Below are 57,671 nucleotides of genomic sequence, written 5' to 3' on the forward strand. Positions count from 1 at the left end.
ATGCACGCCAAGTGCTCTCCCACGGGCTTGATGTCCCAGAGGGGCGTCGGGCTGTGCGTCGCCTTCCGAACTCGTTTCCACCACACCTCCGTGGCACTCTACGACCTAAACCTTGGGGCTCTGCCCCAAACCCCGCACTCGCCGTGAGGCAGCGGCCGGGGATGATCAACCCCTCCCCAGCCCCTGCCTCAAGTGTACTTGGCTTACAGGATGTCAAGAGGCTTTCGCGGCATAAACGCAAGAGAAAAATACCTCTCTCGCATTTATTCCACGGTCCTCTTGACACCCTTCCAGCCATGACTTCATCTCCTCTCTTGAACGAACGAAAAACCACAAAACGAAGCATACAAGGGGAAACGGTCATGACTTTCATCATCGGGGGTGTCCTGCAAAGTCATGACCGTTTGAGAATGCTTTCAGAGCTGCTAGACTGGTTTGGGTCTGCCAACGAGGGTAGCCATCAATCGTGGTTTCCGGCGCCAGCATGCGCCGCTTTTTCAGGAGAGAAGGACATGGGTTTTTTTTGATTTCGTCAAGGAAGCAGGCGAGAAGCTTTTTCATGCCAAAGATACCGAAGCGGCGTCGGCCGAACTGGCCAGTGCTCCCGATGACGAGGCGGCCAAGGCGCGCCTCGACGAGCTGAACCGTACCGCCGCGGACGCGATCGAGGCCTACATCAACACCCAGAACCTGCCGGTGACCGGCCTGACGGTGACTTTTGACGGTGCAAGCGGAACGGCGACGGTCTTCGGAGTCGCCGGCGACCAGGCCAGCAAGGAGAAAATCCTCCTCTGCTGCGGCAACGTCACCGGTGTATCGCAGGTCAACGACATGCTGTCGGTCGATCAGAGCGAACCTGAAGCGACCTTCTACACCGTCGTCGCCGGCGACAATCTGTCGAAGATCGCCAAACAGCACTACGACAACGCCAACAAGTACCCGCTGATCTTCGAAGCCAACAAGCCGATGTTGACTCACCCGGACAAAATCTATCCCGGCCAGGTGCTGCGCATTCCGCCGGAGTAATCGAGCCATCAACGAGGCACTCAATACCCTGTCTGCCGCACCGATCGATCTGCAAGTGCGCACCCTGTTGTTCCAGCATGCTGAGCAACCCTGACAGCGCGTCATCGAAGGCCGGGAGACCGTCATGAGCTATCTCGTCATCGGACTGATCATTTTCCTCGGCGCTCATTCGCTACGCATCGTCGCCGGCGACTGGCGCGATGCTCAACTCGCCCGGCTCGGCGAAATGCGCTGGAAAGGCGTTTTCTCGCTCGTCTCGGCGCTCGGGTTGGCGCTGATCATCTGGGGTTATGGCCTGGCACACGTGGATTCCCCGGTCCTCTGGCTGGCGCCGCGCGGGATTCGCCACCTGGCCGCCCTGCTGACCCTGCCGGCGTTCATTCTGCTGGTCGCCGCCTTCGTGCCCGGCAGCCACATCCAGGCAAAGGTCGGCCATCCGATGGTCGCCGGTGTCAAGCTCTGGGCATTGGCACATCTGCTGGCCAACGGCAGTCTGGCCGACGCGACCCTGTTCGGCGCCTTCCTCGTCTGGGCCGTGGCGAGTTTCGTCTCGTTGCGGCGCCGCGACCGGATTGCCGGACGGACCTACCCGGTGCGCGGCTGGGCCAGCGATGCGCTGGTGCTCGGCATTGGCCTCGTCAGCTGGCTGGGCTTTGCCTTCTACGGCCATGCCTGGCTGATCGGCGTAAAGCCTTTCGGCTAACGGTCATGACTTTTCCAGGCACCCCCGATCATGAAAGTCATGACCATTCCCCTCTCCCCCGACCCCTCCCCCACGAGTGGGGAGGGGAGATTCGTGAGTCGCTGACGCGACTTTCACATTAACGGAGGCTCACCCTGGTGGGTTTGATCCGCGCGCTCGCCGGTGTTGGCCTATGCCTGCTATTCTGCGTCGCTGGCCTGGCGGTGGAACTGCCTCGCGGCGCGGATTCCGCAGGTCCGCTGACCGACCCGAGCCATTGGCGGAAGTGGCTGCCCGAGATCTCCGACGCCGCTGACGTCAGCCTGCCGGTAATCGCCCCCTTGCCGCCGCTGACGATGGCGACCTCTGATCCGATCCGCCAGCGTTTCATGGATCAGGCGCTCGTGCAGCAGTGGGCAAGCGGGCCCGCGTCGCTGCCCTGGAACCGTCTTGCCCTCGAACTGATCGTCAAATATCAGCAGAACCCGCTGCGCGCGGCGCGCGTGCTCGCACACCTGCACGCGGCGGCCCATGACGCCATCGTCGGTCTGGCGGCGACGAGCAGCGAGGAAGCCGCCCAGGCGGTGGCCGTGCATGCAGCGGCGGCGGGCGTACTGGCGCATTTCTACCCGCGAGAATCGCCGGGGCGCCTGGAAGCGATCGGCATCGGCGCGATCCTGGCCGTCGCCGCCAGCGCACGGATGTCGCCGCAGACGCTCGATTTGGCGCGCGCAGCCGGCCGCCGCGCCGCCACCGCGGCGATCCGGCGGGCCCTCGACGATGGCGGCGATGCGACCTGGAACCCGGCGGACCGTCCGCCTCCCGCTCCACGTATCTGGCGCGCCGCACCACCGCTCAATCTCGCCAATCCGGGCGAGCCGCTGGCCGGTAAATGGCGAACCTGGGCGCTGGTTGACGGCAGGGAGATGCAGCCGCCACCGCCGCCGCCCTTCGGCAGCGAGCGCTACTGGGAAGAAGCGCGCGAGGTGCTGCGGGTAGCGCGCCGCTTGAGCGTCGAGCAGAAGCGCATCGCCGACGAGTGGAACCTCGACCGGGGTTCGGTGACGCCGCCGGGAGTCTGGAATCGCAAAGCGATGCAGTGGGTGTCCCAGCGCGCCCTGGGCACGGCCGAGACCGCGCGCGTGTTCGCCGCGCTCAATGTGGCGATGGCGGATGCGCTCATCGCCTGCTGGCAGGCGAAGTTCGAACACTGGAGCGTGCGGCCGGTCAACGTCATCCGCGAGAAGCTCGATCCGGACTTTCTGCCCTGGTTATTCACGCCACCGTTTCCGAGCTACGTCTCGGGTCATGCGGCAGTTTCCAGCGCGGCTGCCGAGGTGCTCGCCGCTTACTTTCCGGAGCAGGCCGACGAGTGGCGAGCCGCCGCCGACGAGGCGGCGATGTCGCGCCTGTACGGCGGCATCCACTTTCGTAGCGACAACGAGGAGGGGCTGCGACTCGGCCGCCGGGTCGGTCGACGCGTGCTCGAGCGCGGCCTCGGCCGTGACCGCCTCCCGGCAGGCGGCGAGCCGGTGCATCCCGCCGTTCAGTAGGCGAGGTAGCCGAGTTGTCCGAACACTTCGCCGCAGCGCGCGCGAACGGCGACGAGCACGGGACTGGCGATGACCGCTGGCGTCACGACGGTGGGTTCGCTCGTCTCCAGCCGGAAAAGCAGCCTGCCGTCGATCGCCTCGTAGCTGAATATCTCGTAGCCGCCGGCAGCGGGGGTCGGTGCCCAGCGGATGCGCTTTTCACCCGCATCAAGCGAATCAAGGGTCAGACCACTGACCGCGCAGGCAGAGCGCGCGTCGATCAGGAAGCGGTGCTCGCGGGCAGGCGATGGCGCCGGTGGCGCACCCTCCGGGCACAGGCTCGTGACGCGCACGCTGACCCGCGCCAAGCCATCGGCCAGCGCCTGTGGCGGCAGGAAACGGGTGTCGTTGACGAGGCTGTCGATGCTGGCCAGGGTCCGGCCTTCCGGTTCGCGGCTGACGAGCTGGAGGCGATAGCTTGACACACCGGCGGCCGCGCGCCACGCGATCATCGGTCTCGTCGAGGATTCGCGCGACCCCTGCGCCGGCGTGACGATCGCTGGATTGAGGCACGGCAGCCCGGCGAGCGCGGGCGACGCCAGCCCGACGCCGGCGAGGCATACCGCCGCCCGTGCCACAGGCCGTCGGGATAGGAAAACGTGCAGGCTTGCCATGACCTTCCCGAGATCGGGGCCGTGCCCCCCCTGATGCGGCCAATGCCCTGAAAAGGGTGTGAATGAAAGTGTTGGGAGGTACCGATGGCTCCCCTCCCCCTCGCGGGGGAGGGGTTGGGGGGAGAGGGGGCGTCCATGCCCTCGCAGATGCCAGCAGAGCAGACTTACGGCTCTGGCTATGTGCTTTCGCAAGGATTTGACGAATTCGTGTGCAACGATGGCCCCCTCTCCCCCAACCCCTCCCCCACAAGGGGGGAGGGGTGATCACCGATGTCAACGCATCTCCATTGAACATGGCACTTCGACCAACACTTTCATTCACACCCTTCCGATCCAGAACCATTGAACACCCTCGGGAACGGGTACGCCGAGTGCCCGATAGCCCTACGCGGACACTCCTGAAACGCCTTGAACAGACCGGTTACTGTGAAAGTCGCGTCAGCGACTCACAAATCTCCCCTCCCCCCTCGCGGGGGAGGGGTCGGGGGGAGAGGGAAACGGTCATGACTTTCATGATCGGGGGTGCCTGGAAAAGTCATGACCGTTTGAATTGAAGCGATGAATGCGCTGGATTTTGCTTGAGCAAAGCAAAGCTACGACGTGCAAGCTCTTGAATGTCCTCGGGTAACGCATCAAAACATGGCCAGAAGCGGCGCGACGTAAAATGCTTCAAATCTCGCGTGCCTGACCATTACGGTATTCAGCAAGAGCTTCCTCGGCAAGAGCGTCCAGCTTTCCAGCGGCGGCATCTGCTTCAATCTGCGCGTCCCAAGCATCCGCGTCGAACCGAGAAAACCAGCGACGAAAACGGGCAAGTTCTGCTGGCGATAGTTGTTCAATCGCTTGTTCCAGGGATTCCACAGTAGTCATGGTTCATCTCCGAAATTTTAACGATACCATACGCCGAGTTCGCACGGATCGGCAATGCGTGGCGGCCACGCCAGGCTGAAATCATTGGCGTCGAGGGTGAGATTGGGCGAATAGGCCGGGTCGGCGGCCAGTTCGTCTGCCCACCGGTCCTGCATGAACGCCACTTCCGGGGCAAAGCGTGCTTCGGGCCTCGTTTCCTGCTCCTGGCTGGCCGACTCGTAATGGAGCATTTCTGCATAAGGCGTCCAGACGTTGCGATAACCCGCCTGCCGAATCCTCAGGCAGAAGTCGATGTCATGGAATGTCAGCGCGAGCCGCTCGTCGAATCCGCCCACTTCCTCGAAAACAGATTTCCGTACGACCATGCAGGCCGAGCTGACCGCACTCAGCGACTGGTGCAAGGCCGCCCTGCCGAAATAGCCGACATTTCCCCGCTCGAAATTCAGGAAGGAATTCCCGGCCACGCCGCCGATACCCAGGATGACTCCGCCATGTTGCAGGCGCTGCCCGGGGTTCCACAAGCGGGCGCCGACGGCACCGACGCCGTCCTGCACGGCGAAGGAAACCATTTCCTCCAGCCAGCCCGGCGTGATGATTTCGATGTCGTCGTGCATCAGGCAGAGCAAGCTGCCCTGCGCCTGCGCCGCCGCCTGGTTGTTGAAGCGTGAAAAGTTGCACTCCCCATCGGCCTGCAGCACCCCGATGCCGCTCTGGCGCAAGCGATCGAGCCATTGGCGGGTGTCTGCGTCTTCGCTGCCGTGGTCGATGACGATGATTTCGTAAGGTACGTAAGTGCTGCGCATGCGGATGGATTCGATGCACAGACGCAGCAGATTTGCCCGGTCCCGCGTGGGAATGATGATGCTCAGCAGCGGCGCCGGCGTTGGCACCGGGAAGCGAACCCTGGTGTGGAGGTGAATCTCCGGTGCGGGCATGACTTCCGCGGCAATCCCTCGACGCTGCAAATGCTCGCTCAGCGCCCGCTGGGCGGCGGTCAGTGCGTACGGCTTTTCGCCGATGTCACTTGCCGTGCTCCCGGTAACGATTCGCCAGTGGTAGAGCACGCGCGGAATATGGACCATCTGATCCGGCCGCAGGCGCTCCATGCTGCGCAAGGCAAGATCGTAGTCCTGGGAGCCTTCGAAGCCTTCGCGAAAGCCTCCGATCTCGTTCAGCAGGGAGCGCCGGTAGCACCCCAGGTGAGAGAGCATGTTCTGCGCCAGAAACAGTTCGTAATTGAAATCACATTTGAAATAGGGACCACAGCGCTGGCCGTCGGGGGCAAGCTTGTCTTCATCGGTGTAGATCAAGCCCGCCTCGGGATGCTCGATAGCGCACTGAGCAACGAACCACAGGGCCAGCGGATGCAACAGATCGTCGTGGTCGAGAAGAGCGACGAAGTCGCCGCTCGCCAGCGCCAGCGCCGAGTTGCTGGCGGCAGAGATATGGCCGTTGACCGGGCGGAAGATCACCTGGATGCGCGGATCCGCCGCGGCGTGACGTTCGAGCAAGGCCTTGATCGCCGGTGAGTCGGATGCGTCGTCGGCGACGCACAGTTGCCAATGCGGATAGACCTGGCCCAGCACGCTGTCGATGGCCGCTTCGAGCAGGGCCACATCAGAGTTGTAGGTGGGCATCAGCACGGAAATGAGCGGAGGCTGCTGCCATGAGTCGGCAATCTGCCGAAGCCGCGGATAGGATTCGGGAGCGGGTTCGAAGCGGCTGATCCAGGTGTGGTAGTCGGTGCCGGCGCGGACTTTTCCGTCGAGGCTTTGCTGCAATTCCTGCCAGTCGCGCGTCTGCAATGCTGCGCGCTGGAGAAATCGCCAGGCACGCGTCGGGTTGCGCACAGCCTGGTTCAATAGTGGCAGGTAGGTGATCGCCTTGCGCACCCCGCGCAGCGGCCTGGTGATTCGCCAACTGCTGCTCCGCCAGATCGCCTCGATATGTTTTTGCCTTTCATCGAGCACTTGGCCTTGTGTCCGGACTTGCCATTGCAGCGCCGAGATTTGCTCTTCCAGTTGAATGATGAGGCGTTGCTGCTCGGTAATGCGTTCTTGCTGCCCGATGATGCGCTCTTCCTGCCTGGTGATGCGCTCTTCCTGCCCAGTGATGCGCTCTTCTTGCCCGGTGATGCGTTTTTGCAGCTCGGGGTAGTTCCACACCTGCGCCATGATTCCCGCAATCTGCCCTTCGCTCCACAGGTGCCGCCACTTTTCATAGACGCGGGTATAGGCCGGGCCGATAGATGGCGCAATTGCATGCACCCCTGAACTTGCGTGCATGCGATAACAGGCGGAAACGCCGGGGACATGGACGAAGCGGGAGTGACGGGCAATCTGGAGCCAGAAATCCCAGTCCTCGAACAGATCCAGGTTTTCGTCGAAACGGCAACCCAGATCGATGACCTGGCGCCTGAAAAGTACCGCGTGCAGTGGCATCAAGTTGCCCGCAAGCAGGCGCAGTTCGTCGAAAGGCAGATCGAAAGGGGCGCCCTTGGCTTGGCCATCCTCATCGGTAGGCTGTACACCGGTATAGGCGGCCAGCAATTCGGGCGAATCCGTCAGCGCTGCCGCCAGCTTCTCCAGATGATCGGGAAGGAGCCAGTCGTCATCGTCCAGGAAGAGCAGGTAGGCGCCGTTTGCCGCTTCGAGCGCCGCGTTGGCGGCGCGACAGCGATGCAGGGGTCGGTCGGTGGGCAGCAGGCGCAGCGGATGCGGGCCGCAGGCTGCTGGCATGTCCGGATGCCCGGGCAGCGCCGCCACGACCAGAATTTCGATCCGGGAGTAACTTTGCCCGGCAAGCGACGCCAGTGCTTGCTGCAGCAGAGGCATCCGCTTGATGCTGCGTATCAGGATGGAAACCAGAGGGGAAAAGCGTTCTTGTTCGGGCAACGGGCTCATGTGCGACATGCTGAGGTGGCAGGCGCGATGGCCAGCATGGGCGCATTTTAACCAGTAGTGCGCATTCTGCGCGGTTTTCTCGCGGCGCAGCGCACACCGCAGAGTACTTTCGCCATCGCTCGGACGGAGGCAGTACAATCGACCATTTGAAGAGATGCGGGAAGATGGCTGAAATTCAGAAGATGCCCATGGTTCCCCGGCCGCTGGCCTTCGTGGTGTGCGCATCCGATCCGGAGGTGTTACAGCAGCGTTTGCTGGCATCCGAGTGCTTGAAGTCGCGGCGCTACCGGCTGGCGATCCATTTCGACAGTCCTTCCGCTGCCAGGGCTTTCAACGAGGAAATGGACCACAGCAGCGGCGAAGGCTGGCTGGTCTGGGTGCATCAGGATGTCTTCCTGCCGGAAGGCTGGGATCGTCGATTTCTGGCGGCACTTGCACAGGCAGAGAGGGTGATACCCAAGCTGGCCGTCGTCGGAGTCTACGGGATCGACCTGCTGGGCCGACGGGCCGGACATGTCCTGGACCGGGGCAGGATTCTCAGGGAGCCGCAAGAGCTGCCGTGCGAAGCAGCCAGCCTGGACGAAGTGCTCGTGGCGGTGCGAACGGATAGCCGGCTGATCCTCGATCCCGCACTACGATACCATTTCTATGCCACGGACCTGGTACTTGCTGCCAGGCAAGGGGGCTGGGCAGCGGCTGTCGTGGACTGCTGTTGCGAACACTGGTCGGATACGCCGACGAGCGGCCCGGTGACGAGGGAATTCGCTGATCGTCTCATCGCCGATGCCCGTATCTTTGAAACGAAGTGGCGTCACCATCTCCCGCTGGCCACCCCCTGCTTCCACATCAGCGAACCTGGCGATGTGGAGCGTTTTGTGCAGGCCCATTTTCCCGTGGCACCGGACACCAGGCTGCCTGATGTCCACTTGTCCGGACCAAACAAGGGTATTTCCTGCACCGGTGGACCAGCAGCGCTTCATCAGGAGTAGGCACGTGTTCGAGGTATTGCTGTTCGATGGCGGCACCCTGCGCCTGTCCGAGGAGTTCGCTTTGGGTCACAGGGAACTGCGGCGGCGGATTCATGCCGATCGCTGGTGGCATGCAGGCGCCGGCAACCGGCCGATCCCGCCGGCCCATTTTCTGAAATTCTGCCACGCCGATCGGATCCTGGTCATTCTCGACCCGGCCGTGCTCGTTGCGGACAACCTGGTCGATGAACTGCTCGGCCTGACCCCTGGCGGCCAGGTCGCCTGTGCTCTGCCTGCCGATCCGAGAAGCGCCGGAGCGGTGGCCGTCGACTATGCCAGCCGCCCCGGTTTCGACCGCCATGTCGCCCGTCGCTCGAGGCTTCCGGCCGCGGGAGCGTATACCGGTCAGGCCCCGTGGCTGTACATGATCACCATTGAAGCCTTGCGTCAGGTCGTCGCCCAGGACGAGGCCGTCACCTGGGAGCGTATCCCGGAGATCCTGGGTCCCCGTGCCCTGCTGGCGCAGCGAACATTCATTCATTCCTGGTCCGATTACCAGCAGAACACGCGAGCGGAAATGCTCGACCTGCTGCCTGCCGGAACAAACTCGCTGCTGGATGTGGGGGGTGGGGAAGGGGGATTCGCGGCGGCATTCGTCGAGCGCTTCGGCGGCCAGGCCACCGTCGCCGAGTTGAACCCGGCAGCAGGAGAACGGGCAATGGCGCGGGGATTGACCGTCCATTGCGGGCCCTTCGAGCAACTGCAGAAGATCACCACCTTCGACTGCATCGCATTCCTGGACGTGCTGGAACACCTCGCCGACCCCCTGGCTGCCCTCCGCAAGGCACACAGTCTACTCAAGCCAGGGGGGCACGTGCTGCTTGCCGTGCCCAACGTCGGTCACTGGTCGGTTGTCCAGGACCTGCTGCAGGGAGAATTCGACTATCAACCAGTGGGCATTCTCTGCGTCGGGCACCTGCGTTTCTTCACGCGCAGGGGCCTCGAGAAACTGATCGAAGATGCGGGCTTTCAGGTGGCCCGGTGGCGGGATTGTCCTTCCCCCCTGCCCGAAAACCTCCAGGCCTTTTTGGACCAGGCCGCCGGTTTCGGGCAGACCGTTGCTTTCCAGAGCCTCAGCACCGATAGCTTCCATGTCCTCATCCAGGCGCGTTGATGTCATCATCGTCAACTACCGGTCTTCTGCAGACACTCTGCAAGCCGTGCAATCCCTCATGCCGTGGCGCTTCGGCACACTCTGGCTGGTGGACAACAGCGATGATCCTGTGGAAACCGGGACGCTGGCGCATGGCATCCGCCAGATGCCTTGGGCAAGGCTGTTGCTGCCGGGAAAGAATCTGGGATTTGGCCGGGGGTGCAACCTGGCGTTTACCGAATCGAGCGCGCCCTATTGCCTGCTGCTGAATCCGGACGCACTGCTCTCGCCCAGGGATCTGGAGACCCTTGTCGATGCCCTCGAAGCCGATCCCCGGCTGGCGGCGGTTGCTCCCAGGACCTTCTGGGATCGCGACCATCGTTTTCTGTTGCCCCCGGCCTTTCCTCAATCGCCTCTGGCGGAAATCTCCCTGGCGCTGGCCAGCAGGTATCCCCGGCTTTGCCGAACGGCTTTCCGGCTCTACCTCTCGCGCATGCAGCGGCAGATGGCCAGCCCTCGGCCGGTGGAAACGCCGTTCCTGGCCGGCGCATTGCTGTTGCTCCGGCGGGAAGCCGTGCTGGCGACGGGAAGCCTGTTCGATCCGGACTATTTCATGTTCTACGAAGACACGGACCTTGCCTGGCGTCTGCGACAGACCGGCTACCGGCTGGCAGTGGTCCCCGCTGCCACGGCAGTGCATGAATATCGCCACAAGCTATTGAAAGCGCCGCTGATGGCACAAACCCGGATGATTTATTTCCGCAAGCGCCACCCGCTATTCCACCGCTGGACGCGTCAGCTGGCTCTGCTGGAGCGACTCCGCCAGCCGCTACATTGGGAGGAATGGGGGGATTGCCTCGATGCCTCGATCAGCGACGCGGCCGAACTCGATGCGCATCTCGATGGCGCGCACATCGTCGCCTGGAGCCCATCGCCAATGATGATCCCCGCCGCTTTCCGGCCGCTATCGGCCAGTGCCGTATCATTCACCCCGGAGGATTGGCAGTTACTTGAGCCCGGCCGCTATATGCTGGCACTTGCGCATCCGGCCTTGCCGGGAAAACTGCGCTATCTCAGCTTCGAGCGGGCTGCAGGGAGCGGCTGATCTGCCGACCATAATTCCGCAAGGGCCGTTCCAGCCCGTAGTGAGCCAGCGTCGCCAGTCCCAGGGTGAAGGCAAGGGCGGCAAGCGCCAGCCAGGCGCCATCCAGGCTTGGCCAGATCCGGCGCAGCAGGACCGGCATCAGGTTGTGGAAGAGATAGATGCCGTAACTCAGTGAGCCGGCCACGAGCAGGAGAGGCGTGGCCGGCCCCCTGGCTTGCGCCAGCAGCTTCGACAGGGCCGCCAGCACCAGGGCATAGCCCAATGCGGCCAGCAGACCGATATTGCCGCCGATCCACGGCGGCACCACGCTTCCCGCCTCGGCATCGACGACGAAGGCCTTGAAGACGCAGGCGACCAGCCAGAGGCAACTGGTTCCGGCGAAGAGCAGCAAGCACTGCAGGCGTACCGACAGGTGGCGCTGGCTGACCGCATAAGCCACCCCACCCAACAGGAATTCCGGCAGCAGGCCGGGCAGATGAACGCCGGCGATCTGACGCCAGGAGGTAAAATCGGTGCTGCCCGGAATCAGGGCCAGCGTCATGTAGACCACGAGCGATATCCCCAGCACTGCAGCAAATCTCCCTTTTCTTCCCAAGGTGGCGAGCAGTGGCAGGAGCAGGTAGAACTCCACCTCCGGTGGCAGGCTCCAGAACGCCGGGTTGTAGTAGAAGGCGGTCTCCTTCGAGAGAGTGTGGAGCATCAACAGGTGGACAGGGAAGTGCTCCCAGGCCTGGGCGGGTGGATCATGCAGCAGTACGTAAGCGATCAGTGCGGCAAGGTAGAGCGGATACAGCCGGAAGAACCGTCGCACCAGGTGGGGCAGGAGCGGCAAGGGTTTGCCCAGCAGGTAAGGAGCAAAAACAAAGCCACTGAGGACGAAAAACAGATCGACGCCCGTGGTGGCTAAGCGAAGCAGCCAGCTCTGCGCCGCAAACAGGTGTGCATAGTGAGCCGCCAGGACCATCAGGGCCGCCAGTCCGCGTGCGCCTTCGATAGTCGCATCTTCTCGCGGATCAGGATCGACCTGACCGACCAAACGGTCATGACTGTTAGTCAATGCTGTCCCGGCCTATTTCCTGCACCATTCCCGCCAAGCGGCGGACAGGCAGCGCAGCAGACGGGTGATCCTCCAGCTATGGCTGGCGAGCATTTCTGCTCGCTGTCGTTCGTGCTCCTGGACTTGCAGGCGCAGTTCCGCAATCCGCAAGTCCCTCTCGTCGAGTTCGATGCGCAGACTCTCGACGGTGCTCCGGCACTCTAGCAACTCGCGATCCCTCACGACGAGGAACCGACTTTTCTCTTCCATGGTTAGCTGCAGTTCGGCCATCTGGCGGCGCAGTACCGCCAACTGCGGAGGGTCGCAGGCTCGCCGCATCAGCGACGCGAGTTGCGCCGACGAGCAGCGCGTCCTCCAGCGTTCGCACATCGCCAGCAGGGAAGGAGGTTCAGGGGGTTCAGGGGGTTCCCGCGCATTGACCGGATCGTCCGGGAATGGGTCAGCGCAAGCCACCTGGAGAAATGCGCTGGCAAGGCTCAACTGCAACAGAAAATCCCAATCCTGCTGGCCTTCAAGGGACTCGTCGAAGCGACAGCCCTTGTTCACCAGACAAAGATCGAACAGTACGGCCCGCAAAGGGATATCGGGTCGGCACAGGAGGCGTACCGCGTCGCAGTCGATACCCTCCCCGCTCGCCTGGCAGGCATTTCCCTCTCGTTGCGGTGCGCTGGCATAAGCGACATGGCAGGACGATTGCTTGCGCAGCGCGAACACCAGGCTGCTGGCGTGCTCCGGCGGAATCGACTTGCCCGCATCGAGAACCAGGCAGTACGTACCAGTGGCCTCGTCGAATCCGACATTGCTAGCCGCGGCTGCAGACAGGCAACGGTTCGTCCTGATCTGGCGCAGGAGATGACGACCGCAATTGCCGGGCAGCGCCGGCAGCCCAGGGTCACCATCCACGAGGAGCACCTCGATGTTCGGGTAGGTCTGCAAAGCCAGGCTGTCCAGGCTCAGGCGCAGGTCCGACCCGGCGGGGCGGCGGACGACCACCGAAACGAGTGGCACGTCCTGGCTGGAGCATGGAAATCCCAGTCGCGCCTGGAAGACGTATTCCGGCTCAACCAGATCGAGCAGCGCATTCTCGCACAGTGCTTGTGCCGAAACGAGGGCATAGGCCTCAGCCAAGCGGACCTCCGCCGTCAGCGTATAGGTACGGTAGCGATTCAGCGCCAGGATGTGCTCATCGTAGCGCTGATGCCGCAGTTGGGAAACGAAACACGCCATGGCCTGTTGCTTGAGATCCGCGAACGGGGTGATGTCGAGCAACAGATTGGGACGCAGTGGTACGCCCACCTCATACTGGGCGAGGCGAAGCGCTCCGCCGACTCGGCGCACGGCCTCGGCAGCGGCCATGGCCAGTTGCCGGTGATCCGGATGGATTTCCCGTAGTGACGGCGCATAGACCAGATCGGCAGCGCTGGCGGTGATGGCCGCCAGCAAACGCGCCACCAGGGGCTCGCCATACTCGAGGCCGCGATCCGGGAAATTCCAGCTTTCCGGCTTGCCATAGCCCAGCAAACGGCCCGCTGTACAGCTTTCGTTCAACCGCGTGTGCGGGTCGCCGAACAGCGCGCCGTTGGTGAGGATGACGACGCGCACGGGAACGCCCGCGGCGACATGCGCCGCAAGCGCACCCCCACAGCCGAATACCTCGTCGTCAGGATGGGGGGCGAGCACCAGCACCCCGGCCGCGGGAATCAACTGCTGCGCCCGGTAAGGCAGCATGTCGCTTTCCGTTGCCCTCACGTCGTCACAGGAAATCCGTGTCTCCCCCCACCCACCACCATTTCCGCCGGATGCCGTCCTCCTCAAGAAGCGTGGAAGCGCAGGGGATTCCCACCCAGGCGACAGTCGACTCCTCCGGTGAGCAGATTCCCAGGGATTCGCAGACCGCTGCGGAGGCCCATAGGGTCATCGTACGGGCGCCGGCTGCTGCCGCCCGGGTTTGCGCAATACGTGCAGCCAGGCCGATTTCCTCCGGAGGTCCGATCCAGTCCAGCCAATGAGCGAGTTCGCCCTGGATGCGCAGAACGAGAATACCGAATGTTCGCCGCGACCAGATGCGCTGAATCCGGTACAGGTGATAGACATATTCGGGCCGATCCAGGAAACGGTGTCGCAGGTAATCCGCATCCCGGCAGCCGGCGCTCAGACCAGGCAGGCCCTCCTGCATGAGCTGCCAAGCCTCGGTCGCAGCCTGTTCCAGATGCTCTGGTTCGAGGGGCGTGCAGCGCCAGCCCCAAGGTAGCTTGCCCGCCAGATCAGACCACTGCAGTGACTGTAGAGTCCCCTCATTCCAGCCCAGCCGCAGGGCGACAGCCAGCCGTACATGACGCTTGCTGCCAAAACCGAAGCCGATTCGGTAGGGTCGACCGCTGCCGATGCGCGACTCGTAGAAATGACTGGAGACCTGAAAGAACGGTCCGCGACGGGTCAACAGGCCTCGGACTTCGGGCGCGACCATGACATCGCCAAGCTGTATCGCGGCCACGGCTTTTCCTTCGTGCAGTAGGGTACGTGGTGTTCCTCCGCAGAGCGCCACCAGACGGCCATGCTCGTCCCAGAGGCCCGTCGCCTCCGCACCGCCATCGCCATACTTCCAGCGGAACCAGGCGGGAGTGGCGCCCGCGCTGAACACCCGGTTGTGCAGCGCCAATACGTCGGCCTGGTCTTCGAGAACGATATCCCGACGGCTGAAGGACAATTCGCCAATGCGCATGCTTTGGTCAAAATTCATCATGCCGTGAGCCATGCGTGCTTCAAGGTGACCACCCCCTGCTCAACGCCGTGCTGTGTCACATCGAGGCTGATGCTCTGGTCCGCCAGGTCATAGATGTGCAATCCCTTTTCACAGAACAGGTAGGAAGTGATCGAATAGCGCCCCTTGAGCAACGGCAAGGCCGGGAAGATCACCACACAGCGGCCATGCCCCTGTGCATCCATTGACAGCGTCACCCCGTCGTTATGCGAACTGGCGCTGGCCACGACCCTGTGCGCGGCATCACCGAAGACGACCGCCACACTGGGAGGAGGCAGGCTCGGGTCGATGGCGAACTCAATGGTGACCGAAAGCTCGCTCACCCCGGATACGGTGCTGACCCTGGTACCGCATACACCTTCCGCACAAGCGGTGGCCCGAATGATGCACCCCCCACCAGCGTGAGCCACGGGTCTGGCGCGCCCGGTCTCCTCGCCTCCGGCGGGACTTTCGAGGCTGGCAGCGTAGGCCGAGGTCACTTCTGCCGCAGGGCCTTGCATGCGCAAGCAGCCGTGCTCGATCCACAAGGCCCGGTGGCACAGCACCTCCACCGAGTAGATCGAGTGCGAGCAGAACAGGATGGTTTTGCCGGCATCCTTCATGCCCATGATGCGATCGAAGGACTTGCGTGCGAAGGCGCCATCCCCCACGGAGAGCGCCTCGTCTATCACCAGAATGTCCGGATCCACACTGGTCGCCACAGCGAAAGCCAGGCGAACGAACATCCCGCTGGAATAGGTTCTGACCGGTTGGTCGACGAAATCGCCGATGTCCGCAAAGGACAGAATGTCGTCCATGCGCTTATGCACTTCGTCGCTGTTCAGCCCGAGGATGGCGGCGTTGAAATAGACGTTTTCCCTGCCAGTGAAATTGGGATTGAAACCGGCGCCCAGTTCCAGCAGCGCTGCGACCCGCCCGCGCACCGCCAAGCTTCCCTCCGTCGGCTCCAGCGTACCGCAGATCATCTGTAGCAGGGTGGATTTTCCGGCACCGTTACGGCCCACCAGACCCACCACTTCCCCCGCCCGGATGGCAAGATCGACACCCCGCAACGCCCAGAACTCCTGGTGGTAGGAACGAAAACGGCCGAAAAGCAGTTGTTTCAGACGATCCGCCGGACGCTCGAACAAAGCGTAGCGCTTGCCGATTCCCTGCGCCTGAATGATGAGTTCAGAGGACATCAGCGAACTCATGTCGCGCCGCGCGGAAAAACATGGCCCCCAGCAGCGCCACGGCCAGGCTTTCGCCCATGACCAGGGTCAGGGAAGACCAGTCCGGCCAGCGACCATTCAGCACCACGTCCCGGGTGGCTTCCATGACCAATGCCAGGGGATTCAGATGCATCCAGGGGCGCCACAACGCAGGCAAGGATTCGAGTGGGTAGAATACCGGGCTGAGAAACATCAACAGGCTCACGACCACTCCCAGCAACTGATTGATGTCTTTCAGGAAAACCCCCAGCGCCGAGAACAGCCAGCCAACACCAAGAACCAGCGGCAGCAGCGGCAACCATACCAAGGGTAGACAAAGCAGGCTTACTGGCCAGCCATGGTGCATCCAGCCGCTCACGGCGATCAGAATGACCAGGGCGATGCCGAGGTGAAACAGCGCCGAAAATGCCAGAACCCAAGGCAGGATTTCCAACGGAAACACCACCTTCCGGACAAGATTGGGCTGCTCCGCCACCAGGCGAGGCGCACGCAGCAGGCATTCCGAAAAAAAAATTGAATACTGACAGACCCGCGTAGATATTGAGCGCAAAATCCAGGCCCGACTCTCCAGCGTTTCCCCATTGTGCCTTGAACACATGCCGAAAAACCAGCGTGTAAACCAGGAGAGACAGCAACGGCGTTACTACAGCCCAAATGGAGCCCAGTACCGACTCCTGATAACGAACAAGAACTTCGCGCTTCGCGAATTGATGGATCAGATCCACATGGCGCACGGGCCAGAAATACTCGGTCAATTTCTGTGTCATCAGGGAATTTTGGCCGACTCAGGCGCGGGCCATCGGCGGTCTCTTCAGCATCGAAGGGCCGGATTATATCGCACCAGTCGCAAGTGGACATTGATCGCGTGAGGCGCGTCGAAAAACGCTGACGCCATCAACCCCGGCTCCGGTCGGCCCGATGAGCGGATCAAAAAACGCGGGCATGCTTGCGTGTACCGTTTGCTGCCATTGCTGAATTCATATATCAGACAGGAAGATACAGGGCCTTTATCGTCATGAACTTCCCAGATGCTTATACCACCACCAGTCGAGAAAAGAATCTCGCCGGCGACATACGAACGATCATCCAGATCAAACCATCTGTACTGATTATCCGCAAGATCGGACAAATCAAAAGAGACTGTCAGGCCATCGCCCTCCTTGGTGGTCATCCGCAACTCGGCCGAACCCGAATTCTTTCGCATATGGGTGCCAAACATGACGGCGATTCTTTTCAATGGAGATGGCTTTTCCTTTTGTATTTGATGCATGCTCAGTGTAATTGATACACCTCTTGCCAGGGGAGGAGTGGCACGCATTTCAAGCTTTGCCATCTGCGGCTGTTCGGCAAAGAGATAATATCTGTCCAGCAACAAATTGCCTGTATTGAATAGGGAAAACAGGGAAAATGCGGCCAGCAGAGCGGGACCAACAGGTGACTCGCCCCCTGAACCGCAGTCCAGGGAATATGCAATCAGAAGAGCGGGAACGATGAAATAACGACCCTGAACACCATTAATGACGCTTGCCGGGTGTGCATTCCAGGTGACGAGAAGTGCAAGAAAAATCAGCAAGATTGAACAGAAAGCACAAATAACCAGGAGCAAGCTCACCAGCCATTCAGCCTCGATTCTTCTGAATGAGGTGGAAAAAATCGCCACCAGAAAAAAACAGGGCGTACAGCCATGTGTAAATGTCATCCGGGAATCGTGCATCGAGCCAACCCAAAATACCGAAGAAGGATTGCACGTAAAATCTTGCGAGATCCGCACTGGTGAGTGTTGCAATTAAAACCCTGACAAAAGAGGAGGGATTCGCAAGATAATAAAACAGTATTCTTGAAACAGGCAGGCCGGCGGCGAATCTGTGATCGACCGTGCTTTTGAATGCAACGGCCAGCCACAGAACGACAAGGATCGCGGCAACACCACCTGCAATCAGGCTTTTGTGGCTCTTGGTAAAAAAAAAAGGTTCCAAATATCAGAAGTATCAATGGCAACAAATGTACCCGGCAGCCAACGACAAGGATCACACTGCCGGTCAATACGGGCAGGAGCCAGGGTCTTGCCTGCTTCTTTTCCACGGCTATCCGCATGAATACGGAAATGGCCAATATCGAGACGGCAGTGGACAGGCCATCCAGACTGGCTGACGAGAACTGGAACAAACTCATCGGGATGACCAGAAGCGCAGCCACCAATGGAGACGGGGGATGAATCAGGAAGGCAATGGCAATGATTAGGGAGGCAAACACCAATACGAAAAATCGCGCAAGCCTATAGGATTGCTCAACCGAAACACCAAGCATTTCTCCAATGATCAAACCGGTTGCCTGTGGTGCATAAATCAGTGGAAAATAATAACCAGTACCCGGAGCTGGACTGAATTCCTTGGCTCCCGCCCATTGAATAGATTTTGCCTCATCGATCTCGTCAGCAGAGAGTTTTCTATCCGGATGAAACGGAACATTGCCATAGGAGCGCATGTAGGCCAACAAGCCGGTGTCGATCATGCCGCCCGATGAATTGCCCTCTGGCGAATCAAGAACGATCCGGCCCTGCGTCAATAAATAAGCGCGCTTGACATGATCAAACTCGTCCGGCGACTGAAATGGCGGGATGATTACGGATGACAGGAAACAGGCCAGAAATAATGCGACGGGGAACAGCAGCCACCCTCCATGCGCAGGAACATTCGCAGAAACAGGAGAAGAGCATTTCATGCTCTCACCGCAATGATGATCCCCAGCATGATCAGTGCAACACCGATGAAATATTGTGCCTGGAATCGTTCACCGAAAACAAGGTGGCTACCGATCGGGACCAGAACGAATGCCAGTGCCATCAGCGGATATACACGCCCGAGTTCGACTTTCTGCAGAATCCATACCCAGGCGACGGATGTGATTCCATAAAGACACATCGCGGCAACAAGCGCGGTGGCTGCTTTGGGTGAAAACAGGGAACTGCTTGCGCTCAATGCGGCAGCGCTAACCTTGAACAAGATCTGCCCGACCGCCAGAGCTACGACGCACAGGACGGCAATCGCATATACGGTCATTGAGCGACCTCCTGATTATTGATGACTGCATGAAATGCAAAAAACAGATTCAAATCAATGGATGGGACAGGGAATGGCCACCATGCTTCCTTGGCATCTGGGAAATAGTGGCGCAAGAGCGCGACGAGATTATTGCATGGATTTACATGCTCCCTGGCCATGATATAGTCGTATGGAATTCCCTGTGCAAGCGCATTCCTGCGAGGTCCCAGATGCCTTCCCAGCCGCCAGGCCAGCCCCGGATCCGTGGGAATCAGAATCGACAGAACACCTCCGGGTTTGAGAACCCTGCGCCACTCTTTCAGTACGAGGTGGGGATGGTAGATATGCTCCAGGACATGCGTGGCCACCAGCCGGTCAAAAGTGTGCTCCGGATAATCCAGCTTGCTGCCTGTTTGAGCCACGAATCCCAATTTCCCCGCGTGCATTCCGGCAAGTTTATTCCTGGCAACTTCCAGTGTTTTCTGGTCCGGATCGGAAAGTATGTATTCATCAAATCCGTGACGTACGTAGGGAAGATGTTCGCCGGTACCTGCGCCAATTTCAATAATGCGACTAAAATTCGTGCACTCATTATATTCGTTTTCTACAAGCTTGTGACTTGCCCGCATCACCGCAGACTGGAGCGGGCTCGAATAGTTTGCGTCATCATAAACTTCCGAAAATCTTTCCCTGTATTCGATCCATTCCTTATCCTCACTTTGCATCCTGTACTCCACTTGCCTTCGCATCCAGGTATCGATTTCTTTTTAGCAGGTGAAAGGGCTTGCTCGGAACCGACCGGATGTCGTAGCCCAGAAAAGCCAATACCAGTTGCAGCCCGACAATTACCGGCAGAGCCGAGAGCATTACTGTTCCTGCTGACGAAGGCTGACCCGAGCTTATGGAATTCATCCATTGACAGGAACCGAATATGCTTCCAAACAAGAACATGGCGACCCCGAGAGGAAGCTCGATCGATGCAATCGACATCCCTCTGAGATAATAGCTGTAAAAAATTCTCTTGGCAAAATTACGGCAGTGCTTGACAAAAAAATTCTCCAATCACTCTGGATATCTGAAGATTGCTCACCTCCTCACCATATCTGGCCTTCATCGGAATGTCCACAACCACGGCACGCAGGATATTGAGCCGAAAAAGCATGTCGGTTTCGAAAAAAATAGCGACGGCTTATCTTGTTTAATGGCAGATGTCGAAGCACATCTCGATGGATCGCGGTGTAGCCATTGGTTGGATCAAACACATCCCAGTATCCGGAAGAAATCTTGGTCATGAAAGACAAGGTCGCGTTACCGAGCAAGCGGATTTTCGGCATTGCACCGATCTCTTCCAGGTCAAAAAAACGATTCCCCTTGGTGTAGTCCGCCTCACCCTCCAGAATGGGCGAAACAAAATCAGGAATCAGCGCCGGATCCATCTGGCCATCACCATCCAGCTTGACGATGACATCCATTTCATCAGCAATCGCCGCCCGGTAGCCCGTCATTACCGCGCCACCCACCCCTTGATTTTCACGGTGACGGATGACCATAATACGCGCATCATTACAATTCTTTTCTACAAGATCACCAGAACCATCGGGACAGCAATCATCAACCACATAGATTCGGCTTACTTCTGGACCAATTGCCGCAATTACACCGAGTATGCCATGGATTACCTTGTAACTGGGTATCACCACTGCAACCTTGGGGTTTGTCTTCATCGGTGATTTCCCCCCTATTCGTTCCGAGAAAGCTCCGTCGAAAGACTACAACAGACCAATGTAGGCCCGAGTCAGAGGTTTTCCGTAAAACAGCGCCAGCATCCCCGCTACCGCCAGGTACGGGCCGAAGGGAATCGGTACGCTTCGGCCACGTTTGTTCACCACCATCAGGGTAATGCCGACCACGGCACCGAGCAGTGACGAAAGCAGAATGGTCAAGGGCAGCATCTGCCATCCGAGCCAGGCACCCAGCGCCGCAAGCAGCTTGAAATCACCGTAGCCCATACCCTCCTTGCCCGTCGTCAGTTTGAATGTCCAGTAAACCAGCCAGAGCGAGAGATAACCGGCGGCCGCGCCGATCACTGCCGATGGCAGGTCGACGAAGGTAGCAGACAGATTGAACAGCAAGCCAGCCCAGAGCAAGGGCAAGGTAATCGAGTCCGGCAGCAACTGGGTATCCACATCGATACCGGTCAGCGCGAGCAGGCACCAGATCAGCAGCATCGCACCTGCTGCAGCCCAGGCGTAGCCAAAATGAAACGCGGCAAATGCACACAACAGGCTGCTGGCTATCTCGACCAGCGGGTAACGCGGAGAGATCGGCGCATGGCAGGCTGAACAGCGACCGCGCAAGAACAACCAGCTCAGGACTGGAATATTCTCGATAACGGTAATTGCATGCCCACAGGCCGGGCAACGCGAGCGAGGCTTGAGCAGCGAGAGCGTTTCATTGTCGGCAGGCTTTTCGCCTCTGAGTTCTGCACAGTGGGTACGCCACTCGACCTCCATCATCTTGGGCAAACGATGAATGACGACGTTGAGAAAGCTGCCGACCAGCAGTCCGAGAACACCACAGAGGAAGATGAACAGGGTCGGCTCCAAATCGGAAGTCAATGCGGACAGCATTATCCGACCACAGCGCCCAGTTTGAAGATCGGCAGATACATGGCGATCACCATACCGCCGATCAACACCCCCAGAACGACCATGATGATGGGTTCCATGAGGCTGGACAGCGCCTCGACCGCGTCATCCACCTCTGCCTCGAAGAAATCGGCAACCTTGCCGAGCATGGAATCGAGGGCGCCGGATTCCTCGCCAATGGCCACCATCTGATTCACCATGTTCGGAAAGAGTTCGCTGCTCTGCATCGCTGCGGTGAGACTGGTGCCGATACTCACCTCGCTCTGGATCTTCCTGGTCGCCACCTTGTAAACATAGTTTCCAGCAGCACCGCCGACCGAGTCGAGCGATTCGACCAAGGGGACGCCGGCCGCGAACATGGTGGCCAGCGTGCGTGTCCAGCGGGCGATGACCGACTTGCGAATGATGTCGCCAAAAACAGGTATGCGCAGAAACATGCGGTCGAAAGCGATCTGCATGACTTCCGATCGCTTCCAGGTATAAAAAAAAAGCATAGATCGAGCCGCCGATACCCCCAAAGATCGCCCACCACCAGGCAATGACAAAATCCGACATGGCGATCACCACCAGAGTTGGCGCCGGGAGGTCGGCACCGAAACTCTTGAAGACCTCCTTGAATGCGGGAATCACGAAGATCATGATCACCGCGGTAATAATGAAGGCGACGAGGATGATGGCCACCGGATAGAACAGAGCGGCCTTGATTTTCGCCTTGATGGCGATCATTTTTTCCTTGTAGGTGGCCAGACGATCCAGAAGGGTTTCGAGAATACCCGCCTGTTCGCCGGCAGCCACCAGGTTGCAATACAAGTTGTCGAATTGTAGGGGATACTTCCGGAATGCTTGCGAAAGCGAACTGCCGGTTTCGACATCCGACTTGATATCCAGCAGCAGCTTGCCAACCGCCGGATTATCGTGCCCCCGACCGACGATCTCGAAAGTCTGGAGCAGCGGCACGCCGGCTTTCATCATCGTCGCCAATTGGCGGGTAAACAGCGTGATATCCTTTTCGGAAATCTGCCGTCCACCCTTGAAACGCTGCTTCGAAATCTTGCTGACCAGAATCCCCTGCCGCCGCAGCGTCGCCTGAACCACAGTCTGGCTGGAAGCACGTTGCTCTCCACGGACAACCTTTCCAAGCTTGTTCTTCCCCTCCCAGAGAAAAACATATTCCTTGACTTCCGACGCGATCTTCTTGGTGGATTTTGCTGCGGTCGCCATGCTTACCTCTTTTTCAAGCGTTGGTGCTGCCGAGAACCTCATCAAGAGAGGTCAGCCCTTGCATGACCTTCAGCAAGCCGGAACGACGCAGATCATTGACACCTTCCCTTCGGGCCTGGGCCGCAATATCCAGTTCGGTTCCATTGGCCATGATGATGCGCTGAATTGCCTCGGTCACCGGCATCACCTCGTAGAGTCCGACGCGTCCCTTATAACCGCTTCCCTTGCAGCGTTCGCATTCTCCCGGGCCGTATAAGGTCCAGCTCCCATCAAGATCACTTTCCAGGAACCCGGCATTGAGCAGTGTCTCGATCGGCGCATCGAGAGGTTTCTTGCACGTACAGAGCCGACGAACCAGCCTTTGGGCAGTGATCAGCAGGATGCTCGCGGCCAGATTGAAAGTCGGAATACCCATGTTCATCAGGCGAGTCAGGGTTGCCGGCGCATCATTGGTGTGCAGGGTCGACAGAACCATGTGCCCGGTTTGCGCTGCCTTGATCGCGATCTCTGCGGTTTCGATGTCACGGATTTCGCCGACCATGATGATGTCCGGATCCTGACGGAGAAAAGCCTTGAGGGCTATCGGAAAAGTCAGCCCGGCCTTGTCATCGACGTTCACCTGATTGACTCCCGGCAAGGGAATTTCGGCAGGGTCTTCAGCTGTCGAGATGTTGACCCCCGGTTTGTTCAGGATGTTCAGACAGGTGTACAGCGAGACCGTTTTCCCTGAACCCGTGGGACCGGTCACCAGGATCATCCCGTAAGGGCGATGAATGGCGTCAAGCAACACCGCTCTCTGCTCGGGTTCATACCCCAGGGCATCAATCCCCATGGTGGCACTAGCCGGGTCGAGAATCCGCAAAACGATCTTCTCGCCGTACATCGTCGGCAGGGTACTGACACGGAAGTCGATCGATCGATTCTTCGAAAGTACCAGCCGCATGCGGCCGTCCTGGGGCACACGTTTTTTCGGCAATGTTCAGGCGCGAAATCACCTTGATACGGGAAGCAATCTTCTCCTTGATGACCAGTGGCGGCGCGGCCACTTCCCGCAAAATGCCGTCAGAGCGAAAGCGGATGCGATAGTTTTTCTCGTAGGGTTCAAAATGAATGTCTGATGCACCTTCATTGATAGCATCGAGCATCATTTTTTGAATGAACCGGACGACCGGAGCGTCATCGACCTCAAGGTTTGCGACCTCTTCCTTCTCCTGGCTTTGCTCGTCGGTGAACTCGAGATTGATGTCCTCGTTACTTAAACCCTTCAGGGCTTCGTCGGCCGTTTCGGCTATCTTCGTGACCAGAGGAATGAGCTTGTTTTCCTCAACGATCACCGGGTCAACCGTCAACCCGGTCTGAAAGCGTATCTCGTCCAGCGCACGCAGATTGGTCGGGTCCGCGATGGCAACCGCCAGGCGATTGCCGCGCTTGTGCAGTGGTACGACCTGGTGGGTCGCGATCAGCTTTCGGTCAATCGCATTTTTCTGGATGTTCGCGTCGTCGAAGGCAGACAGATCAAGCAGCGGAAAACCGAACTTGTCCGACGCAAAACGCGCCAATTCAAGGAAGGTCGCCTTCTTCGCGCCGACCAGCTGTTCGATTAACGAAGTCTTCTTGGCAGTGGCTTGCGCAAGCAGGGACTCTGCCTCGGCTTCCTTGATTCGGCCAGCTTGTACCAGCGCACGGGCAAGCCCGCTGAGCGGTGATTGTTGCGGATTGGCTGCCATTGTTCGCGATAGGACTCTACTATGCTTGGTTAACCATCAGGTCCCGACCATACCGAGTTTGCCAACCTGATGATGCATTGGCTGAGCGTGTTTGTAAAGAAGGGAGTGTGCGTCCCTACTTGCTGGCTGCGTCCACCACGACCAGGGCGGTCATGTTCACCACCCGGCGAACGGTCGAGGTGGGCCCAAGCACATGTACTGGCCGTGCCGCTCCAAGCAGGATCGGGCCGACAGCCATACCGTCACTGCCGGTCATTTTGAGCAGGTTGAAGGAGATGTTGGCAGCGTCCAGGTTTGGCATCACCAGTACGTTGGCCTCACCGGTAAGTGGCGATTGTGGGTCAAATTGCTTGCGTATCTCCGCTGAGAGAGCGCTGTCACCGCGCATTTCTCCGTCAACTTCCAGATCAGGCGCCTTGGCACGCACAATCGCCACAGCCTCGGCCACCTTGCGGGCTGAAGTGCTCCGCGACGATCCGAAGTTGGAATGCGACAGCATCGCCAGCTTGGGCCGGATCTTGAAACGGCGCACTTCTTCCACGGCCATGAAGGCGATTTCGGCCAGTTGCTCGGCATCAGGATTTTCGTTGACATGCGTGTCGCAGATGAACATGGCGCGACCAGGCAGCAAGAGATGCGCCATTGCCGCCATCGTCTTGCAGCCCGGCGCTTTGCCGATGATCTCGTCAACGTGTCGCAGATGATGCAGAAAACGGCCGGTAAGGCCGCAGATCATTCCATCGGCGTAGCCGAGCTTGAGCAACATGGCGCCGATGATCGTGTTATCGCTGCGCAGGCGTGTCTTGGCAATGTCGATCGTCACGCCCTGGCGCTTTCTGAGCTGATGATAGGCCGTCCAGCATTCCTTGTAGCGATGATCACTGTTCGGGTCGACGACCTCGAAATCTGTGCCTACCCGCAATTTCGAGCCAATCCTTTCCAGTCGTGCCATGATGACATCGGGACGGCCAATCAATATGGGGCGTGTCAAGCCTTCATCGAGAATGATCTGCACGGCGCGCAACAGGCGTTCCTCCTCACCATCGGGATAGACGATGCGCGTCCTTCGTCCCCGCTTGGCGGCCGAGAACACTGCGCGCATGCCAACCCCGGTCTGGTAGACGAACTCCTTGAGCTTTTCCCGGTAAGCGGCCATATCCGCAATTGGCCTGGTCGCAATACCGGAATCCATCGCCGCCTGCGCCACGGCCGGCGCGATGATGGTGATCAGGCGCGGATCGAAGGGCTTGGGGATCAGGTATTCCGGACCGAACGAGAGTTCCTCACCGGGATAGGCCATCCCCACTTCGGCACTCACCTCTTCCTCGGCCATCGCCGCCAGGGCCCTGACACAGGCCATTTTCATCTGCTCATTGATGCGTGTTGCGCCCACATCGAGTGCGCCGCGGAAAATGAACGGGAAACACAGGACATTATTGACCTGGTTGGCATAGTCCGATCGACCGGTCGCCATGATCACGTCGGGACGAACCTCGCGGGCAAGCTCGGGCATGATTTCCGGCGTCGGGTTGGCCAGAGCGAAAACGATCGGCTGCTTGGCCATGCGGGCGAGCATCTCCGGTTCGAGTGCGCCCGCGGCAGAGAGTCCGAGGAAGACGTCGGCACCGTCGATCGCCTCGTAGAGCGTGCGGGCCTCGGTTTCGCGCGCATAGGCCGCTTTTGTCGGTTCCATGTCGGGGTCGCGGCCGGCGTAGATCACCCCTTTCGAGTCGCAAACGGTGATGTTCTCGTGCCGTACGCCCAGATCGCACCAGAGATTGAGGCAGGAGATCGCGGCAGCACCCGCTCCGGAGCAGACCACTTTCACTTCGCCGATCGCCTTGCCGGTCACCTTGAGTGCGTTCAGGATCGCTGCCGATGAAATGATTGCCGTGCCGTGCTGGTCGTCGTGAAAGACCGGAATCGACATCCTCTCCTTGAGCTTGGCTTCGATGTAGAAGCACTCAGGGGCCTTGATGTCTTCGAGATTGATGCCCCCCAGCGTCGGCTCCATCGCAGCGATCATGTCGATCAGCTTGTCCGGGTCGCTCTCGGCCAGTTCAATGTCAAAGACATCAATCCCGGCGAATTTCTTGAATAGACAACCCTTGCCCTCCATCACCGGTTTGGCCGCCAGAGGACCGATATTCCCCAGGCCGAGCACGGCAGTACCATTGGTAATGACGCCCACCAGATTGGCTCGCGAGGTGTACCAGCTGACCGCAGCCGGGTCATCAACGATGGCATGGCAGGCATAGGCAACACCTGGAGAATAGGCGAGTGCCAGGTCGAGCTGATTACTCAAGCCCTTGGTGGGCTGGACGGCGATCTTGCCTGGAGTCGGATAGCGGTGATATTCGAGGGCAGCCTCGCAAAGATCAGCTTTTGGGGGATTATTCTTTTCCATGTTGCCTCCTGACACGGTGTTCGTCGACGTAAAAGCCCGCTACTTTAGCCGACTCAACCGGAGAACACAAAACTGATGTGATCTGCAATGGCGATGTCGACCGGTTTTGTGCGCCAGAGTTCGGAAGCGACACCACGACGAGCAAGCGCTGCGGCTGTCGCGGGGGTAAAATGCTGAACGCACGCGCAGCCAACATACCATGGGGTTATTTCTGCAGCTGCGGCTTGCGTTCGACTTGAATGGGAGATGATGAATGGGCCAGACCGCCACCAGTAACCTTCGCACTGTTGCTCTCGTCGGCCACGGTGCCGCCGGCAAAACGACGCTTGCCGAAAGCCTGCTCGCCGCAGCCGGCGCCATCAGCAGCCGGGGCGCCGTCGAAAAGGGCAACACGGTTTGTGATTTCGATGCGCAAGAGAAGGAGTTTGGCCACTCGCTGAATTCAGCGCTGGCGAGTTTTTCCTGGCAAGGAGTGTTGATCCATTTGCTCGATACGCCGGGCTTTCCCGACTTCGCCGGACAGGCGATTGCCGCGCTCGCCGCCGTGGACACGGCACTGGTGGTGATCAATGCACAAAACGGCATCGAGCTCTCGAGCGAACGTATGATGAAGCTGGCCGCAGCTCGCAGCGTTTGCCGGATGATCGTGATCAACAAGATCGACGCGGAGAACGTCAATCTTCCGGCACTGGTCGGCGAGATCCGTGAGCGTTTCGGTCGTGAATGCATGTTGCTTGACCTGCCAGCCAGACAGGGCAGTGAAGTCGTCGAGCTGCTCGGCCATGACGATGGCGAAAGCGATTTCGAATCCGTGGCAGCAGCGCACCGTGCGCTGATCGACCAGATCGTCGAGGAAGACGAGGATCTGCTGGCAAAGTACCTCGACGACGGTGTCGATCCGACTCCGGACGAATTGCACCTGCCATTCGAGAGGGCTCTGCGTGCCGGCCACCTGATTCCGATTCTCTTCGTTTCGGCAAAGACCGGAGCCGGAATCCCGCAATTGCTCGACGTTCTCGCCAGACTCGCGCCCAATCCGGCGGAGGGTAACCCGCCGCCCTTTTATCGCGGCGAACCAGGCGGGCCGGTCGTGCCCTTCGCAGCCGAACCCGATCCGCAGAAGCACGTGTTGGCGCACGTCTTCAAGATCGTCAGCGACCCCTTCATCGGCAAAGTAGGGGTATTCCGCGTGCATCAGGGAACGATCAGGAAAGATTCGCAGCTCTTCGTCGGCGATGGCAAGCGTCCGTTCAAGGTCGGCCACATCTATCGCCTGCAGGGGAAGGATTATGTCGAGGTCGAAACACTGGTACCTGGCGACCTGGGTGCAATTGCCAAGGTCGAGGAAATCGAGTTCGACTGCGTACTGCACGACTCGCATGACGAAGACCACATTCATCTGCAGCCACTCGAGTTCCCGCTGCCGATGCACGGTCTGGCCGTGCATGCGCGGCGCAAGGCCGACGAACAGCGGCTGTTCGAGATCCTGCACAAACTCGAAGTCGAGGACCCCTGCTTCCGGATCGAACGGCATCCGACGACCAACGAGACGGTGATTCGCGGCATCGGCGAAATGCATCTGCGCGCCAAACTGACGCGCCTGGCACAGCAGTACAAGCTGGAACTCGACACCAAGCCGCCGCAGATTGCTTATCGTGAAGCGATTACCGGTTCGGCCGAAGGGCACTGCCGGCACAAGAAACAGAGTGGTGGCGCGGGCCAGTTCGGCGAAGTAATGCTGCGAATCGAGCCACTCGAACGGGGGGCCGGCTTCGAGTTCGTCGATATCGTCAAAGGCGGGGTGATCCCTGGTGTCTTCATGGCGGCAGTCGAGAAAGGCGTTCGCCAGGCGCTTGCCGATGGCGTCGTTGCCGGCTTCCCGGTGGAGGATCTGCGCGTCACCGTGTACGACGGCAAGACACATCCGGTTGACGGCAAGGACATCGCCTTTTTCATGGCCGCCAAGAAGGCAACGGTCGAGGCGATTCGTGCCGCCAGACCGATCATCCTCGAACCAGTCGTCGACATCGAAATCCTCGCACCGGAAGCGGTCACCGGTGACGTCACTGGCGACCTTTCCAGCAAACGCGGTCATCTCACCGGCACCCAACCACGTGCTCCGGGCGTCATGGCGATTACCGGTCAGGCACCGCTGGCCGAACTCGAGAGCTACCAGTCGCGCCTCAAGTCACTGACCGGCGGACAGGGCTCGTACAGCATCGCCTTCTCGCACTACGCCCAGGTACCGCCGGCGACACAACAGCAACTGGCGGCGCAGCACAAGGTCGTCGAGGAGGAGTAGGCAAGAAATCAGGACGAGCAGCGTCGTCGTGGGCGAGGTCTTCAAGGTCTCCAACTGGTTCATTCCGCTGGCGCGACGCCTGCTCTACGCCTGGGTACGAACCTCGGTTTTTCCGGAAAATCTGCAGGCTGTGGGACTCGACCCGACGATGCCGGTCTGTTACGTCCTGCAGGACAGGCATCTCTCGAACCTGCTGGTGCTCTTCGAGGAATCGCGCCGAGCCGGCTTGCCGCGCGCAGAGGTGCCGATGGCGCTGGGCGGACAGCGGCTGCCCCGCTCATTCTTCTTTCTCAACCGTGACCGCAGCCTCGCCGGCAGAGCACGCGACGGCAACAATTACTCCCCATTGCTGGCGAGCCTGATGCACCAGGCAGTCGCCGACCCGACGCTCGACGTCCAGCTGGTACCGGTGGTCATCCTCTGGGGACGCAGTCCTGACACCCAGGATTCCGTCCTCAAAGCGCTGTTCTCCGAAACCTGGCGTCCGCCTGGCGCATGGCGGCAATTGCTGGCAATTCTGCTGCATGGTCGCAATGTCCTGGTGCGCTACAACACGCCCATTTCGCTGCGCAATCTGCTGCAGGGAGGACTGGGTGAGGAGCAGGCACTACGCAAGCTGTCGCGCGTCTTGCGGGTACATTTTCGCCGCCAGCGCCAGATGGCCATCGGACCCGACCTCTCGCACCGCAACACCCAGGTGGATGCGGTGCTCGCCGGCGAACAGGTTCGCGCGGCGATCATTAGCGAAGCCGCGACACAAGGCATCCCGCTCGGCGAGGCTAAAGCAAGGGCCGTCCACTTCGCGCTGGAGATCGCTTCCGATTACTCCTACGGGGTTCTGCGCGCCCTGGAACTATTCCTTTCCTGGTTGTGGACTCGTCTCTACGACGGCATCCAGCTGCATCACTTCGACGTCGTCACCCGCATCGCCTCCGGACATGAAATCGTTTATGTCCCCTGCCACCGCAGCCACATCGATTACCTGCTGCTGTCCTACATCATCGTCCGCCAGGGGTTGACGCCACCTCACATCGCCGCCGGTGCCAACCTCAATCTGCCGATCGTCGGATCGCTGCTACGCCGCGGCGGCGCCTTCTTCCTGCGCCGCAGCTTCAAGGGTGAGCCGTTGTATGCTGCCGTATTCCACGAATACCTGCACCTGATGCTCGCGCGCGGCTTCCCGATCGAGTACTTCATCGAAGGCGGGCGCAGCCGCAGCGGCAGGATGTTGACGCCCAAGGCAGGCATCCTCGGCATGACCGTGCAGAGCTTCATCCGCGAACACGCGCGACCGCTGGTGTTCGTACCGGTATACATTGGTTACGAGAAGCTGATGGAGGGGCACACCTATCTCGGTGAACTGGCAGGCAAACCCAAGCAAGGTGAATCACTGTGGGGCATCCTGAAGAGCGTGCGCAGTATCAAGCGGGTTTTTGGCCAGGTGCATGTGAACGTTGGCGAACCGCTGCCGCTAGCCGGTTTTCTGGATGCCCATCACCCGGGCTGGAGAGAGGAAGACTCCACCAGCGAATCGTCATGGTCGCGCACCGCCACGCGCGCCGCGGCAGCCGAACTCGCCAAACGGATCAACGCCGCGGCAGTTCTCAATCCAATCAACCTGATTGCTCTCGCGCTGCTGGCGACACCCAAGCATACCGCGGACGAGCGCGCCCTGCTGCGGATGATCGAGCACTACCAGGCGCTCGCCAGAGATGCCCCGTATGCGCCGACAACCATCGCCTGCGGACTTGCAGCACAAGAAATCGTGGCCTACGCCGAGCGACTTGCCGTCGTCGAACGCTTTGCCGATCCGCTAGGAGATCTGATCCGGGTTGGCAACGAACAGGCACCCCTGCTCGCCTATTTTCGCAACAACGTCCTGCACCTGTTTGCCTTGCCAGCAGTTCTCGCCTGCCTGCTGAGCCATAACCGCCACCTCGATGGCGCGCGCGTGGCACGGGCAGTGGGCGGCATTTGCACCCTGATGCGAGCAGAACTGTTTCTGCGCTGGCCTCTCGACGACCTGGCGACAGCCACCGAAGAGGTCATTGGCGTGCTCGTCAGGCGCGGCCTGCTGGGTCGCTCGGAAGTCTCGGGAAGGCTCGTTGCGCCGGAGCCCGTCAGTCAGGAATTTGCCGAACTACACCTGCTCGGAGAAACCATTCGCCCATTGCTGGAACGTCACTTCCTTACGCTGTCGCTGCTGCAACGGCATGGGACGGGCCAATTGACTCGCCAGGCACTCGAAAACCACTGCCATCTGCTGGCGCAGCGGCTATCCCTGCTCTACGAGTTCAATACGCCGGAGTTTCCTGAGAAGGCGACCTTCTCTGCCTTCATCGCCAACCTGATCGAAGCGGAATTCCTGCGCGAGGACGAAAATGAACTGCTGCATTTTGACGAGCGTCTGATGACCCCGCTGACCCATTCCGAACTCGTCCTCTCGGTCGAGGCCAGGCGAGCCATCCGGCGCATCGCACGCGCCGGGGTGAGCCGTTAATCGGAAAGTCGCTCCGCGACTTTCCCGGTAAGGCAACACGAAACTCAGACACGCGCGCCAGAACCCCGCCGCGCAGCCTGCTCGATCCGCTCCTTCTCGGCAAGTACCTTGCTCGCGTAGCCGCTCTCCGGATCCTCCGAGGCGCCGCCGTAGTGCTGCAGGCCGGCAGTCAGGCTGCCACGCCAGCGGATTGCCTCCTCCAGGACATGCACGCCGACCTGGATATTGGTCACTGGGTCGAGAAACGGCTGCAACCCGGCACCTTGCGGCACCTTGTCCAGATGATAGCCCGGAATCACCTGCATCAAGCCTTTGGCACCACTCGCGCTTTCGGCAAAGGGATTGAAACGCGACTCGATCCCGATGATGGCGATGATCAGCAGGGGATCGAGGCGACGTTCCCGGCCAACTGCCTGCGCCGCCTCAAAGATCGGGATCAGCGCTTCAGGCGCCACCCGGTAGCGCCGCGATACGAAATCCAGGGCGCGTTGCAAACGCAGCGGCAGCACTTCGACAGCGGGCTTGACGGCTTCCGTTTCGGATGCTTCGGCGGCATTCGAGGACTCGACGGCTGGCTGACTGTCGGTAGCCGCACTGTCGGCGACTGGAAGCTTGAAGGTGCCCAGTACGACCATCAGCCCAACGATGATCAGGCTGTGTTGAATCAAACTCAAAGTGGCGTCAATACGACGCCCCGTGATACTTCCGAGTGAAATTGTTGCGGACATGCTCTCTCCTTCACTGTGGTCGTCTCGCTACAAAATGGCTTGACGATGAACGGTTACAGGCGGGTGCAAAGCCTCGAATACTAGGGGGACACTTCCCCTGAGGCCGGAACTCTGTGTGCCTTGATGGCCTGCGAACAGAGCGGCAAATATGCAGCGGACTGACTGCGATGCGTTTGTTTGCTACTGCAGAAATTGCAGTCTATTGATAAGTATCGATTTTGTCAACCTGCCTTGGAAATGCACCGGTGAAATACCCATACCGGCAGCTCCGGAAATGCCTTTCGCATTGAACGGAGCAGGCCTTGGCAATGCCTCCCTACATCGCCAGAGAACCTTATAATGCCGTTCGACGGCGATGTCGCCGTGTCATTTTTGTTGGTATTTCGCAACAACCTAGCCATCGTGGACATTGCCCTGCTACTCTTTCTGATCCTGCTCAACGGCGTTCTGGCCATGTCGGAAATCGCTGTCGTCTCTTCGCGGCAGTCACGCCTGCTGAAGCTGGCTGAAGACGGTAATGCGGGCGCACGCTCAGCTCTGACATTGAGTCTCGAGCCATCGATTTTTCTATCCACCGTCCAGGTCGGCATCACCACGGTAGGTATCCTCAGCGGCGCCATCGGCGAGGCGACACTGGCCATTCCACTCGCCGAATGGCTGGGAAAGTTCTCAGTCCTCGCGGACCACGCCAGCGCGATCGCACTGACGCTGGTCGTCGCCGTGCTGACCTATTTCTCGGTCGTGGTCGGCGAACTGGTGCCCAAACGTCTCGGCTTGTTGGCCCCGGAGCGTATCGCCGCGCTGATTGCGCCACCAATGAACCTGCTTTCGCGACTGGCGCGTCCCCTGGTATGGCTGCTCGCTTCGTCATCCAACCTGCTCCTGCGCCTGCTTGGAGCGCGCCACACGCAGGAGTCCTCGGTGAGCAACGACGAGATCAAGGTCCTGATGAGCCAGGGCGCCAAGGCAGGCGTCTTCCACGAAAGCGAGCAGGCCATCGTCGCCAATGTGCTGCGCCTCGACGAGCAGCACATTGGCGCGATCATGACCCCGCGCAAGGATATCTACCTGCTCGACCTGAATGCGAGCGAAGCGGAAATTCGCAAGCATCTCGCCGAGAGTCCGTACAAGCGGATTGTCGTCTGCCGCGACGGCCTGGAGAACGTCGTCGGCATCCTGCGCACCGGCGATCTCCTCAAGGGCGCCCTCTTCGGCGAGCCTCTCACAGTCGAGCCATTTGTCCGGCCAGCGCTCTATGTACCGGCCAGCGTCACGACCACCCAACTGCTCGAAACCTTCCGCAGGGCGCGCCAGCAGTGCGCGCTGATGATCGACGAATACGGCGACCTGCAGGGTCTGGTCACCCTCAGCGACGTGCTGGCTTCGATCGTCGGCGATCTCCCGAGCTGGGATACTGCCGAGGAACAGGATATCGTCATCCGCACGGATGGTTCATGGCTGGCGGATGGCAGCGTCACCATCGAACGCCTGAAGACCGTTCTCGAGATCAACGCGGTGCTGCCGGGGGAAGACGAGAACGCCTTCAACACGCTGGGTGGCTTCATCATGTACGTGCTCGGGCGCGTTCCGGTGGCATCGGATCACTTTGAATGGGCCGAGTGGCGTTTCGAAGTGGTCGACATGGACCGCAATCGAGTGGACAAGGTGCTGGTCGCGCGCAGGCTGCGCTTCAGCGAGGCGGCGGTCGATGCCAGCGAATGATCGCACTGACCGCGGTCAGAATACCCGATAAGCGCCAGGGTCGGCGAGACCGGCCGCAGCAAAACCAGCTCGTCGCAATCGGCAAGAATCGCAAACGCCGCAGGCACGTCCGTCCTGGTCAGCCTGATAACAGGAAACCGTCAGACCATAGTCCACGCCCAGATCATTGCCGCGAGCAATGATCTCGGCCTTGCCAAGATGGAGCAGTGGTGCGTGAATGCGCAGCGTCGCGCCTTCGACGGCAGCCCTGGTGGCGAGATTGGCCATGCTTTCGAAGGCCGCGATGTACTCCGGCCGGCAATCGGGATAACCCGAGTAGTCGACTGCGTTGACACCGACGAAAATATCGCGACTACCCAGCACCTCGCCCAGGCCAGGGCCAGCGAGAGCATGATGGTATTACGTGCCGGTACGTAAGTGACAGGAATTCCCGGCTGCAGACCGTCGACGGGAACAGCGATGCGGGTGTCGGTCAGAGCCGAACCCCCGAAGACATCCAGTCGCAGGAGCAGCACCCGATGCTCACAGACCCCGAGAGAGCCGGCAACAGCCGCTGCCGCGCGCAGCTCGGCTCGATGGCGCTGACCGTAGTCGACCGACAGGCAGTAGCACGCGAAACCACTCGCGCGGGCGATCGCCAGCGTGGTTGCCGAATCGAGTCCGCCTGAGAGGAGAACGACTGCACGCCTGCCGGGCAGTGGAAGTGGTATATTCATGGCCTGACAAATATACCGCTTTCCAGCGGCAGCGGGAATCAGGAGAATCGCTTCCACCTGTCCAGCCAGGCAGTTGGCACAATTACTAATCGGAGATCCGATGATGATGTCCCTGTACACTTCCCTGGTATCACCACCGCAGGCAGTGAGCGGGTCTCTTAGAACGCTATGTCGCGACGTGTCAAATGCCGAAAATCTCGTGATCAGCGAGGAGCAGCGCCTGTTCGTCACCGCCCGCGAGGGGGTCTACGAGCTGCTGGGTGGCTCCGGCGGCGTCTGTGAGAAAAAGCTCATCCCCGTTCGCGTCAATGACTTACCCAGAAGCTTCCTGAAAAACGGCATCGCCGCGCACGGCAATTACCTGTACCTGGCCTGCGCACATGTCCATCAAAGTGATAATCCGCTGCTCAAGGCGATCATGGACGATGTCAACAATGTAGAGCAGACGAGTATGGGCTTGCTGCAGATCTACCTTGCGGCATTCACCTTTCACGCCGAATCCTGGATCGTCCGTTGTGACCTGAGAAAGACACCAGCGGCCTTCACCGATGTGCTCGGCAGCCTCCCCGACAATGTCCTGGCCAATGGAATCGCCATTGACACGCAGCGCCGCTGCCTCTATGTCGCCAACAGCGGGCCGAGCCTCACGCCCGGCATCTACCGCGTGCCCCTTGAAGCTGCTGGCGTCAGTGTTCAGGATATCCCTTGGTGCCGCCCGCCGGGCTGCAAACCCAATGGCCTGAAGATCCGGGACGACACCCTGTACTACACCGGCAACGGTATTCCAGCAGCCGTATTCGGAAGTGTAAAGATCAACCATGACGGCAGCGCCAGCGAACCGCAGGTCATCGATACCGCCGCGCTGCAGGTCTTCGATGATTTCGAGACTGTCAAGCAGGGCTTTCTGATTGCCGAGTTTGGCGATCACCTGGGCTTGCAACCGGGTTCTCTGCGCTTCGTCTCAACACGGGGAAGGCAGCTTGGGGTACTCAAGCACCCGGATCTCTCCAAACCCTGCGCGGTGGCGGTGGCCAGGCAGAACGGCGAACTGGTCGCGGCCGGTGACATCCTGATCGTCAACAAGAATCAGGGCCGCGTCATGGTGTTCAAGCCTGACGAACCGTGGCGCGACAGCTTGGCAGCCAGTGCGGTGTGAAGCGTGCTGGCAGCAGACAGGAACCGCCGGAAGACCGCTTGCGCACCGCGTCGCGACCATGCACAGAGCATGAATACTCCGGAAATACGAAGTTCTACCCGGAAAGCAGCGCTGCAAGCTCCCGCTGTAGCAGATCGGCGTCGCCAAGATTGAGTTCAACCAGGCGTCGCAGGTGGGTAACGCTGTCGATGTCGATGAGCTGGCACACCAGGCCCGCCTGTCTGCCTTCGCAATGGGCGACAGTGGTCTGCATGCGAATCCGGTTGCCGAGCTCATCGAGGGGAACGTCCAGGACGGCAGCCGCCCCGATCGCCACCGCGGTATCGTCCGACAGACACAGCAGCGCGCCCTTCAATGAAAGGTCCAGCACCTGCACCTCGAATATTAGCTTGCCCAACAGCAGTTGCGCTGGTGATGCAAAGGAGATTCGGGAATACTGGCGGCGTTCTTCGCTCATGACAGGGGTCTCTCTCAAGCTACCTGCCACGCATCTTACCCCAAAGCACTTTGTGGAGTTGCAACTGAAAGCGCACCGGTAGCCGATCGACGAGTATCCAGTCCGCCAGCGTCGTCGCCGCCAGCTCTCCCTCGACCGGTGAGAGGAGCACCGGACAGAGCGCAGCAAGCTGGCAGTCGACGATCAACTGGCGTGCCCACTCGTAGTCGGCACGGTCCTTGAGAACCAGCTTGAGTTCATCGTTGCTGGTCAGCAGGGCCAGGTTCTGCCAGCGATTTCGGTCGAACTCGCCGGAGCCCGGAGCCTTGAGATCAACGATTCGCGAAACCCGGACATCGACGCCGCTGATGTCGAGAGCGCCAGAGGTTTCCAGCGATACTGCATAGCCGGCGTCGCTCAACTTGCTCAACAGCGGCAGGCACGCCGGCTGCGCGAGCGGTTCGCCGCCGGTCACGCAAACGTGAGCTACCCCATGACGCGCCACCTCGGCAAGGATGTCCGGCAGCGACATGGTCTGGCCACCGCTGAAGGCGTAAGCGGTGTCGCACCAGACACAACGGAGCGGGCAGCCGGTCAGGCGGACAAAAACCGACGGCAATCCGACGCGTGAACTCTCACCTTGCAGAGACAGGAAAATTTCGCTGATCTTCAGCGAAAGCGGGCGGACAGAGGCCTTCACTGCCCTATTTCTTCAGGCGCTGCCTGGCGGTGGTAGCAGCGGCGCTGTCTGGGTACTTGGCGACCAGGGTTTCGAGCGTCATCTTCGCACCCTTGGCATCTGCAAGTTCCTGCTGGCAGGTGGCGAGGTTGAGCAGCGCGTCTGGTGCCTTGGCGTGAGTTGGCCATTTGCTGGCTACCACCCGGTGTGCATCGATTGCCTTCTTGCAGTCACGCATCGAATAATGGACATTGCCAAGCCAGTACTGTGCGCTGGGAGTCAGGTTGCTGTCCGGATGTGCCCTGGCAAAAGCCTCGAAAGCCGCAGCCGCCTCCTTGAGCTTGTTGGCCCGGAACAGGTTGAGCGCCACCTCGTATTCACGCGTTTCAGCGGCTGGATCGCTGGCAGCTTTCCTGGGGGGGGTATCAAGCGGCGGCTTGCCCTCGTCCGCAGGTTTTGCCTCGGTGCTAGGCGCAGCCTGTGGTTCGAGCTTGCGCAGGCGACCGTCGAGATCGACGTAGAAGTCCTGTTGCCGCTTCCTGGCCGCATCGAGTTCATAGATCAGCGTCTCGACCTGGCCACGAAGACGCGAGTTCTCTTCGCGTAGCGCCTGAATCTGATTGGCCAGCTCGATTTGTCCCTTGGCAAAAGTGTCTAGGCGCTCGTTGGTCTTGGTCGAAATGTCCCTGATTTGACGGCGAGCCTCCTCGTCATCGAAGAGTCCGGCATGCGCGTGGCGCACCCCGAATACTCCCGGCACAGCAAGCAACAAAGCCATCGTCAGAACGCGCGCCTGGCCGGAGCAGCGCCGCATCGACAGCCCCGGCATGCTAGAACTCGCCGTTGTAGAGCATGTCGCCGCGCCGGTTCTCTGCCCAGGCACTCTCGTTATGGCCCTCGTTCTTCGGTTTTTCTTCGCCAAGGCTCACCGATTCGAGCTGATCTTCGCGAGCACCGAGCAAGGACAACATCTTCCGGATCGCGTCAGCGCGTTTCTGGCCCAGCGCCAGGTTGTACTCACGGCTGCCGCGCTCGTCGGTATTCCCCTGGATCAGCATCTTGAACTGGCGGTTTTCGGTAAGAAACTTGGCATGTGCGGTCACCAGATCCTTGTACTCGGCCTTGACTTCGTAACTGTCGTAGTCAAAGTACACGCTACGCTTCGACAGGACGCTCTTCGGATCGGTGAGTGCCGCCGGCAGGCCTCGACTATCCACACCGCCGGTCGTCACCGTTGCCACCCCCGGCCCGGCTGCGCGTGTCTCGACGGGCGCACCGGCAGCCTGATCACCGCTCTCGGGGGGTTGAACTGCAAGCGGCTATCAGGAGGGCCAAGACGGCCGGAAGGACGAGTGGTTTCATGCGGTTTCTCCTGCGCAAGAGGCTAAAGGGAAAATCGATTTTCATTTGTTGAAGGGACCCCACGCCGGTTCGCGAACATCACCCGCCGTAATGGAAAGGCGTTGCTTGATACGGCCATCAATGGAAACCGCCGAGAGCACCCCGCGACCGCCCATCTCGGTGGCAATCAGGATCATCCGGCCGTTCGGGGAAAAAGTCGGTGATTCATCCTTGTGCGAGTCGGTCAGGACCTGCACCTGCCGGCTGGCAAGGTCCATCACCGAAAGACGGAAACTGCCATCCCGCCGACTGATGAACGCCATCGTCTTGCCATCAGGAGAAAGACGCGGGGTCACATTGTAGCTGCCTTCGAAGCTCACTCTCTGGGCTTCGCCACCACCGACACTGACCCGGTAAATCTGCGGGCTACCGCCACGATCCGAGGTGAAATAGACGAATTGCCCGTCAGGCGAGAAGTTGGGCTCGGTATTGATCGCGTTGTCGGTCGTCAGACGCTGTGCACCGGAACCATCCGCGTTGACGATAAAGATCTGCGAGCCACCCTCCTTGCTCAGCACCACCGCCAGCTTGCGGCCATCAGGCGACCACGCTGGCGCCGAGTTGGAACCCTTGAAGTTGGCGACGACGACCCGCTTGCCTGAAGCCAGCGAGTGAACGTAGACCACCGGCTTCTTGTTTTCAAAGGAAACATAGGCCAGACGGCCACCATCTGGTGACCAGGAAGGCGAGATGATGGGTTCCTTGGAGATCAGCGCGACCTGTGCATTCTGGCCATCCGCGTCGGAAATATGCAGCTCGTAGCGAGCAGCGCTGACCCTGACCACATAAGCGACACGAGTCGAGAAGACGCCGGGCTCACCGGTCAGTTTTTCGTAGATCATGTCGGCGATGCGATGGCCGGCAGCACGCAGCATGGCTTTGGAGGTCACGAAAGCAGAGCCGCCAAGAACGGCCTGCTTGTTGACGTCGTAAAGACGGAAACGTGCCTCCTGCCGGCCGTCGTCACTGCCGCCGATACTGCCGGCGGCCAGTGCGTCGGCACCACGGCCTCGCCACTCCGGGTAGGCCGGGTTGGACGTCTCGGTCATGGCCACCCCGCTCGTGTCAATCATCTTGAACACACCGCTCCGTTCCAGGTCGCCACGCACCACCGAAGTCACCACCCGCGAGGCGCTCGCCTCGCCGCCAAAATCGGCGATTGCCACCGGGATACGGTTGGCGCCGGCGCCGGTGATCTCGATGGTCAGTTGGGCGTGTGCAGGAGGCTGCAGAAAGGCCAGTGCGCTGACGGCAAGCAGGCCAATCCGGCGCAGTTTGAGTCCGATTCCAGACATGGGACAGTCCAATACAGAATGCGCGATTATATCGTCTCTGAATGCTCTTGATTTGTAACCAAACGTGATCTTGCATGCGCAACCGCAGTGCTTTGCTAGTCGTCATGTGGTCTATAGTACAGGTTCAGAACACGCTTGAAGAGTTCGGGTTGGGCCGGCTTGGGCAACGGCGACGACTTGCGGATCGCTCGCTCGACCGCAGCATCGAGCGCCGGGTTGCCGCTCGACCGGAGCAGCCTGACATCGAGCACATCGCCGGTGGGAAGCTGAGTCACTTCGAACTCCGCCTTCGGATTGCCCTGGATGCCGGGTGGCAACGACACGTTATTGCGAACCTTGAGGCGAATTCTGTGCTTGTACGCCTCCTCGTCGAGCGACTGCGTACGCGCTTTCTCGGCCGACGCCTGCTCGGTCTGCAACTGCTTCCGTAGACGCTCCTGAGCTTCATCGCGCGCGCGCCTATCCTCGGCGGCTTTCTGCTCAGCCTTCTGCTGTTTGAGTTCCTTTAGTTCACGGTCCACGGCATCTCGCGGGTTTGGCCTCGGATCCGTTTCCGGTTTACGCGGATCATCCTTCCGGGGCGGTTCCTTTGCCTTCGGCTCGTCTTTTCGTTCAGGCTCCCGGGGTTTGGGTTCTTCCTTGCGCACGGGTTCCTTTGCCTTGGGTTCCTCCTTTCGGGATGGTTCCTTGGCCTTGGGCTCTTCCTTGCGCGGGGGTTCTTTCGGTTTGGGTTCTTCCTTCCGGGGCGTTTCCTTCGCCTTGGTTTCTTTGGGCGCTTCCGTCGGTTTGGGCTCCTTGAGAGTTTCCTTGACCTTGGCTTCCTTTGGTGGTTCCTTGGGCTTTTTCTCCTCCTTCAGAGGGATGTCCGGCTTGAGAGGAGGCTTGGCTTCGGGTTTCGATTCCGGTTTTGCGACTGCCTTGGCAACGGGTTTCGGCTCCGGTTTCGGCTCCGGTTTCGGCTCCGGTTTCGGCTCCGGTTTCGGCTCCGGTTTCGGCTCCGGTTTCGGCTTCGCCTCCGGTTTGGGCTCAGGCTTCGCGATTGCCTTGGCTACCGGTTTGGGTTCAGGCTTTGGCTCCGGCCTGGGTTCGGGCTTTGGCTCCGGCCTGGGTTCGGGCTTGGGTTCGGGCCTTGGCTCCATTCTCGGCTCGGGCTGACTGGCCACCGTCGGAGCTGGCGCGGCACGCCAGACTTCGACCTCGACCGCAGATGGCGGCTGGCTCTTCCATTGCATGCCCACGAACAGCGCGCCGAGCAGCAGCAAATGGACGGTCGCGGAAAGAGCCAGCGACGGCCATTTGGCTGGGTCGTCCTGCGGCGGCCGCGGGAGGGCTTCGACAGCTTCCACCGATCAGGGACTCACTTGCCGGTGGGTTGCACGAGAAGGCCGATGCGTTTGACCTGTTTCTGCTGAAGATCGTCCATGACCTCAAGCACCGCCTGATACTTGACATTCCTGTCGCCGGCGATGACTACCGCCTGCTCGGGGTTCTTGCGCTGCGCGGCGACAATCGCTTCCGATAGCTCGTTGCGGCTGAGCGGGCGTTCGGACTTGCCGGGGGCAAGCAGCGCCAGCGTCCGGTCGGCGCGGACGATCACCTGCAGCGCTTCGGCTGGTGGCTGCGCGGCCTTGCCGACCGACGGTACGTCGATACTGGCGGTAGTCATCATCGGCGCCGTCACCATGAAGATGACCAGCAGCACGAGCATGACATCGATATAGGGAACGACGTTGATTTCGTTTTTCAGACGGCGTGGACGCATGGCCTTACCTCATCTGCCGTTGCAGGATGTTCGAGAACTCTTCCATGAAGGACTCGAAGCGCGAAGACAAGCGATCGATCTCGTGCGCAAAACGATTGTAGGCGACCACCGCCGGGATCGCCGCGAAGAGGCCGATGGCGGTCGCCACCAGTGCTTCAGCAATGCCCGGCGCGACCGCAGCGAGCGTTGCCTGACCGACATTCGAGAGACCACGGAAGGAATGCATGATTCCCCAGACAGTGCCGAACAGGCCGACATACGGGCTTACCGAACCAACCGAAGCGAGAAAGGCGAGGTGCGAGTCGATGCTGTCCATCTCGCGCTGGTAGGTGGCGCGCATGGCGCGACGCGAGCCGTCGATGACGTCTTTCGGATCGAGGTTCTTCTGGCTGCGCAGCTTGGTGAATTCACGAAAACCTGCTTCGAAGATACGTTCCATGCTGCCGGTGCTATGGCGGTCATTGATCGCACTCTGGTAGAGACTGTTGAGGTCGCCACCGCTCCAGAAGTCACGCTCGAACTGCTCGGTCTGCGCACGCGCCGCTTTCACCGTGAACCACTTGCGGAAAATGTAGTACCAGGACATGAAAGAGACGCCGGCCAGCAGCAGCATCACGGCCTGCACCACGGCGCTGGCATTGAGGATCAGATGCAGGATCGAGAGGTCTTGCGAGACATTCATTGCAGGGCTTCCAGTTTGGTACGCAGAATTGCGGGAATCGAAGTTGCTTTCATCTGCATCGAGTTGACGCAAACGATGTGCACGGTGCCGCTGACCAGTTCCTGCCAGTGCCCTTCGACAGTCGCATCGGCGCGCCGGATATGCTGGCGAAAGAAGATCTGTGCGCGGCCGATTTTCTCCACTTCGAGACCGACGACGAGTTGATCGTCGAGTCGCGCCGGTTTCAGGTAGTCGATGCTGACGCTGCGAACGACGAAGGCAATCCCCGGATCGCGCAGCAGTTCGGCCTGCTGGTGACCGATCGCGCGCAGCCATTCGCTGCGGCAGCGTTCGAAAAACTTCAGGTAATTGGCGTAATACACGACGCCACCGGCATCGGTGTCTTCGTAGTAAATGCGAACTGGGATGGTGAACGCGTTGGGTTTTTGTGGATGTTTCATGGCTAACGCCGATTCTAGGGCAGCATTCTGCTGGCGAATGTAAGGGTTTGTGATCAGGCTGCGTCCTCTCAGGGCGCCCGCCAGAGAGCACCCTGCGCTTCGCCGAGCATCGCCATAAGGCCGAGATGACGGTAAACCGCCGCGGTTGCCACCCGACCGCGTGGCGTGCGCTGCAGGAAGCCTTGCTGGATCAGATACGGTTCGAGAACATCTTCGATGGTGTCGCGCGCTTCGCCGATCGCGGCAGCGAGATTGTCGACACCGACCGGGCCACCGGCAAACTTGTCGATCACCGCGGACAGCAGCTTGCGGTCCATGACGTCAAGGCCACCATGATCGACATCGAGCATCAGCAATGCCTGATCAGCAACTTCCTGCGTGATGTGGCCGTTTGCCCGGACCTCGGCGAAATCGCGGACGCGCCGCAACAGTCGGTTGGCAATGCGTGGCGTGCCCCGCGAACGGCGCGCAATTTCCAGGGCGCCGCCGGGATCGGCAGGCACCTTGAGCAGTTGCGACGAGCGTGTGACAATCAGCATCAGTTCCTCGGGCGTGTAAAACTCGAGTCGCGAGACAATCCCGAAGCGATCGCGCAAGGGATTGGTCAGCATGCCGGCGCGAGTGGTCGCACCCACCAACGTGAACGGGGGCAGATCGAGCTTGACCGAACGTGCTGCCGGACCCTCGCCGATCATGATATCGATCTGGAAGTCCTCCAGCGCCGGATACAGGATTTCTTCGACGACCGGCGAGAGGCGGTGAATCTCGTCGATGAAGAGGACGTCGCGGGGTTCGAGATTGGTCAGAATGGCAGCCAGATCACCGGCGCGTTCGAGGACCGGGCCCGAGGTCGAGCGCAGGTTGACGCCCATCTCGGTGGCAATGATGTGTGCCAGTGTGGTCTTTCCGAGACCTGGCGGACCAAACAGGAGAACGTGATCGAGCGTGTCGTTGCGCCGCCTGGCCGCTTCGATGAAGATCGTCAGTTGCTCGCGAATCTTGGCCTGACCGACGTAATCGGCGAGACGGCGAGGCCGCAGGGCGCGTTCGATCGCTTCTTCCTGGGTGGATTTCGCCTCGGCCGAGATCAGCCGGTCGACGGCGGAGTTGCCAAGATCGTCGGTTTCGATCATCGCTGCGAAATCTCCTCTGACAGCAACGATTCCGAATCGGCATGCGCCAGCCACTCGCGAACCAGCACCTGCCCGAGTGCCAGCAAGGTCGGCCCAAGGAACAGGCCGATGAAGCCGAAGACCAGCACGCCGCCAAAGACACCGACGACGATCAACAACAGTGGCAGGCTGGCGGTCCGTGAAATCAGAATCGGTTTGATGAAGTTATCGACGCTGCTGATGCCGAACATCCCCCACACCACCATGAACACCGCCCAGCCGGTCTGGCCCTCGTTGTAGAGCCAGACGGCAGCGCCCAGCCAGATCAGCGTGGCCCCGATCACCGGCACCATCGAGAAGAAGAAGGTGGCCACGGTCAGGATGATGATCCCCGGCACACCCGCGATGATGAAACCGATCATCGCCACCAGCGCCTGTGCGGCCGCCGTCCCGACGATGCCGACCATGACCCCGGTGACCGTCCCTTCCGCCAGCGCCAGCATGCGCTCGCCGAGATCGCCGGCGAGTGCGCGACTGCCGGTGTGCAGTGCGTCCGCATAGAGATGTGCGTCACGAAAGATGAAAAATACGAAGAAAATCACCAGCACCAGTTGCAACAGTCCCTGTGCCAGGAGCGCGGCGGTAGCCAAGGCCAGCCGGCGCGTCGGATCCACGAACTGATGCAGCAGGGCATTCATTTCCTCGCGACTCTCGATCAGTTCATGCCAATAGGCAGCGGCATCGCGACCGACGATCGGCAGTCTCGCCAGCCAGGCTGGCGGATCGGCGGGCAGCCCTTTTTCCATCAATGGCTTGAGGTAGCGAATCGCAATCTCGACGCCGTCGGCAAGCGATCCCGACAGCAGTGCCACGGGCGCTACCAGCACCAGCAGCAGCAGAATCGACACCAGCAGCGCCGCCAGATTGCTACGCCCGCCGCAGAGGGTGAGCAGGCGATTGCGGATTGGCAGGGTGGTGACACAGATGACGATGGCGAAGAGCAGCGTCCCGGTGAACGGCAACAAGACGGCAATGCAGCCGATCAGCAGCAAGGCGACGAGCGCGATCTGGATAAGTTGTTTGTGGCCGGGATTCATGGTCGATTCAGACTCTTGACAGCAGCTTGAGCGCCTGCCGAATGCCGTCGGAGGTGGTGACGTCGGCCGCTAGCTGTTTCATCGCTGCCCCTGCTTCGCGGTCATTGTAACCCAGAGCCAGCAGCGCATTGAGAATGTCATTGTGCGCGGCAGCGGCAGGAACGGCGCTTGCCGGCAGCGCATCTGCGAATTTCCCCTTGAGTTCGAGCAGCAGGCGTTCGGCGGTCTTGGTGCCAATGCCGGGCACCTTGGTCAGGCGGCCGACCTCCTGCCGCGCCACGACCTGCGCGAGATCGCTCACCGATAGCCCGGATAGCACCGACAGTGCCAGACGTGCACCGACACCCGAAATTTTCAGCAACTGGCGAAAGGCAAAGCGTTCACCTTCGCTGGCGAATCCGTAGAGAAAATGTCCATCTTCACGTACCACATAGTGGGTCAGCAAACTGATCTTCTCGCCATTTGCCGGCAGATTGTAAAAAGTGCTCATCGGAACATCGAGCTCGTAAGCGACGCCGTGCACGTCGACCACCACCTGTGGCGGATTTTTTTTCCAGCAGGATTCCGGTCAGTCGGCTGATCATCGCTTGTTCTCCCTGGCCACCCTCAGGCGGCCGTTGCGTACATGCAGGCCGCTGCTGGCCAGTTGCCCGAACCCCTGCCCAGCGTGCGCGTGCGCGATGGCGCAAGCCAGCGCATCGGCAGCGTCCGGGCGGGGGTCTGCCGACAAGGACAACAGGCGGCGCACCATGTGCTGCACCTGCACCTTGTCGGCATGGCCGTTGCCGACCACCGCCTGCTTGACCTGCAAGGCCGTATATTCGGCAACTTCGAGGCCGCTGGCGACCAGCGCCGTGATCGCCGCGCCACGCGCCTGGCCGAGCAGCAGCGTCGATTGTGGATTGACGTTGACAAACACGATCTCCACCGCCGCCTGGTCCGGTCGGTGCTGTGCCAGCAGTTCGCGCAGGCCGGCGTAGATCGTTCCCAGACGGCCAGGCAGCGAATCCCGGACGTCTGTGCGGATACAGCCGCTGGCGAGGTAGGCCAGGTGGTTGCCGGTTTTCTCGATCAATCCGAAGCCGGTGATGCGCAAACCAGGGTCGATGCCGAGAATGCGCAGCACCGGTCTCGCAGCGGCGCTCATCGGTTTTGCGCCCGTGCCAGATAGACCCCGCCGACCGCCAGCAGCATCCCGGCCAGCGCCAGTCCGCCGAGCGTTTCGCCGAACACCAGCCAGGCGATCACCGCCGTGCTGGGGGGAGTCAGGTAGAAAAGGCTGGCGACGTTGACCGCGCTGCCGCTGCGAATCAACACATTGAGCAGGCTGATCGCACCAAACGAGAGTACCAGCACCAGCCACAGCAGGGCAAAGGCAAACTGCGGCGTCCACTCGATGTGCATGCTTTCGCTGGTCCAGGCGGCGAGCGCCGTAAGCACCGCGGTCGGCAGGAATTGAATGACCGAACCGGTACGCAGGTCGAAGTGCGGGCAAAAACGCTTCTGGTAAAGCGTGCCGAGCGTGATTCCGAGCAAGGCGGCGAACGCCGGCAGCAGCATCGCCGCCAGCGGCAGGTCGCCGAGTTTATTGGCAACCACCAGCGCCACGCCGGCAAAGCCCAGCACCAGGCCCAGCCATTGCCGTGGCGATACGCGTTCACCGAGCAGAAAACCGGCACCACAAGCGGTCAGCAGCGGCTGCATGCCGACCACCAGCGCCGTTACGCCAGCCGGCAGACCATGCTTGATGGCCGTGAACACCCCGCCCAGGTAGAGCGCGTGCACCAACAGCCCGGAAATGCCGATGTGGACAAGCTGACGCCCGTCGGCGGGCCATGGCGCACGCGTCGCCAGGGCAAACAGCGTCATCAGCACGAGCACCAGGAGGTAGCGGGCGAGCAGGAAAGTCAGCGGCTCGGCGTACGGCAGCCCGAACTTGGCGCCGATGAAGCCGGTGCTCCACAGGAATACAAAGAGAAAAGGCAGCAGCGATGGCAGGGGACGCATGGGCTCGGCTTATGGACGCAGGACAGGAGTGTAGCAAGCATCGCGGCAGCGATGGCGGCCCGCGGTCGGAACGGCAGGCCCTGGTCTGCGCAGGGCAGCAATGACAAACCCCGCAAAGGCGGGGTTTGTCATTGCATCTTGCCGAGAAAGGCGGTTGGAGATTACTTCTTCGCTGCAGCGGCATCCGTGCTCTTGGCATCGCTCGGGGCGTCTTTCCTGGTCGCCGGTTTGGCTGCATCTTTGCTCTCAACGGGTTTCGCTGGCTCGGCCTTGGCGGCGGGTGCGACAGGAGTCGCTGCCGGTTTGGTGGTTGCCGGTGCTGGAGCGCCTGCCGCGGCAGCGGGAGTAGTGACAGGCTTGGTGGCCGCAGCCGCTGCGGGAGTCGCCGGAGTTTTCGGAGCAGCCGTGGGCGCACTTGCTGGTGCAGCGGCGCCTGCCGGGGGTGCGGCCTTGGCAGGCTCGGCCTTCGCGGGTGCAGCCTTGGCCGCCGCCGGTGTTGCTGTAGCTGCCGGCTTGGCCGTTGTCGCCCCGGTCAAGGTCACGTCACTCTTCATCTTGCCGAGGACTGCCGGTCCAATGCCGGGCACCTTGGTGAGATCGTCCACCGTCTTGAAGTCACCATTCTTGGTGCGATAATCGATAATTGCCTGGGCCTTGGCCGGACCGATACCGGTGAGCATTTGCAGTTCGTCCTTGTTGGCGGTATTCACATTGACCGCAGCAAAGGCATTCATCGTGATCATCAGCAAAGTGAGCAACAGGGTAATCAGCTTGTGCATGGCGTTCCTCCTGGTGAGATTGGGGTCGCAAATCACCAAGCCTCTGTCCGCCTGGCGTCCTGCAGCATTGCTTAACGCTCCACAAGAGCTTTACGTTGACCAAAAGGTCATGACTTTTCCAGGCACCTCCGATCAAGGCCGAGGCAGTAGCCTTGCTGGTACGGGTGCACGCGCTCAGGGGCCGACGATGGCCAGGCACTGCTGGCCAGGATCAACTCTCCCGCTCGGGTGAAGACCGCCCCCGTAGCCAGTCCGGCAGATCCCGGTCGCCGGCGTTGTCGATGATGTATTGCCGAATCAACTTGCGCACCACCTGCGAAGGCGTCAGGTCATGCGATGCGCAGATCTCTTCGAAAATCTGCTTCTTGCGCGGGTCGATTAGGATGGTGAGGCGTGAGGTACGATTTTCCATAGGAGCACTTTGCGTGTTAATTAAATTATCATTGCAATAGTATCAGAAGCGAATATAATGGTTCTCGAATCAAGATAGTAGCATGCTCGACAGGGTAGGTTTCGCCCCGTTCTGAACACTTTAAAGTGCCCCTTCCGTTGAATCCAGACGAGTTTTTCCGAAATGCCTGAACGGTATGATCTTCGCTATTACTGCTGATCGTCCACTTGCTGCACGCGACAGCCGCGGTGACAACCGATCGTGACCACCAGCGGGCTGCACGCGGCGGCGCAGTGGGTGCATCTGGACTGGGTTCTGCTGGTGGTGGCCGCGTGGCTGCTACTTGGCGTGGCGGGCATCTTTGCCTTGCGCCACCTGACGCTGGTGGCGAAGGTGCTGTTTCCCGTCGGTGGTGCTTGCGGACTGGCCCTATTCGGCATTGCCCTGAGTGCAGCGCTGAGTTCGCCCGAAGTCGCGGTGCTGCCGATCGGCCTGCCGAGCCTGCCCTTCCATTTTCGCCTCGACAGCCTGTCGGCTTTCTTCCTGATGCTCATCGGCTGCATCTCGGCGGGCGTGTCGGCATTCGCCGCCGGCTATTTCCGCCAGGGCGAAGGAACGCCGCCCGGTCTGCTGGCTTTCGAGTACCACCTCTTTCTCGCGAGCATGGCGCTGGTGGTCCTCGCCGACGATGCCTATGTGTTCATGGTGATGTGGGAAACGATGGCCCTGTCGTCGTTCTTTCTGGTCACCGCAAACCATCGTATCGTCGAGATCCAGCGTGCCGGCTATCTCTATCTGCTGGTCGCGCATATTGGCTCCATCGGCATCCTGCTCTGCTTCGGCGTGCTGCAAGCGAATACCGGCGACTACACCTTTGCCAATATGCGCGCCCAGGCGCTTTCGCCGTTGTCGGCGTCGATCGCCTTCCTGCTCGCGCTCTTCGGTTTTGGCGCCAAGGCCGGCATTCTGCCGCTACATGTGTGGCTCCCCGAGGCGCATCCGGCCGCTCCCTCGCCGGTTTCGGCACTGATGAGCGGAGTGATGTTGAAGACCGCCATCTACGGCGTGCTGCGGATACTTTTCGATCTGCTGCACACCCCAGGTCTGGTGGTGGGGCCTGTTGCTCCTGGTGCTTGGCTTGGCGACCGCGCTGTTCGGCGTCGTCTTCGCCGCGGTACAGGTGGATATGAAACGCATGCTGGCCTACTCGTCAATCGAGAACATCGGTCTGATGTTTACGGGTATTGGTCTGGCCGTGCTGTTTTCCGCCTACGGCATGCAGCCGATGGCGTCACTGGCGCTGACCGCGGTGCTCTACCACGTCACCAGCCACGCCTTCTTCAAGAGCCTGCTCTTTGTCGGCACCGGTGCGGTACTGCATGCCACCAGCGAACGCAACCTGGGCAAACTCGGTGGCCTGATCCGCTACATGCCCTGGGTGGCTTGGATTACCTTGCTTGCGGTGCTGGCCAGCGCCGGTCTGCCGCCGTTCGGGGGCTTCGTCTCGGAATGGTTGCTGCTGCAAAGCTTCCTTTTCTCACCGAGCCTGCCGAGTCCATTCCTGAACATGCTGATCCCGGTAGTGGCAGCGCTGATTGCGCTGATCGCCGCCCTCGCCGGCTACACCATGGTCAAGTTCTTCGGCATCATCTTCCTCGGCCAGCCGCGTGAGGACAAACTCGCGCAGGCGCACGACGCCGGCGGCTGGGAGCGCGTCGGCATGCTCTGGCTGGTCAGCGGCTGCGTTGCGCTGGGCTTGTTTCCGGTGCAGTTCATTGCCCTCATCGATCCAGTGACGCGCACAATGGTCGGCGCCGGGATGGGCAATACGGTGGCTGCCGGTGGCTGGCTGCTGGTGCCGGTGGCGATGGAACGTGCGAGTTATGGGCCGGCGATCTTCCTGCTCGGCGTTGCGGCCAGCTTCGCGATCGCTTTCCTGCTGGTCCGCATTTTTTACCACGGTCGTCTGCGCCGCGCGCCGCCCTGGGACTGCGGCTACCCCTGGCAGAACGCCCGCATGCAGGATACGGCAGAGGGTTTTGGGCAACCGATCCGGCAGATTTTCGAGCCTTTTTTCCGGATAGAGCGCGAACTTCCGACGCCGTTTGATCGCCAACCCCGCTATCACGTCAGCGTTGGCGACCCCATCTGGCACTGGCTCTACCTGCCGCTGGCCAGCGTCGTCGAGCGTTTGGCGCGCCTGATCGGCCGCTTGCAGCAGGGGCGGATTGCGGTGTACCTGCTCTACAGCTTCGTGACCCTGCTGCTGGTGCTGACGGTGGTGAAACAATGACGGGGCTCGGTGTCGCTTCGCAACTGCTCGAGATCGTCATGGCTCTGCTGCTGGCGCCCTTGCTCAGCGGTTGGATCAACCAGTGTCGCGCCTGGCTGCAGAACAAGTCGGGCGCCGGCTTGCTGCAGCCGTACCGCATGCTGCACAAACTGTTCAACAAGGAATCGCTGATCTCCGAGCACGCATCGCCGCTGTTCCGGGGTGCGCCGTATATCGTTTTCGGCTGCATGGCGCTGGCCAGTGCGATCATTCCAACGCTGTCGACCGATCTGCCCTTGTCACCGGCGGCCGACGCGATTGCCCTGGTCGGCCTGTTCGCCGTCGCACGGGTGTTCATTTCGCTGGCGGCGATGGACGTCGGCACTTCGTTCGGAACGTTCGGCGCCCGGCGCGAAATGCTGATCGGCTTTCTTGCCGAACCGGCGCTGCTGATGGTGCTGTTCTCGGCGTCACTGATCTCGAAGTCGACCTCGCTGACCACCATCGTCGAGACGCTGGCACATCGCCATCTGGCGATCTATCCGAGCCTTGCCCTGGCCGGCGTGGCCTTCACCATGGTTTCACTGGCCGAAAATGCCCGAGTTCCAGTGGACAACCCGGCGACTCATCTCGAACTGACGATGATCCACGAGGCGCTGATCCTCGAATATTCGGGCCGTCATCTGGCGCTGCTCGAATGGGCCGCCAGCTTGAAGCTGTTTGCCTACTCGTGTATCGGGCTGGCGCTGTTTTTCCCCTGGGGAGTGGCCGAGGCCGAGGCGCCGCTGGCGCTGCTGCTGGCGATGCCGGTGCTGATTCTCAAACTGGCGATCGGCGGCGTCCTGCTCGCGCTACTCGAAACGCTGAGCGCCAAAATGCGCATCTTTCGCGTGCCGGAATTCCTCGCTACCGCTTTTCTGCTGGCGGTGATCGGCATGCTCGTCTCGATTCTCCTGGGGCAGTGAGATGATGAGCGAACTCGTCGGCCAGTTGATCAATCTCCTCGCGGCAATCCTGCTGATGCTGTCGTTCGCGATGATATCGCAGCGGCGGATTCTGTCGCTGATTCACCTGTTCACCGCGCAGGGCGCGATCCTGGTCGCCGCAACGCTGCTGGTCGGCTACGCCACCCACCAGCCACACCTCTACGTCTCGGCAGGAATCACGCTGGTGTTAAAGGTGATCCTAATCCCGCTGTTGCTGCATCGGGTGATCAATCGTCTCGACGTGCGCTGGGACGTCGAGACGCTGATCAACATCCCGATGACAATGATCATCGGCATTGCGCTCGTCATTTTCGCATTCAACCTGGCACTGCCGATTTCCAAGTTGTCGGTCAGTATCGCCCGCGGCACGCTCGGCATCGCGCTCGCTTGCGTACTGCTCTCGTTCATGATGATGATTACCCGCTCAAAAGCGGTGCCACAGGTGATCGGTTTTCTGTCGATGGAAAACGGCCTGTTCTTCGCCGCCACCTCGGCGACCTACGGCATGCCGATGGTCGTCGAACTCGGCATCGCCCTGGACGTGCTGGTCGGGATCCTGATTCTCGGCGTATTCATGTTCCATATCCGCGAAGAGTTCGATAGCCTCGACATCAGCCACCTCGAAAAGCTCAGGGAAGACTGACTTGCAAATGCTGTATTTGGTCCTCGCCATACCCCTGCTCGGCAGCGTCGTTCTGGCCTTCACCGGGCAGCACGACGGCGCGCGCGAGATCAACGTCGCCTTCAGCCTGGGGACTTTCCTCGCCACCTGCGCGCTGACCGCGGAAGTGATCTCAGGTGGCCCGCTGTTCGCCTGGAACCGCGAGTTCTATATCGATCCGCTGAATGTCTTTCTGCTCACCCTGACCGCCTTCGTCGGCCTAACCACCGCCATTTTCTCGCGCCCCTACATGCGCGTCGAACGTGACCACGGCAAGATGACGCCGAATCGCATGCGTCTCTACCATAGTATGTATCAATTGTTCAACTTCACCATGCTGATCGCGCTGATGACCAACAACCTCGGGATCCTGTGGGTTGCCATGGAGGCAGCGACGCTGACCACCGTCGTGCTGGTCAGCGTGTATCGGACGCCTGCGAGCCTCGAGGCGGCCTGGAAATACTTCATCCTCTGCGGCGTTGGCATTGCCCAGGCGCTGTTCGGCACCGTGCTGCTCTACATGGCAGCGGAAAAGGTGATCGGCACCGAGGGCGGCGCCCTGTTATGGACCAATCTCGACGCGGTCAAGGCGCAGCTCGATCCGGGCATCATCACTTTGGCCTTCGCCTTCCTGTTCATCGGCTATGGCACCAAGGTCGGTCTGGTGCCAATGCATAACTGGCTGCCAGATGCCCACGCCGAAGGACCGACACCGGTTTCGGCCGTGCTCTCGGGTCTGCTGCTGAACGTCGCCGTGTATGCCCTGCTGCGCTGCAAGGTACTGACCGACGGGGCGCTGCAGAATCCCCTTGCCGGGCAGTTGATGATGGGTTTCGGCCTGCTGTCGGTACTCGTGGCGGCATTCTTCCTGTCGCGACAGAAGGACGTCAAGCGCATGTTCGCCTATTCATCGATCGAGCACATGGGGCTGATCACTTTCGCCTTCGGCATGGGTGGACCGATTGCCAACTACGCCGGCCTGCTGCACATGAGCGTGCATTCGCTGATCAAGTCGGGCATTTTCTTCGCCGTTGGGCATGCGACGCAGAAGGCGGGAACGCAGGTGATGGAAGATATCCGCGGCCTCATCAAGGTCAGCCCGACGGTCGGCTGGGGTATGATGCTCGGCTCGCTGGCGATCCTCGGGATGCCCCCTTTCGGCGTCTTCGCCAGCGAATTCCTGATTCTCACCACTGCCATGCGTGAGCAACCATGGGCGACGCCGTTTCTGCTGCTGGCGCTCGGCGTTGCTTTCGCCTCGGTTTTCAGCCGGGTGCAGCCGATGGTTTTCGGTGAAACCTCGGTCAAGCCGTTGCGGCACCCGCCGGCGCTCATCCCGGTCTTTGTCCACCTTGGTCTGGGCCTGATGCTGGGCTTGTATATCCCGCCGTATCTGGATGCCTGGTATCGCCATGCGGCCCGGATGATTGGCGGTTAATGCGATGCTGATTGCACAATTCATCGAGGATCTTGAACACTTGCCGGGGCCACTGCCGATGCACTACCGGACAGTTCGCGCCGATACCTGGCGGCGGGTTGCACAGGCGGTGTCCGAGGCAGGAGGAAGGCTGCTGTCGTTGTGGGGGTCCGATCGCACGCGCGGCGCATCCGGCAGTCTGGTGATCTCGGCGGCTTATGTGGTTCGCGAAGGCTTGCTCTGGCTCGACCTGCCGCTTGGCGAGCGAAGTGTGATCGATCCGCAGCATCCGAGCTATCCTGACTTGGTCCCGTTCTTTCCCTGCGCGGCGCACCTGCAGCGGGCGGCTGCCGATCTGCTCGGCGTCGTTGCCGAAGGGGCGACTGACCGGCGAGCATGGCTCAACCATGGTGCCTGGCCAGCGAACTGGCATCCGCTACGCCGGCAGGATCCGCATCCAGGCCTGCCTGCGGCACAGGAAGTTACCGACTACGCGTTCGTTCGCGTCGCAGGCGATGGCGTGCACGAAATCCCGGTAGGACCCGTGCACGCCGGAATCATCGAACCTGGGCACTTCCGTTTTTCGGTCGTCGGCGAGAAAGTGCTGCGCCTGGAGCAACGCCTGGGCTACAAGCACAAGGGAATTGAAAAGCGTTTCACCGAGCTGCCGCCACTCGCAGCGAATCGCCTGGCCGGCAGGATTTCGGGCGATTCTACGGTGGCTTACGCCTGGAGCTACTGTATGGCACTGGAGTCACTCGCGAGCTGCGAGATTCCCGAGCGTGCGTGCTGGCTGCGCGCCTTGCTGCTAGAACGTGAACGCGTCGCCAACCACCTCGGCGACCTCGGTGCACTCGGTAACGACGCAGCGTTCGCCTTCGGACTCGCGCAGTTCTCACGGCTCCGGGAAGACTGGCTGCGACTCGCAAAAGAAGCCTTTGGCCACCGCCTGATGATGGACGGTATCGTCCCCGGTGGCGTCGCCTCGGACATCGACCGCTCCAGCGCCGACCGGCTTTTCCGTCAATGCGACAGCGTCGAGCGCGAAGTACTGCAACTGCAGCAGGTGTACGACGAGCATTCCGGCCTGCAGGATCGCTTCATGACCACTGGCCGCGTGACGCCTGAACTCGCCTCTCAACTCGGCCTGACCGGCCTCGCGGGTCGGGCCAGCGGCCAGGCGGTCGATCTGCGTTGCGACCAGCCCTGGGCACCTTACGACCGATTGCAGGTGAAGATCGCGACGTGCAGCGACGGCGATGTCGCTGCACGCGTGATGGTGCGTTTTGCGGAGATCAGCGAATCGCTGCGCTTGCTGCGCGTGATTCTTTGCCGGCTTAGCGAGGGCGCGGGCGAGACGCGCCGTGAACTACGCTTGCCGGCGAAGGCAGCGCTCGGTGCCGGCTGGGTCGAAGGCTGGCGCGGCGAAGTCTTCGTGGCACTCGAATGGGATGGCGAGAACGGCAGCAACGGCATCCGTCGCTGCCACATCCACGATCCCTCATGGCAAAACTGGCCGGTACTCGTGCATGCGGTGATCGGCAACATCGTTCCCGACTTTCCGCTGATCAACAAGTCCTTCAACCTCAGCTATTCAGGACACGACCTCTGATGTGGCGCATCCTCAGACAGATCGCACGCAACGGCATCCGCAGCGAAGCCCCGCCCGCGGGCAACGATGCCCTGCGCGTCGACGGCGAGCAGATTCAGCGCGAAATCCTCGCAATTCTCGGCCAGGCTCTGAGCATTCGCGAAGTCGATGCCGGTTCCTGCAACGCTTGCGAACTCGAAATCAACGCCCTCAATAACCCCTACTACAACATCGAGGGCCTCGGCATTCGATTCGTTGCCAGCCCGCGCCATGCCGACATGCTGCTGGTGACCGGACCCGTTGCACGGAACATGGAGCTGGCTTTGCGTCGCACCTATGAGGCGACGCCGGCACCCAAGCTGGTGGTTGCCGTCGGCGACTGCGGCTGCGATGGAGGCATTTTCGGTGAGGGTTACGCGAGCTGCGGTCGGGTGGCCAACGTGATTCCGGTCGATGTCGCAGTACCCGGCTGCCCGCCAGAGCCAATCGAGATCCTGCGCGGCATTCTCACGGCGGTGCGTCGCGGTCGTCAAGGTTAGGTGCGCAATGGCTGGCGAAAGCCCAGAGCCTGCGATATTTCATTGGCTGTCGCCTTGATCGGCCTCACCCAGTCCGGGTTATGGCGATCGCTGGGTGCTGATACCGAGAGCCCGGCGACCAACTGACCTTCATCGTTGCGGACCGGCGCGGCGATGCAGCGCAAGCCGATCTCGGCTTCTTCGTTGTCGTAGGCCAATTCGTGGCGGCGGATCTTGTCGAGTTCCTTTTCGAGTGCATCGAGGCGAGTCAAAGAATGCGGAGTCTTGCCCGGCAAGCCGGTACGCCTGGCGTAGGCTCGCACATCGGCCAGCCCGTCAGCCGCCAGAAACAGCTTGCCGACCGAGGTGAGATGTAGCGGCGCGCGTCCGCCGACCAGGTAAACCACGCGCACCAGCGAGCTACCGCTCGAGGTTCGCTCGACGTAGATGATCTCGTCTTCGTGGCGAATGCCGAGATTCACCGCTTCGCCGATCAGCTCGTGCAATTGCTGCATGTAGGGCAGCGCCACCTGGCGAATGTTGATCCGCGACTTGACGATGTTGCCCAGTTCGAGCAGCCGGATGCCGAGCGCGTAGGTACCGGCGTCTTGGCGTTCGACGAGCGCGGCGCCGGTCATCACTGCAAGGATGCGATGCGCGGTGGAGGGATGCAGGCCGGTACGCTGGGCCAGGATCTTGAGACTCACCGGTCCCGGCATGTCGGCCAGCACGTCGAGGAGTGACATCATCCGCTCGATGACCTGAATGGAACCTTTCTCTGCCTGTTGTTCGGCCATTGCCTTGTTGTCGAACCTTCCATTTTTGTGCTTCCGGGAAATTCTTTTGGGCGCTCCGCCACTCGCCCGCCGCAGCCTGTGCGGCGCAGCCTGTGCGGCGCAGCATCTTACCACTTACATCATGCGCTTTGCCTGCCAGCCGTCTGCCTGATGGCCGGCCGCGCTTCCCTCACGAGTTCGCAGTTCGCGTATAATTGCAGGTTTTGAAGCGTTTTCTGGGGGTTAGTCATGCCGATCTACGCCTATCGCTGTACTTCCTGTGGTTTCGAGAAAGATCATCTGCAAAAACTGAGCGACTCGGCATTGCGCATCTGTCCCCAATGCGGTCAGGCCAGCTATACCAAGCAGCTGACTGCTGCCGGTTTTCAGTTGAAAGGCAGTGGCTGGTACGCGACAGACTTCAAGGGTGGCCAGCCCTCTGCCCCGACCGAAAAGCCGGAAGCCGGCGCCAAAACCACCGAAAAAGCGCCCGCATCCCCGACCGGAGCGACGGCGTGCGCCGACCACTGATCAAACGCTACTTCATCACCGGCTTGCTGATCTGGGTTCCCATGGCGATCACCGCCTGGGTGCTGATGCTGATCGTCGGGACCATGGATCAGTCCTTGCGCTTGTTGCCGGAAGTGATACATCCGCACACGGTTCTTGGTTTCGACATCCCGGGGGTCGGGGCGATCCTGACCTTGCTGATCATCGTTCTCACCGGGCTTCTGGCTACCAATTTCATCGGGCAGCGGCTGGTCGTCTGGTGGGAGTTGTTGCTGGCGCGCATTCCAGTCGTCAATTCGATCTATCACAGCGTCAAGCAGGTTTCAGACACGCTTTTTTCATCATCCGGAAACGCTTTTCGCAAAGCCTTGCTGATCGAATATCCGCGGCGCGGCACCTGGACCATCGCCTTTCTTACCGGTAAACCGGGCGGTGAAGTACTTCGGCATCTCGATGGCGAGCATGTCAGTGTCTACGTTCCGACGACGCCGAATCCGACCTCGGGCTTCTTTCTGATGCTGCCGATAACGGATGTCATCGAACTCGACATGAGCGTGGATACCGCACTCAAGTACGTGATCTCGATGGGCGTGGTGGCCCCACAGCTACGACCACAGGCCGCGAACACTCCCAGCCGACCATAAACTGAAACAAGTTACCCGGACAACAGCATGCGTACTCATTATTGTGGACAAGTCGATTCACAGCTTATTGGCCAGGAGGTTACGCTCTGCGGCTGGGCGCATCGG

General features: G+C 60.6%; 47 protein-coding genes and 9 pseudogenes (1 of these 56 running past the window's edge). 19 read left to right on the plus strand and 37 right to left on the minus strand.

Translation table 11 applies throughout. The annotated features are described in order from the left end of the window. Window positions 1-459: 459 nt before the first annotated feature. From lysM to E4Q08_RS12970, 3 genes are all read left to right on the plus strand, one after another. Entirely contained in the window at window positions 460-1,026 is a 567-nt protein-coding gene (gene lysM, locus E4Q08_RS12960; RefSeq protein ID WP_169070737.1) for a peptidoglycan-binding protein LysM, read from the plus strand. 124 nt (window positions 1,027-1,150) lie between these two features. Continuing rightward, window positions 1,151-1,729: an NnrU family protein gene (locus E4Q08_RS12965; protein ID WP_034916768.1), complete on the plus strand. Its 579-nt coding sequence runs from the start codon at window positions 1,151-1,153 to the stop codon at window positions 1,727-1,729. Between the two features lie 137 nt (window positions 1,730-1,866). Continuing rightward, the gene (locus E4Q08_RS12970) at window positions 1,867-3,261 is read left to right on the plus strand and encodes a vanadium-dependent haloperoxidase (protein WP_169070681.1); all 1,395 of its coding nucleotides are present in this window, start codon (window positions 1,867-1,869) and stop codon (window positions 3,259-3,261) included. On the opposite strand, the gene E4Q08_RS12975 is transcribed toward E4Q08_RS12970, so the two are convergent. The 3 genes from E4Q08_RS12975 to E4Q08_RS12985 all read right to left on the minus strand — a co-directional run bounded on the left by E4Q08_RS12975 (window position 3,255) and on the right by E4Q08_RS12985 (window position 7,687). Then, window positions 3,255-3,914: a hypothetical protein gene (locus E4Q08_RS12975; protein WP_169070682.1), complete on the minus strand. Its 660-nt coding sequence runs from the start codon at window positions 3,912-3,914 to the stop codon at window positions 3,255-3,257. The genes E4Q08_RS12970 and E4Q08_RS12975 overlap by 7 nt on opposite strands. 669 nt (window positions 3,915-4,583) lie before the next feature. Then, window positions 4,584-4,784, minus strand: a complete 201-nt coding sequence (locus tag E4Q08_RS12980) for a hypothetical protein (RefSeq protein WP_169070683.1) — start codon at window positions 4,782-4,784, stop codon at window positions 4,584-4,586. 17 nt (window positions 4,785-4,801) lie between these two features. Beyond that, window positions 4,802-7,687 (minus strand): glycosyltransferase, encoded by a 2,886-nt coding sequence (locus E4Q08_RS12985; protein ID WP_169070684.1) that lies wholly within the window; start codon window positions 7,685-7,687, stop codon window positions 4,802-4,804. Between the two features lie 164 nt (window positions 7,688-7,851). Between E4Q08_RS12985 and E4Q08_RS12990 the strand changes: the two genes are divergently transcribed. From E4Q08_RS12990 to E4Q08_RS13000, 3 genes are read left to right on the plus strand one after another with little or no spacing between them, the layout of a single operon-like run. After that, window positions 7,852-8,676, plus strand: a complete 825-nt coding sequence (locus E4Q08_RS12990; protein ID WP_169070685.1) for a glycosyltransferase family 2 protein — start codon at window positions 7,852-7,854, stop codon at window positions 8,674-8,676. Between the two features lie 4 nt (window positions 8,677-8,680). After that, on the plus strand, window positions 8,681-9,829 hold the full coding sequence (locus E4Q08_RS24810) for a class I SAM-dependent methyltransferase (protein ID WP_169070686.1): 1,149 nt from the start codon (window positions 8,681-8,683) through the stop codon (window positions 9,827-9,829). After that, on the plus strand, window positions 9,807-10,913 hold the full coding sequence (locus tag E4Q08_RS13000; RefSeq protein WP_169070687.1) for a glycosyltransferase family 2 protein: 1,107 nt from the start codon (window positions 9,807-9,809) through the stop codon (window positions 10,911-10,913). The genes E4Q08_RS24810 and E4Q08_RS13000 overlap by 23 nt, the downstream gene beginning before the upstream one ends. On the opposite strand, the gene E4Q08_RS13005 is transcribed toward E4Q08_RS13000, so the two are convergent. The 15 genes and pseudogenes from E4Q08_RS13005 to E4Q08_RS13070 form a co-directional block, all read right to left on the minus strand. Beyond that, window positions 10,882-11,970: an acyltransferase family protein gene (locus E4Q08_RS13005; RefSeq protein WP_169070688.1), complete on the minus strand. Its 1,089-nt coding sequence runs from the start codon at window positions 11,968-11,970 to the stop codon at window positions 10,882-10,884. The two genes, E4Q08_RS13000 and E4Q08_RS13005, sit on opposite strands and share 32 nt — an antisense overlap. Window positions 11,971-11,982: 12 nt before the next feature. After that, complete coding sequence (locus E4Q08_RS13010) at window positions 11,983-13,698, minus strand: PIG-L family deacetylase (RefSeq protein WP_169070689.1); 1,716 nt, start codon at window positions 13,696-13,698, stop codon at window positions 11,983-11,985. Window positions 13,699-13,723: 25 nt separating this feature from the next. Continuing rightward, window positions 13,724-14,713, minus strand: a complete 990-nt coding sequence (locus tag E4Q08_RS13015) for a GNAT family N-acetyltransferase (protein ID WP_169070690.1) — start codon at window positions 14,711-14,713, stop codon at window positions 13,724-13,726. Further along, on the minus strand, window positions 14,710-15,912 hold the full coding sequence (locus tag E4Q08_RS13020; RefSeq protein WP_169070691.1) for an ABC transporter ATP-binding protein: 1,203 nt from the start codon (window positions 15,910-15,912) through the stop codon (window positions 14,710-14,712). Before E4Q08_RS13020 ends, E4Q08_RS13015 begins: the two co-directional genes overlap by 4 nt. Continuing rightward, entirely contained in the window at window positions 15,902-16,540 is a 639-nt protein-coding gene (locus E4Q08_RS13025; RefSeq protein WP_248594897.1) for an ABC transporter permease, read from the minus strand. The genes E4Q08_RS13020 and E4Q08_RS13025 overlap by 11 nt, the downstream gene beginning before the upstream one ends. 213 nt (window positions 16,541-16,753) lie before the next feature. Next, window positions 16,754-17,641, minus strand: coding sequence for a glycosyltransferase family protein (locus tag E4Q08_RS13030; RefSeq protein WP_169070692.1), 888 nt, complete (start codon window positions 17,639-17,641; stop codon window positions 16,754-16,756). After that, entirely contained in the window at window positions 17,562-17,918 is a 357-nt protein-coding gene (locus E4Q08_RS26150; RefSeq protein WP_372703683.1) for a DUF2142 domain-containing protein, read from the minus strand. The genes E4Q08_RS13030 and E4Q08_RS26150 overlap by 80 nt, the downstream gene beginning before the upstream one ends. Continuing rightward, window positions 17,908-18,663: pseudogene (locus E4Q08_RS13035) on the minus strand (DUF2142 domain-containing protein); the annotation flags it as partial. The pseudogene E4Q08_RS13035 and the gene E4Q08_RS26150, both read right to left, overlap by 11 nt. Further along, the gene (locus tag E4Q08_RS13040; protein ID WP_169070694.1) at window positions 18,660-19,001 is read right to left on the minus strand and encodes a DMT family transporter; all 342 of its coding nucleotides are present in this window, start codon (window positions 18,999-19,001) and stop codon (window positions 18,660-18,662) included. The pseudogene E4Q08_RS13035 and the gene E4Q08_RS13040, both read right to left, overlap by 4 nt. Then, window positions 18,998-19,708: a class I SAM-dependent methyltransferase gene (locus E4Q08_RS13045; RefSeq protein ID WP_169070695.1), complete on the minus strand. Its 711-nt coding sequence runs from the start codon at window positions 19,706-19,708 to the stop codon at window positions 18,998-19,000. Before E4Q08_RS13045 ends, E4Q08_RS13040 begins: the two co-directional genes overlap by 4 nt. Continuing rightward, window positions 19,698-20,707 (minus strand): annotated as a pseudogene (locus tag E4Q08_RS13050) (glycosyltransferase family 2 protein). The gene E4Q08_RS13045 and the pseudogene E4Q08_RS13050 overlap by 11 nt, the downstream one beginning before the upstream one ends. A 45-nt stretch (window positions 20,708-20,752) precedes the next feature. Then, complete coding sequence (locus tag E4Q08_RS13055; protein WP_169070696.1) at window positions 20,753-21,613, minus strand: prepilin peptidase; 861 nt, start codon at window positions 21,611-21,613, stop codon at window positions 20,753-20,755. After that, a pseudogene (locus E4Q08_RS13060) lies at window positions 21,613-22,852 on the minus strand (type II secretion system F family protein). The gene E4Q08_RS13055 and the pseudogene E4Q08_RS13060 overlap by 1 nt, the downstream one beginning before the upstream one ends. Window positions 22,853-22,865: 13 nt before the next feature. After that, window positions 22,866-24,579 (minus strand): annotated as a pseudogene (gene pilB, locus E4Q08_RS13065) (type IV-A pilus assembly ATPase PilB). Window positions 24,580-24,694: 115 nt separating this feature from the next. Then, a complete protein-coding gene (locus E4Q08_RS13070; protein WP_169070697.1) occupies window positions 24,695-26,986 on the minus strand; it encodes an NADP-dependent malic enzyme in 2,292 nt (763 codons plus the stop codon). Between the two features lie 253 nt (window positions 26,987-27,239). Here E4Q08_RS13070 and fusA point away from each other — a divergent pair, with 253 nt between their 5' ends. Together fusA and plsB are read left to right on the plus strand one after the other, a co-directional pair. Further along, entirely contained in the window at window positions 27,240-29,288 is a 2,049-nt protein-coding gene (gene fusA, locus E4Q08_RS13075; protein WP_169070698.1) for an elongation factor G, read from the plus strand. A gap of 28 nt (window positions 29,289-29,316) precedes the next feature. After that, a complete protein-coding gene (plsB, locus tag E4Q08_RS13080) occupies window positions 29,317-31,788 on the plus strand; it encodes a glycerol-3-phosphate 1-O-acyltransferase PlsB (RefSeq protein WP_169070699.1) in 2,472 nt (823 codons plus the stop codon). Window positions 31,789-31,832: 44 nt separating this feature from the next. Here plsB and E4Q08_RS13085 read toward each other — a convergent pair whose 3' ends face one another. Next, window positions 31,833-32,516: a transglycosylase SLT domain-containing protein gene (locus E4Q08_RS13085; protein WP_034916426.1), complete on the minus strand. Its 684-nt coding sequence runs from the start codon at window positions 32,514-32,516 to the stop codon at window positions 31,833-31,835. Window positions 32,517-32,918: 402 nt separating this feature from the next. Here E4Q08_RS13085 and E4Q08_RS13090 point away from each other — a divergent pair, with 402 nt between their 5' ends. Next, window positions 32,919-34,238: a hemolysin family protein gene (locus tag E4Q08_RS13090; protein WP_169070738.1), complete on the plus strand. Its 1,320-nt coding sequence runs from the start codon at window positions 32,919-32,921 to the stop codon at window positions 34,236-34,238. A gap of 15 nt (window positions 34,239-34,253) precedes the next feature. On the opposite strand, the pseudogene queC reads toward E4Q08_RS13090, so the two are convergent. Beyond that, window positions 34,254-34,954: pseudogene (gene queC, locus E4Q08_RS13095) on the minus strand (7-cyano-7-deazaguanine synthase QueC). A 100-nt stretch (window positions 34,955-35,054) separates the two neighbouring features. On the opposite strand from queC, the gene E4Q08_RS13100 reads away from it, so the two are divergent. Then, window positions 35,055-36,110, plus strand: coding sequence for a hypothetical protein (locus E4Q08_RS13100; protein WP_169070700.1), 1,056 nt, complete (start codon window positions 35,055-35,057; stop codon window positions 36,108-36,110). Between the two features lie 94 nt (window positions 36,111-36,204). Here E4Q08_RS13100 and E4Q08_RS13105 read toward each other — a convergent pair whose 3' ends face one another. The 16 genes and pseudogenes from E4Q08_RS13105 to E4Q08_RS13180 all read right to left on the minus strand — a co-directional run bounded on the left by E4Q08_RS13105 (window position 36,205) and on the right by E4Q08_RS13180 (window position 48,212). After that, entirely contained in the window at window positions 36,205-36,567 is a 363-nt protein-coding gene (locus tag E4Q08_RS13105) for a PilZ domain-containing protein (RefSeq protein WP_169070701.1), read from the minus strand. 19 nt (window positions 36,568-36,586) lie between these two features. Further along, window positions 36,587-37,246, minus strand: coding sequence for a 7-carboxy-7-deazaguanine synthase QueE (queE, locus tag E4Q08_RS13110; protein WP_169070702.1), 660 nt, complete (start codon window positions 37,244-37,246; stop codon window positions 36,587-36,589). Window positions 37,247-37,250: 4 nt separating this feature from the next. Continuing rightward, entirely contained in the window at window positions 37,251-38,054 is an 804-nt protein-coding gene (gene ybgF / locus E4Q08_RS13115; protein WP_169070703.1) for a tol-pal system protein YbgF, read from the minus strand. A 1-nt stretch (window position 38,055) separates the two neighbouring features. Beyond that, window positions 38,056-38,587, minus strand: a pseudogene (gene pal / locus E4Q08_RS13120) (peptidoglycan-associated lipoprotein Pal). A gap of 41 nt (window positions 38,588-38,628) precedes the next feature. Further along, window positions 38,629-39,921: a Tol-Pal system beta propeller repeat protein TolB gene (gene tolB, locus E4Q08_RS13125; RefSeq protein ID WP_169070704.1), complete on the minus strand. Its 1,293-nt coding sequence runs from the start codon at window positions 39,919-39,921 to the stop codon at window positions 38,629-38,631. Between the two features lie 95 nt (window positions 39,922-40,016). Next, complete coding sequence (locus tag E4Q08_RS13130; protein ID WP_169070705.1) at window positions 40,017-41,267, minus strand: energy transducer TonB; 1,251 nt, start codon at window positions 41,265-41,267, stop codon at window positions 40,017-40,019. Between the two features lie 11 nt (window positions 41,268-41,278). Then, window positions 41,279-41,683 carry a protein TolR gene (gene tolR / locus E4Q08_RS13135; protein WP_169070706.1) on the minus strand — a complete coding sequence of 135 codons (405 nt, stop codon included), beginning with the start codon at window positions 41,681-41,683 and terminating at the stop codon, window positions 41,279-41,281. Between the two features lie 4 nt (window positions 41,684-41,687). After that, window positions 41,688-42,365, minus strand: coding sequence for a protein TolQ (tolQ, locus tag E4Q08_RS13140; protein WP_034924219.1), 678 nt, complete (start codon window positions 42,363-42,365; stop codon window positions 41,688-41,690). After that, complete coding sequence (gene ybgC, locus E4Q08_RS13145) at window positions 42,362-42,805, minus strand: tol-pal system-associated acyl-CoA thioesterase (RefSeq protein ID WP_169070707.1); 444 nt, start codon at window positions 42,803-42,805, stop codon at window positions 42,362-42,364. Before ybgC ends, tolQ begins: the two co-directional genes overlap by 4 nt. A gap of 68 nt (window positions 42,806-42,873) precedes the next feature. Beyond that, entirely contained in the window at window positions 42,874-43,938 is a 1,065-nt protein-coding gene (gene ruvB, locus E4Q08_RS13150) for a Holliday junction branch migration DNA helicase RuvB (protein ID WP_169070708.1), read from the minus strand. Next, window positions 43,935-45,014 carry an AI-2E family transporter gene (locus E4Q08_RS13155; protein ID WP_034911223.1) on the minus strand — a complete coding sequence of 360 codons (1,080 nt, stop codon included), beginning with the start codon at window positions 45,012-45,014 and terminating at the stop codon, window positions 43,935-43,937. The genes ruvB and E4Q08_RS13155 overlap by 4 nt, the downstream gene beginning before the upstream one ends. 7 nt (window positions 45,015-45,021) lie before the next feature. Next, window positions 45,022-45,598, minus strand: a pseudogene (gene ruvA / locus E4Q08_RS13160) (Holliday junction branch migration protein RuvA). Further along, window positions 45,595-46,161 (minus strand): crossover junction endodeoxyribonuclease RuvC, encoded by a 567-nt coding sequence (gene ruvC / locus E4Q08_RS13165; RefSeq protein WP_169070709.1) that lies wholly within the window; start codon window positions 46,159-46,161, stop codon window positions 45,595-45,597. The pseudogene ruvA and the gene ruvC overlap by 4 nt, the downstream one beginning before the upstream one ends. Then, on the minus strand, window positions 46,158-47,021 hold the full coding sequence (locus E4Q08_RS13170; protein ID WP_169070710.1) for a DMT family transporter: 864 nt from the start codon (window positions 47,019-47,021) through the stop codon (window positions 46,158-46,160). The genes ruvC and E4Q08_RS13170 overlap by 4 nt, the downstream gene beginning before the upstream one ends. A gap of 161 nt (window positions 47,022-47,182) precedes the next feature. Continuing rightward, window positions 47,183-47,800: a ComEA family DNA-binding protein gene (locus E4Q08_RS13175; RefSeq protein WP_034917091.1), complete on the minus strand. Its 618-nt coding sequence runs from the start codon at window positions 47,798-47,800 to the stop codon at window positions 47,183-47,185. A 211-nt stretch (window positions 47,801-48,011) separates the two neighbouring features. After that, entirely contained in the window at window positions 48,012-48,212 is a 201-nt protein-coding gene (locus E4Q08_RS13180) for a ribbon-helix-helix protein (RefSeq protein WP_169070711.1), read from the minus strand. A 240-nt stretch (window positions 48,213-48,452) separates the two neighbouring features. On the opposite strand from E4Q08_RS13180, the pseudogene hyfB reads away from it, so the two are divergent. The 6 genes and pseudogenes from hyfB (at window position 48,453) to E4Q08_RS13210 (ending at window position 55,657) form a co-directional block, all read left to right on the plus strand. After that, window positions 48,453-50,484: pseudogene (hyfB, locus tag E4Q08_RS13185) on the plus strand (hydrogenase 4 subunit B). After that, window positions 50,481-51,428, plus strand: a complete 948-nt coding sequence (locus E4Q08_RS13190; protein ID WP_169070712.1) for a respiratory chain complex I subunit 1 family protein — start codon at window positions 50,481-50,483, stop codon at window positions 51,426-51,428. Before hyfB ends, E4Q08_RS13190 begins: the two are co-directional and overlap by 4 nt. Window positions 51,429-51,432: 4 nt before the next feature. Next, complete coding sequence (locus tag E4Q08_RS13195) at window positions 51,433-52,092, plus strand: formate hydrogenlyase (protein WP_034917124.1); 660 nt, start codon at window positions 51,433-51,435, stop codon at window positions 52,090-52,092. A 7-nt stretch (window positions 52,093-52,099) separates the two neighbouring features. Beyond that, a complete protein-coding gene (locus E4Q08_RS13200) occupies window positions 52,100-53,548 on the plus strand; it encodes a hydrogenase 4 subunit F (RefSeq protein ID WP_372703678.1) in 1,449 nt (482 codons plus the stop codon). 4 nt (window positions 53,549-53,552) lie between these two features. Next, window positions 53,553-55,139, plus strand: a complete 1,587-nt coding sequence (locus E4Q08_RS13205) for a hydrogenase large subunit (protein WP_169070714.1) — start codon at window positions 53,553-53,555, stop codon at window positions 55,137-55,139. Further along, window positions 55,139-55,657 (plus strand): NADH-quinone oxidoreductase subunit B family protein, encoded by a 519-nt coding sequence (locus E4Q08_RS13210; protein ID WP_169070715.1) that lies wholly within the window; start codon window positions 55,139-55,141, stop codon window positions 55,655-55,657. The genes E4Q08_RS13205 and E4Q08_RS13210 overlap by 1 nt, the downstream gene beginning before the upstream one ends. Here E4Q08_RS13210 and E4Q08_RS13215 read toward each other — a convergent pair. After that, a complete protein-coding gene (locus tag E4Q08_RS13215) occupies window positions 55,654-56,433 on the minus strand; it encodes an IclR family transcriptional regulator (protein ID WP_169070716.1) in 780 nt (259 codons plus the stop codon). The two genes, E4Q08_RS13210 and E4Q08_RS13215, sit on opposite strands and share 4 nt — an antisense overlap. Before the next feature lie 228 nt (window positions 56,434-56,661). Here E4Q08_RS13215 and E4Q08_RS13220 point away from each other — a divergent pair, with 228 nt between their 5' ends. The 3 genes and pseudogenes from E4Q08_RS13220 to aspS form a co-directional block, all read left to right on the plus strand. Continuing rightward, window positions 56,662-56,943, plus strand: a complete 282-nt coding sequence (locus tag E4Q08_RS13220) for an FmdB family zinc ribbon protein (protein ID WP_034917104.1) — start codon at window positions 56,662-56,664, stop codon at window positions 56,941-56,943. 41 nt (window positions 56,944-56,984) lie between these two features. After that, window positions 56,985-57,566 carry a DUF502 domain-containing protein gene (locus E4Q08_RS13225; RefSeq protein WP_169070739.1) on the plus strand — a complete coding sequence of 194 codons (582 nt, stop codon included), beginning with the start codon at window positions 56,985-56,987 and terminating at the stop codon, window positions 57,564-57,566. Window positions 57,567-57,593: 27 nt separating this feature from the next. Next, a pseudogene (gene aspS, locus E4Q08_RS13230) lies at window positions 57,594-57,671 on the plus strand (aspartate--tRNA ligase); it runs 1,726 nt beyond the window's last position.

The organism is Candidatus Accumulibacter contiguus (assembly GCF_012940005.1).
GTDB classification, from domain to species: domain Bacteria; phylum Pseudomonadota; class Gammaproteobacteria; order Burkholderiales; family Rhodocyclaceae; genus Accumulibacter; species Accumulibacter contiguus.

Bases quoted from the DNA above. Each gene is read 5' to 3' on its own strand.
- E4Q08_RS12965 (WP_034916768.1), top strand. From the start codon at position 1,151: ATGAGCTATCTCGTCATCGGACTGATCATTTTCCTCGGCGCTCATTCG.
- E4Q08_RS12975 (WP_169070682.1), bottom strand. From the start codon at position 3,914: ATGGCAAGCCTGCACGTTTTCCTATCCCGACGGCCTGTGGCACGGGCG.
- E4Q08_RS12980 (WP_169070683.1), bottom strand. From the start codon at position 4,784: ATGACTACTGTGGAATCCCTGGAACAAGCGATTGAACAACTATCGCCA.
- E4Q08_RS12985 (WP_169070684.1), bottom strand. From the start codon at position 7,687: ATGAGCCCGTTGCCCGAACAAGAACGCTTTTCCCCTCTGGTTTCCATC.
- E4Q08_RS12990 (WP_169070685.1), top strand. From the start codon at position 7,852: ATGGCTGAAATTCAGAAGATGCCCATGGTTCCCCGGCCGCTGGCCTTC.
- E4Q08_RS13000 (WP_169070687.1), top strand. From the start codon at position 9,807: ATGTCCTCATCCAGGCGCGTTGATGTCATCATCGTCAACTACCGGTCT.
- E4Q08_RS13010 (WP_169070689.1), bottom strand. From the start codon at position 13,698: ATGCTGCCTTACCGGGCGCAGCAGTTGATTCCCGCGGCCGGGGTGCTG.
- E4Q08_RS13015 (WP_169070690.1), bottom strand. From the start codon at position 14,713: ATGATGAATTTTGACCAAAGCATGCGCATTGGCGAATTGTCCTTCAGC.
- E4Q08_RS13020 (WP_169070691.1), bottom strand. From the start codon at position 15,912: ATGTCCTCTGAACTCATCATTCAGGCGCAGGGAATCGGCAAGCGCTAC.
- E4Q08_RS13025 (WP_248594897.1), bottom strand. From the start codon at position 16,540: ATGTGTTCAAGGCACAATGGGGAAACGCTGGAGAGTCGGGCCTGGATT.
- E4Q08_RS13030 (WP_169070692.1), bottom strand. From the start codon at position 17,641: ATGACATTTACACATGGCTGTACGCCCTGTTTTTTTCTGGTGGCGATT.
- E4Q08_RS13040 (WP_169070694.1), bottom strand. From the start codon at position 19,001: ATGACCGTATATGCGATTGCCGTCCTGTGCGTCGTAGCTCTGGCGGTC.
- E4Q08_RS13045 (WP_169070695.1), bottom strand. From the start codon at position 19,708: ATGCAAAGTGAGGATAAGGAATGGATCGAATACAGGGAAAGATTTTCG.
- E4Q08_RS13055 (WP_169070696.1), bottom strand. From the start codon at position 21,613: ATGCTGTCCGCATTGACTTCCGATTTGGAGCCGACCCTGTTCATCTTC.
- E4Q08_RS13070 (WP_169070697.1), bottom strand. From the start codon at position 26,986: ATGGAAAAGAATAATCCCCCAAAAGCTGATCTTTGCGAGGCTGCCCTC.
- fusA (WP_169070698.1), top strand. From the start codon at position 27,240: ATGGGCCAGACCGCCACCAGTAACCTTCGCACTGTTGCTCTCGTCGGC.
- E4Q08_RS13085 (WP_034916426.1), bottom strand. From the start codon at position 32,516: ATGTCCGCAACAATTTCACTCGGAAGTATCACGGGGCGTCGTATTGAC.
- E4Q08_RS13100 (WP_169070700.1), top strand. From the start codon at position 35,055: ATGATGATGTCCCTGTACACTTCCCTGGTATCACCACCGCAGGCAGTG.
- E4Q08_RS13105 (WP_169070701.1), bottom strand. From the start codon at position 36,567: ATGAGCGAAGAACGCCGCCAGTATTCCCGAATCTCCTTTGCATCACCA.
- ybgF (WP_169070703.1), bottom strand. From the start codon at position 38,054: ATGCCGGGGCTGTCGATGCGGCGCTGCTCCGGCCAGGCGCGCGTTCTG.
- tolB (WP_169070704.1), bottom strand. From the start codon at position 39,921: ATGTCTGGAATCGGACTCAAACTGCGCCGGATTGGCCTGCTTGCCGTC.
- tolR (WP_169070706.1), bottom strand. From the start codon at position 41,683: ATGCGTCCACGCCGTCTGAAAAACGAAATCAACGTCGTTCCCTATATC.
- tolQ (WP_034924219.1), bottom strand. From the start codon at position 42,365: ATGAATGTCTCGCAAGACCTCTCGATCCTGCATCTGATCCTCAATGCC.
- ybgC (WP_169070707.1), bottom strand. From the start codon at position 42,805: ATGAAACATCCACAAAAACCCAACGCGTTCACCATCCCAGTTCGCATT.
- ruvB (WP_169070708.1), bottom strand. From the start codon at position 43,938: ATGATCGAAACCGACGATCTTGGCAACTCCGCCGTCGACCGGCTGATC.
- E4Q08_RS13155 (WP_034911223.1), bottom strand. From the start codon at position 45,014: ATGAATCCCGGCCACAAACAACTTATCCAGATCGCGCTCGTCGCCTTG.
- ruvC (WP_169070709.1), bottom strand. From the start codon at position 46,161: ATGAGCGCCGCTGCGAGACCGGTGCTGCGCATTCTCGGCATCGACCCT.
- E4Q08_RS13170 (WP_169070710.1), bottom strand. From the start codon at position 47,021: ATGCGTCCCCTGCCATCGCTGCTGCCTTTTCTCTTTGTATTCCTGTGG.
- E4Q08_RS13175 (WP_034917091.1), bottom strand. From the start codon at position 47,800: ATGCACAAGCTGATTACCCTGTTGCTCACTTTGCTGATGATCACGATG.
- E4Q08_RS13180 (WP_169070711.1), bottom strand. From the start codon at position 48,212: ATGGAAAATCGTACCTCACGCCTCACCATCCTAATCGACCCGCGCAAG.
- E4Q08_RS13190 (WP_169070712.1), top strand. From the start codon at position 50,481: ATGACGGGGCTCGGTGTCGCTTCGCAACTGCTCGAGATCGTCATGGCT.
- E4Q08_RS13195 (WP_034917124.1), top strand. From the start codon at position 51,433: ATGAGCGAACTCGTCGGCCAGTTGATCAATCTCCTCGCGGCAATCCTG.
- E4Q08_RS13200 (WP_372703678.1), top strand. From the start codon at position 52,100: ATGCTGTATTTGGTCCTCGCCATACCCCTGCTCGGCAGCGTCGTTCTG.
- E4Q08_RS13205 (WP_169070714.1), top strand. From the start codon at position 53,553: ATGCTGATTGCACAATTCATCGAGGATCTTGAACACTTGCCGGGGCCA.
- E4Q08_RS13210 (WP_169070715.1), top strand. From the start codon at position 55,139: ATGTGGCGCATCCTCAGACAGATCGCACGCAACGGCATCCGCAGCGAA.
- E4Q08_RS13215 (WP_169070716.1), bottom strand. From the start codon at position 56,433: ATGGCCGAACAACAGGCAGAGAAAGGTTCCATTCAGGTCATCGAGCGG.
- E4Q08_RS13220 (WP_034917104.1), top strand. From the start codon at position 56,662: ATGCCGATCTACGCCTATCGCTGTACTTCCTGTGGTTTCGAGAAAGAT.
- E4Q08_RS13225 (WP_169070739.1), top strand. From the start codon at position 56,985: ATGGCGATCACCGCCTGGGTGCTGATGCTGATCGTCGGGACCATGGAT.